This window comes from Veillonella sp. ZSJB6 (assembly GCF_051549505.1).
GTDB lineage: Bacteria > Bacillota > Negativicutes > Veillonellales > Veillonellaceae > Veillonella.
Genome location: NZ_JBPUGE010000002.1, coordinates 114,381 through 172,051, shown reverse-complemented (window position 1 = coordinate 172,051; position 57,671 = coordinate 114,381). Strand labels below are relative to the sequence as shown.

At 40.6% G+C, this 57,671-nt stretch carries 58 protein-coding genes, 8 tRNA genes and 1 pseudogene (2 of these 67 cut by a window edge); 61 read left to right on the top strand and 6 right to left on the bottom strand.

From position 1 onward, the window contains the following. The 12 genes from wecB to ACSV5T_RS03450 form a co-directional block, all read left to right on the top strand. Window positions 1-407: the end of a non-hydrolyzing UDP-N-acetylglucosamine 2-epimerase gene (wecB, locus tag ACSV5T_RS03505; protein WP_119206792.1), read on the top strand. 736 nt of this gene lie to the left of the window's left edge; the window shows 407 of its 1,143 coding nt (coding positions 737-1,143); its start codon lies off the left edge, out of view; its stop codon occupies window positions 405-407. Window position 408: 1 nt separating this feature from the next. Beyond that, the gene (locus tag ACSV5T_RS03500) at window positions 409-603 is read left to right on the top strand and encodes an AtpZ/AtpI family protein (protein ID WP_105089727.1); all 195 of its coding nucleotides are present in this window, start codon (window positions 409-411) and stop codon (window positions 601-603) included. A gap of 10 nt (window positions 604-613) precedes the next feature. Further along, window positions 614-982, top strand: coding sequence for a hypothetical protein (locus ACSV5T_RS03495; RefSeq protein WP_005385424.1), 369 nt, complete (start codon window positions 614-616; stop codon window positions 980-982). A gap of 174 nt (window positions 983-1,156) precedes the next feature. Continuing rightward, window positions 1,157-1,855: a F0F1 ATP synthase subunit A gene (atpB, locus tag ACSV5T_RS03490; protein ID WP_005385425.1), complete on the top strand. Its 699-nt coding sequence runs from the start codon at window positions 1,157-1,159 to the stop codon at window positions 1,853-1,855. A 23-nt stretch (window positions 1,856-1,878) separates the two neighbouring features. Next, window positions 1,879-2,106: a F0F1 ATP synthase subunit C gene (gene atpE / locus ACSV5T_RS03485; RefSeq protein WP_004695064.1), complete on the top strand. Its 228-nt coding sequence runs from the start codon at window positions 1,879-1,881 to the stop codon at window positions 2,104-2,106. Between the two features lie 18 nt (window positions 2,107-2,124). Continuing rightward, entirely contained in the window at window positions 2,125-2,622 is a 498-nt protein-coding gene (gene atpF, locus ACSV5T_RS03480; RefSeq protein WP_438320301.1) for a F0F1 ATP synthase subunit B, read from the top strand. Window positions 2,623-2,626: 4 nt separating this feature from the next. Next, a complete protein-coding gene (gene atpH, locus ACSV5T_RS03475; RefSeq protein WP_105089725.1) occupies window positions 2,627-3,178 on the top strand; it encodes an ATP synthase F1 subunit delta in 552 nt (183 codons plus the stop codon). Between the two features lie 16 nt (window positions 3,179-3,194). Next, on the top strand, window positions 3,195-4,733 hold the full coding sequence (gene atpA / locus ACSV5T_RS03470; RefSeq protein ID WP_295783996.1) for a F0F1 ATP synthase subunit alpha: 1,539 nt from the start codon (window positions 3,195-3,197) through the stop codon (window positions 4,731-4,733). Window positions 4,734-4,736: 3 nt separating this feature from the next. Next, entirely contained in the window at window positions 4,737-5,591 is an 855-nt protein-coding gene (gene atpG / locus ACSV5T_RS03465; protein WP_303880627.1) for an ATP synthase F1 subunit gamma, read from the top strand. 18 nt (window positions 5,592-5,609) lie between these two features. Beyond that, window positions 5,610-7,034, top strand: a complete 1,425-nt coding sequence (gene atpD, locus ACSV5T_RS03460) for a F0F1 ATP synthase subunit beta (protein WP_005385435.1) — start codon at window positions 5,610-5,612, stop codon at window positions 7,032-7,034. A 3-nt stretch (window positions 7,035-7,037) separates the two neighbouring features. After that, a complete protein-coding gene (gene atpC / locus ACSV5T_RS03455; RefSeq protein ID WP_156720011.1) occupies window positions 7,038-7,445 on the top strand; it encodes an ATP synthase F1 subunit epsilon in 408 nt (135 codons plus the stop codon). 148 nt (window positions 7,446-7,593) lie between these two features. Then, a complete protein-coding gene (locus tag ACSV5T_RS03450; protein WP_105084941.1) occupies window positions 7,594-7,950 on the top strand; it encodes a hypothetical protein in 357 nt (118 codons plus the stop codon). Between the two features lie 71 nt (window positions 7,951-8,021). On the opposite strand, the gene ACSV5T_RS03445 is transcribed toward ACSV5T_RS03450, so the two are convergent. The 4 genes from ACSV5T_RS03445 to ACSV5T_RS03430 form a co-directional block, all read right to left on the bottom strand. After that, complete coding sequence (locus ACSV5T_RS03445; protein ID WP_303880621.1) at window positions 8,022-8,930, bottom strand: hypothetical protein; 909 nt, start codon at window positions 8,928-8,930, stop codon at window positions 8,022-8,024. Window positions 8,931-9,037: 107 nt separating this feature from the next. Continuing rightward, window positions 9,038-9,113 (bottom strand) — tRNA-Val (locus ACSV5T_RS03440). A 3-nt stretch (window positions 9,114-9,116) separates the two neighbouring features. After that, window positions 9,117-9,191, bottom strand: a tRNA-Glu gene (locus ACSV5T_RS03435). A 4-nt stretch (window positions 9,192-9,195) separates the two neighbouring features. After that, window positions 9,196-9,271: transfer RNA gene (locus ACSV5T_RS03430), tRNA-Asn, on the bottom strand. 742 nt (window positions 9,272-10,013) lie between these two features. Between ACSV5T_RS03430 and ACSV5T_RS03425 the strand changes: the two genes are divergently transcribed. The 4 genes from ACSV5T_RS03425 to ACSV5T_RS03410 all read left to right on the top strand — a co-directional run bounded on the left by ACSV5T_RS03425 (window position 10,014) and on the right by ACSV5T_RS03410 (window position 14,104). After that, a complete protein-coding gene (locus tag ACSV5T_RS03425) occupies window positions 10,014-10,856 on the top strand; it encodes a fumarate hydratase (protein ID WP_039968967.1) in 843 nt (280 codons plus the stop codon). 19 nt (window positions 10,857-10,875) lie between these two features. After that, window positions 10,876-11,436, top strand: coding sequence for a Fe-S-containing hydro-lyase (locus ACSV5T_RS03420; RefSeq protein ID WP_005385442.1), 561 nt, complete (start codon window positions 10,876-10,878; stop codon window positions 11,434-11,436). A gap of 265 nt (window positions 11,437-11,701) precedes the next feature. Then, window positions 11,702-12,253: a TIGR01440 family protein gene (locus ACSV5T_RS03415; RefSeq protein WP_105089720.1), complete on the top strand. Its 552-nt coding sequence runs from the start codon at window positions 11,702-11,704 to the stop codon at window positions 12,251-12,253. Between the two features lie 9 nt (window positions 12,254-12,262). Next, the gene (locus ACSV5T_RS03410; protein WP_105089719.1) at window positions 12,263-14,104 is read left to right on the top strand and encodes an LPO_1073/Vpar_1526 family protein; all 1,842 of its coding nucleotides are present in this window, start codon (window positions 12,263-12,265) and stop codon (window positions 14,102-14,104) included. Window positions 14,105-14,229: 125 nt separating this feature from the next. On the opposite strand, the gene ACSV5T_RS03405 is transcribed toward ACSV5T_RS03410, so the two are convergent. Continuing rightward, on the bottom strand, window positions 14,230-14,955 hold the full coding sequence (locus tag ACSV5T_RS03405) for a Crp/Fnr family transcriptional regulator (RefSeq protein ID WP_438320300.1): 726 nt from the start codon (window positions 14,953-14,955) through the stop codon (window positions 14,230-14,232). 274 nt (window positions 14,956-15,229) lie between these two features. Between ACSV5T_RS03405 and hcp the strand changes: the two genes are divergently transcribed. The 25 genes and pseudogenes from hcp to rplL all read left to right on the top strand — a co-directional run bounded on the left by hcp (window position 15,230) and on the right by rplL (window position 35,090). After that, window positions 15,230-16,795, top strand: a complete 1,566-nt coding sequence (gene hcp / locus ACSV5T_RS03400) for a hydroxylamine reductase (protein ID WP_119206931.1) — start codon at window positions 15,230-15,232, stop codon at window positions 16,793-16,795. A 583-nt stretch (window positions 16,796-17,378) separates the two neighbouring features. Continuing rightward, the gene (sdaAB, locus tag ACSV5T_RS03395) at window positions 17,379-18,041 is read left to right on the top strand and encodes an L-serine ammonia-lyase, iron-sulfur-dependent subunit beta (RefSeq protein ID WP_105094194.1); all 663 of its coding nucleotides are present in this window, start codon (window positions 17,379-17,381) and stop codon (window positions 18,039-18,041) included. A gap of 11 nt (window positions 18,042-18,052) precedes the next feature. Then, window positions 18,053-18,925: an L-serine ammonia-lyase, iron-sulfur-dependent, subunit alpha gene (sdaAA, locus tag ACSV5T_RS03390; protein WP_438320381.1), complete on the top strand. Its 873-nt coding sequence runs from the start codon at window positions 18,053-18,055 to the stop codon at window positions 18,923-18,925. Between the two features lie 68 nt (window positions 18,926-18,993). Beyond that, window positions 18,994-20,412 (top strand): CCA tRNA nucleotidyltransferase, encoded by a 1,419-nt coding sequence (locus tag ACSV5T_RS03385; protein ID WP_438320299.1) that lies wholly within the window; start codon window positions 18,994-18,996, stop codon window positions 20,410-20,412. Further along, window positions 20,412-22,379 carry a penicillin-binding transpeptidase domain-containing protein gene (locus ACSV5T_RS03380; RefSeq protein ID WP_438320380.1) on the top strand — a complete coding sequence of 656 codons (1,968 nt, stop codon included), beginning with the start codon at window positions 20,412-20,414 and terminating at the stop codon, window positions 22,377-22,379. Before ACSV5T_RS03385 ends, ACSV5T_RS03380 begins: the two co-directional genes overlap by 1 nt. A gap of 118 nt (window positions 22,380-22,497) precedes the next feature. Further along, the gene (locus tag ACSV5T_RS03375) at window positions 22,498-23,325 is read left to right on the top strand and encodes a bifunctional 5,10-methylenetetrahydrofolate dehydrogenase/5,10-methenyltetrahydrofolate cyclohydrolase (RefSeq protein WP_156720017.1); all 828 of its coding nucleotides are present in this window, start codon (window positions 22,498-22,500) and stop codon (window positions 23,323-23,325) included. Further along, window positions 23,318-23,659 (top strand): hydrogenase maturation nickel metallochaperone HypA, encoded by a 342-nt coding sequence (gene hypA / locus ACSV5T_RS03370; protein WP_005385455.1) that lies wholly within the window; start codon window positions 23,318-23,320, stop codon window positions 23,657-23,659. Before ACSV5T_RS03375 ends, hypA begins: the two co-directional genes overlap by 8 nt. A gap of 15 nt (window positions 23,660-23,674) precedes the next feature. Further along, window positions 23,675-24,328 (top strand): hydrogenase nickel incorporation protein HypB, encoded by a 654-nt coding sequence (hypB, locus tag ACSV5T_RS03365; protein ID WP_438320298.1) that lies wholly within the window; start codon window positions 23,675-23,677, stop codon window positions 24,326-24,328. Continuing rightward, window positions 24,325-25,734 (top strand): hypothetical protein, encoded by a 1,410-nt coding sequence (locus tag ACSV5T_RS03360; protein WP_438320297.1) that lies wholly within the window; start codon window positions 24,325-24,327, stop codon window positions 25,732-25,734. The genes hypB and ACSV5T_RS03360 overlap by 4 nt, the downstream gene beginning before the upstream one ends. Before the next feature lie 28 nt (window positions 25,735-25,762). Continuing rightward, window positions 25,763-26,227, top strand: a complete 465-nt coding sequence (gene brxF / locus ACSV5T_RS03355; RefSeq protein ID WP_285363792.1) for a BREX-3 system P-loop-containing protein BrxF — start codon at window positions 25,763-25,765, stop codon at window positions 26,225-26,227. 74 nt (window positions 26,228-26,301) lie between these two features. Then, window positions 26,302-26,951 (top strand): annotated as a pseudogene (locus ACSV5T_RS03350) (undecaprenyl-diphosphate phosphatase). Between the two features lie 186 nt (window positions 26,952-27,137). Next, a tRNA-Thr gene (locus ACSV5T_RS03345) sits at window positions 27,138-27,213 on the top strand. Between the two features lie 10 nt (window positions 27,214-27,223). Continuing rightward, a tRNA-Tyr gene (locus tag ACSV5T_RS03340) sits at window positions 27,224-27,308 on the top strand. Window positions 27,309-27,313: 5 nt separating this feature from the next. Continuing rightward, window positions 27,314-27,389: transfer RNA gene (locus ACSV5T_RS03335), tRNA-Met, on the top strand. A 32-nt stretch (window positions 27,390-27,421) separates the two neighbouring features. Further along, window positions 27,422-27,497, top strand: a tRNA-Thr gene (locus tag ACSV5T_RS03330). A gap of 5 nt (window positions 27,498-27,502) precedes the next feature. Beyond that, a tRNA-Met gene (locus tag ACSV5T_RS03325) sits at window positions 27,503-27,579 on the top strand. 244 nt (window positions 27,580-27,823) lie between these two features. Then, the gene (tuf, locus tag ACSV5T_RS03320; RefSeq protein WP_039968974.1) at window positions 27,824-29,011 is read left to right on the top strand and encodes an elongation factor Tu; all 1,188 of its coding nucleotides are present in this window, start codon (window positions 27,824-27,826) and stop codon (window positions 29,009-29,011) included. A gap of 176 nt (window positions 29,012-29,187) precedes the next feature. Next, the gene (locus ACSV5T_RS03315; protein ID WP_438320296.1) at window positions 29,188-31,425 is read left to right on the top strand and encodes a nitric-oxide reductase large subunit; all 2,238 of its coding nucleotides are present in this window, start codon (window positions 29,188-29,190) and stop codon (window positions 31,423-31,425) included. A gap of 269 nt (window positions 31,426-31,694) precedes the next feature. Then, entirely contained in the window at window positions 31,695-31,844 is a 150-nt protein-coding gene (gene rpmG, locus ACSV5T_RS03310; protein WP_004693530.1) for a 50S ribosomal protein L33, read from the top strand. 41 nt (window positions 31,845-31,885) lie between these two features. Next, window positions 31,886-32,107, top strand: coding sequence for a preprotein translocase subunit SecE (secE, locus tag ACSV5T_RS03305; protein ID WP_005385468.1), 222 nt, complete (start codon window positions 31,886-31,888; stop codon window positions 32,105-32,107). A 12-nt stretch (window positions 32,108-32,119) separates the two neighbouring features. After that, window positions 32,120-32,656, top strand: coding sequence for a transcription termination/antitermination protein NusG (nusG, locus tag ACSV5T_RS03300; protein ID WP_005385471.1), 537 nt, complete (start codon window positions 32,120-32,122; stop codon window positions 32,654-32,656). A gap of 103 nt (window positions 32,657-32,759) precedes the next feature. Further along, window positions 32,760-33,185 carry a 50S ribosomal protein L11 gene (gene rplK / locus ACSV5T_RS03295; RefSeq protein WP_004693535.1) on the top strand — a complete coding sequence of 142 codons (426 nt, stop codon included), beginning with the start codon at window positions 32,760-32,762 and terminating at the stop codon, window positions 33,183-33,185. Between the two features lie 76 nt (window positions 33,186-33,261). Next, window positions 33,262-33,972 carry a 50S ribosomal protein L1 gene (gene rplA / locus ACSV5T_RS03290; protein ID WP_119207245.1) on the top strand — a complete coding sequence of 237 codons (711 nt, stop codon included), beginning with the start codon at window positions 33,262-33,264 and terminating at the stop codon, window positions 33,970-33,972. A 172-nt stretch (window positions 33,973-34,144) separates the two neighbouring features. After that, complete coding sequence (gene rplJ, locus ACSV5T_RS03285) at window positions 34,145-34,651, top strand: 50S ribosomal protein L10 (protein WP_105089712.1); 507 nt, start codon at window positions 34,145-34,147, stop codon at window positions 34,649-34,651. A gap of 70 nt (window positions 34,652-34,721) precedes the next feature. Then, window positions 34,722-35,090, top strand: a complete 369-nt coding sequence (gene rplL, locus ACSV5T_RS03280) for a 50S ribosomal protein L7/L12 (protein ID WP_005385476.1) — start codon at window positions 34,722-34,724, stop codon at window positions 35,088-35,090. 101 nt (window positions 35,091-35,191) lie between these two features. Here rplL and ACSV5T_RS03275 read toward each other — a convergent pair whose 3' ends face one another. Beyond that, window positions 35,192-36,808: an ArnT family glycosyltransferase gene (locus ACSV5T_RS03275; RefSeq protein ID WP_438320295.1), complete on the bottom strand. Its 1,617-nt coding sequence runs from the start codon at window positions 36,806-36,808 to the stop codon at window positions 35,192-35,194. Between the two features lie 262 nt (window positions 36,809-37,070). Between ACSV5T_RS03275 and ACSV5T_RS03270 the strand changes: the two genes are divergently transcribed. From ACSV5T_RS03270 to rplN, 20 genes are all read left to right on the top strand, one after another. Then, window positions 37,071-38,486: an aspartate ammonia-lyase gene (locus ACSV5T_RS03270; protein ID WP_295794366.1), complete on the top strand. Its 1,416-nt coding sequence runs from the start codon at window positions 37,071-37,073 to the stop codon at window positions 38,484-38,486. A 331-nt stretch (window positions 38,487-38,817) separates the two neighbouring features. Then, on the top strand, window positions 38,818-42,972 hold the full coding sequence (gene rpoB / locus ACSV5T_RS03265) for a DNA-directed RNA polymerase subunit beta (protein WP_438320294.1): 4,155 nt from the start codon (window positions 38,818-38,820) through the stop codon (window positions 42,970-42,972). Window positions 42,973-43,001: 29 nt separating this feature from the next. Then, window positions 43,002-47,204: a DNA-directed RNA polymerase subunit beta' gene (rpoC, locus tag ACSV5T_RS03260; RefSeq protein WP_325192585.1), complete on the top strand. Its 4,203-nt coding sequence runs from the start codon at window positions 43,002-43,004 to the stop codon at window positions 47,202-47,204. A gap of 454 nt (window positions 47,205-47,658) precedes the next feature. Continuing rightward, entirely contained in the window at window positions 47,659-47,904 is a 246-nt protein-coding gene (locus tag ACSV5T_RS03255) for a ribosomal L7Ae/L30e/S12e/Gadd45 family protein (RefSeq protein WP_438320293.1), read from the top strand. Between the two features lie 76 nt (window positions 47,905-47,980). Further along, window positions 47,981-48,355: a 30S ribosomal protein S12 gene (gene rpsL / locus ACSV5T_RS03250; protein WP_004693554.1), complete on the top strand. Its 375-nt coding sequence runs from the start codon at window positions 47,981-47,983 to the stop codon at window positions 48,353-48,355. Between the two features lie 52 nt (window positions 48,356-48,407). Further along, window positions 48,408-48,878 (top strand): 30S ribosomal protein S7, encoded by a 471-nt coding sequence (gene rpsG, locus ACSV5T_RS03245; protein WP_004693556.1) that lies wholly within the window; start codon window positions 48,408-48,410, stop codon window positions 48,876-48,878. A 15-nt stretch (window positions 48,879-48,893) separates the two neighbouring features. Beyond that, the gene (fusA, locus tag ACSV5T_RS03240) at window positions 48,894-50,969 is read left to right on the top strand and encodes an elongation factor G (RefSeq protein ID WP_105083569.1); all 2,076 of its coding nucleotides are present in this window, start codon (window positions 48,894-48,896) and stop codon (window positions 50,967-50,969) included. A gap of 50 nt (window positions 50,970-51,019) precedes the next feature. Then, complete coding sequence (gene tuf, locus ACSV5T_RS03235; RefSeq protein ID WP_105089707.1) at window positions 51,020-52,207, top strand: elongation factor Tu; 1,188 nt, start codon at window positions 51,020-51,022, stop codon at window positions 52,205-52,207. 180 nt (window positions 52,208-52,387) lie between these two features. Next, window positions 52,388-52,699: a 30S ribosomal protein S10 gene (gene rpsJ / locus ACSV5T_RS03230; RefSeq protein ID WP_004695100.1), complete on the top strand. Its 312-nt coding sequence runs from the start codon at window positions 52,388-52,390 to the stop codon at window positions 52,697-52,699. 12 nt (window positions 52,700-52,711) lie between these two features. Then, window positions 52,712-53,353: a 50S ribosomal protein L3 gene (gene rplC, locus ACSV5T_RS03225; protein WP_004695102.1), complete on the top strand. Its 642-nt coding sequence runs from the start codon at window positions 52,712-52,714 to the stop codon at window positions 53,351-53,353. 26 nt (window positions 53,354-53,379) lie between these two features. After that, a complete protein-coding gene (gene rplD, locus ACSV5T_RS03220; RefSeq protein ID WP_005377066.1) occupies window positions 53,380-54,003 on the top strand; it encodes a 50S ribosomal protein L4 in 624 nt (207 codons plus the stop codon). Then, the gene (rplW, locus tag ACSV5T_RS03215) at window positions 54,003-54,287 is read left to right on the top strand and encodes a 50S ribosomal protein L23 (protein ID WP_004695108.1); all 285 of its coding nucleotides are present in this window, start codon (window positions 54,003-54,005) and stop codon (window positions 54,285-54,287) included. Before rplD ends, rplW begins: the two co-directional genes overlap by 1 nt. Window positions 54,288-54,313: 26 nt before the next feature. Next, complete coding sequence (gene rplB / locus ACSV5T_RS03210) at window positions 54,314-55,144, top strand: 50S ribosomal protein L2 (protein ID WP_005385496.1); 831 nt, start codon at window positions 54,314-54,316, stop codon at window positions 55,142-55,144. A 23-nt stretch (window positions 55,145-55,167) separates the two neighbouring features. After that, window positions 55,168-55,449 carry a 30S ribosomal protein S19 gene (gene rpsS / locus ACSV5T_RS03205; protein WP_060923779.1) on the top strand — a complete coding sequence of 94 codons (282 nt, stop codon included), beginning with the start codon at window positions 55,168-55,170 and terminating at the stop codon, window positions 55,447-55,449. Window positions 55,450-55,462: 13 nt separating this feature from the next. Next, window positions 55,463-55,798 carry a 50S ribosomal protein L22 gene (gene rplV, locus ACSV5T_RS03200; protein ID WP_004695112.1) on the top strand — a complete coding sequence of 112 codons (336 nt, stop codon included), beginning with the start codon at window positions 55,463-55,465 and terminating at the stop codon, window positions 55,796-55,798. 16 nt (window positions 55,799-55,814) lie between these two features. Then, the gene (rpsC, locus tag ACSV5T_RS03195; protein WP_105084923.1) at window positions 55,815-56,480 is read left to right on the top strand and encodes a 30S ribosomal protein S3; all 666 of its coding nucleotides are present in this window, start codon (window positions 55,815-55,817) and stop codon (window positions 56,478-56,480) included. Then, complete coding sequence (rplP, locus tag ACSV5T_RS03190) at window positions 56,480-56,917, top strand: 50S ribosomal protein L16 (RefSeq protein WP_004695114.1); 438 nt, start codon at window positions 56,480-56,482, stop codon at window positions 56,915-56,917. The genes rpsC and rplP overlap by 1 nt, the downstream gene beginning before the upstream one ends. Beyond that, window positions 56,907-57,110 (top strand): 50S ribosomal protein L29, encoded by a 204-nt coding sequence (gene rpmC, locus ACSV5T_RS03185; protein WP_004695115.1) that lies wholly within the window; start codon window positions 56,907-56,909, stop codon window positions 57,108-57,110. Before rplP ends, rpmC begins: the two co-directional genes overlap by 11 nt. Window positions 57,111-57,149: 39 nt before the next feature. Beyond that, a complete protein-coding gene (gene rpsQ, locus ACSV5T_RS03180; RefSeq protein WP_005385504.1) occupies window positions 57,150-57,410 on the top strand; it encodes a 30S ribosomal protein S17 in 261 nt (86 codons plus the stop codon). A 24-nt stretch (window positions 57,411-57,434) separates the two neighbouring features. Beyond that, on the top strand, window positions 57,435-57,671 hold the 5' portion of the coding sequence (rplN, locus tag ACSV5T_RS03175) for a 50S ribosomal protein L14 (protein ID WP_004695117.1). The gene runs 132 nt beyond the window's last position; 237 of the gene's 369 nt are visible here — the first part of the coding sequence; the start codon lies at window positions 57,435-57,437; its stop codon lies off the right edge, out of view.

The window sequence follows — 57,671 nt, the reverse complement described above, 5'->3', positions numbered from 1 at the left end:
TTCGCCAAGTTGTACAAGAAGAACTCGGTTCTGTAGAACGTGTTACATTAATTGACCCGCTTGATTACGAACCATTTGCTAATTTGATGGCTAAATCCTATTTGATTCTTACTGATTCTGGTGGGATTCAAGAGGAAGCACCAGCTCTTGGTAAACCAGTTCTCGTATTGCGTGATACTACAGAACGCCCAGAAGCTGTTGAAGCTGGTACTGTGCGCCTTGTAGGTACTGACAAAGACGCTGTACATGCAGCAGCTCATGAATTGTTGAGCAATGCAGAGGCTTATAAATTGATGTCTAATTCCGTTAACCCATATGGTGACGGCAAAGCATCTGAACGCATCATCCAAGCGTTGCGCCATGAATTTTTAGGCGATCCTAATCGTCCTGAACGTTTTGGTAAATAATATGGATAAGGACCTTGTGAAAGCCCTCGCCATGGCAACATCGGCGGGGCTCACACTCGTTTTCTGTATAGGTGGCTTTATTGGGATTGGATATATACTAGATGGTTGGTTTAGAACTGAACCATTATGTATGGTTATATTTGGTCTTATTGGAGCTATAACAGGCTTTTATATGTTATATAAACAAGTTAAGTAGTGAGGTATATATGAATCAATATATTAAATTCATAGTGCGTGTGCTACTAACTTGTTTTTTTATTGCCTTTTTAGGCGGTATAATACAAGTTTTATGTGGCTTAGAAGTGTATCTATGGGGATGGCTTTGGGGCATTTTTATAATGGTACTCTACTTGCTTAGCTTGGCTTTGCATGGACAATCTATTGTGTCAGGAGACCCTTATAAAGCCGTACGTAAAGCTCGCAGGCAGATGATATGGCGTCTTATGTTAGTAGGCTCTTTGGTCGTCTTAGGATTAAAAATACCTGGTGTTGAAGCTGTTAGCATGTTTATAGGTATTGCACTCATACAACCGGCATTATATGTGGTGTATTGGTGGCTTAGTCGGCATTTCTGACCCCGTAAGTAGCAGTAAGAATGATAGGTGTATACCGATAATGCATTATACACAATGTGATTATGAGTAATTGGAATTGTTTACCTTGTAAGTGTTGATTATATATCTATAACGATGTATGATGATACATATATAATATATTTATATTAATTGTAAATATATAAGGTTTTTATTATGACTATGGAAGGGGTTGAGAACGTGGAATTACATGCGGGACACCATGAGGTCGTGCAGTGGTTGGGGTTAACATTTAATATTGATACCTTGATTGCTACATGGGTTACTATGGCTATTGTAATACTGGTAACAGTATTGGCCACCCGAGGACGTAAATTGGTGCCTGTAGGCTTGCAAAATATAGTGGAAGCTATATTAGAAGGCTTAGAGGGGCAGCTAGCTCCGAACTTGGGTCGTCATTGGCCGATGGTAAGTTCCTTGTTATTTACGTTTTTCTTATTTATTTTTGTAGGGAACGAACTGGGTTTAATGCCAACGTTTAAGGCTTTAACATCACCAACATCCGATATTAATACTACAATTGCATTAGCTCTATGTAGCACATTAGTGGTATGGGTTATGGGGATTAAAGTTAAAGGCTTATCCTATTTCAATCATTTTGTACAACCTTATAAGGCTTTGCTAATCCTTAATATTTTTGAGGAAATTGCAAAACCAGTTACACTTGCTTTCCGTCTATTCGGCAATATCGTAGCTGGTGAAATTTTATTAGAAGTATTGTATAACTTGCCTTGGTTTGTACCTGTACCATGGGTTTGGATTGCTTTTAGTTTATTTATCGGTATTATTCAAGCCTTTATTTTCACAGTTCTTACTGCCTCCTACTTGGGGATGGCTCTTAGTGAGGAACATTAATTATTTTATATGGAGGATATATTATGGAAGCTCAAGGTTTATTCGCATTAGCAGCAGCAATCGCAGTAGGTTGTGGTGCCATTGGTGCAGGTATCGGTGATGGTCTTGTATCTAGCAAAGTAATCGAAGGTATTACACGCCAACCAGAATTACGTGGTCAATTGATGTCTACAATGTTCGTAGCGATTGGTTTGATCGAAGCGATGCCTATCATCGGTGTAGTAGTAGCATTTATTTTGTTATTCAGATAATAACGAGGAGGAATAACCTTGGTTGACTTAAGCCTTGGAACGATTCTTGCTCAAATGTTGAACTTTTTTATATTAGTTTGGCTATTGGCTCGTTTTGCATATAAACCATTATTGGCTATGATGACAGAACGTAAAGAACGAATTGCTAAAGACTTAGAAGCTGCAGAAAAAGCTCGTGTAGAAGCAGAGGAATTTAAAGCTGATTATGCAGCTCAAATTTCTAATGCTCGTGTAGAGGCACAAAAAATTGTTGAAAAAGCAATTCAAGAAGCAGAAAATACAACACGTGAACAATTAGCAACAGCTCGCGAGCAAATTGAACAAGAAAAAAATCGTGCTCGTCAAGATATTGCCATTGAACGTGATCGTGCTATGAACAGCTTGCGCAATGAAGTTGTTTCCTTATCTGTAGCTATGGCTGGTAAAGTTGTTGCTAAAGATATGAACAGCGAAACTAATACGAAATTGATCGAAGACGCTATTCGTCAACTTGATAGTAAAACGATAGGGTTGTGATACGATGAGCATAGAAATTGTAGCAGATAAATACAGTTCAGCTATGTTTGAATTAGCTCAAGAACAAAATAAGTTGGATCTCATGGAGGAGCAATTAGGCTATGTAGCATCTGTAATGGATGAGCAACCTGAATTAAGCTCATTCCTTGAAAATCCAACTGTTACAGAAGATGCAAAGATTAAGCTGATTGGTAAAATTTTTGAATCTAGTCTCGATAAGGTTGCTTTGCATTTTATTTATGTGATGATTAAACGTGGTCGTGATCGCTATATAAAGCAGACTATTGCGGCATTTATTAAGAAATCACGCGAAGCTCGTGGTATTCTAGAAGCTACTGTTACTGTAGCAGAACCAATAACAGCTGATATAGAAGCATCTGTACAAGCTAAATTACGAGAGGTAACGGGCAAAGATGTTATTCTATCTGTGCGTCAAGACCCTTCCATTATGGGTGGTATTATCATTCAAGTCGGGGATAAACGTATTGATGGCTCTGTATCTCGTCGCTTGCAAGAATTAGAAAAATCTTTATTAAGAACGAACTCTATTAGATAGGGGTGAATGGGTATATATGAAAATGAAGCCTGAAGAAATCACTGCTATAATTAAACAGCAGATTCAGGACTATGATGTTGACCTCAATGTCGATGACGTGGGTACTGTTCTCGACGTAGGGGATGGCATCGCCCATATTTATGGTCTTGAAAGAGCCATGGCCGGTGAGTTGTTAGAGTTACCACACGGCGTATATGGCTTGGTTTTGAACTTAGAATTAGATAATGTTGGTGCCGTACTATTGGGTGATGACTTCTTGATTAAAGAAGGTGACCAAGTACGCCGTACTGGCAAAATTATGGACGTACCAGTAGGTGATGCACTTATTGGTCGTGTAGTAAATCCGTTGGGTCAGCCTATCGATGGTAAGGGTGCTATTCAAGCGACAGAACGTCGTCCTGTAGAACATCCAGCTCCTGGTATTGCAGATCGTCAATCTGTAAATGAACCTTTGCAAACTGGTTTAAAAGCCATTGATGCGATGGTACCAATCGGTCGTGGCCAACGTGAGCTTATCATTGGTGACCGTGGTACTGGTAAAACTGCAATCGCTCTTGATACAATCATCAACCAAAAAGGTAAAGATGTTATTTGTATCTATGTAGCTATTGGTCAAAAAGAATCTACCGTAGCTCGTGTAGTACAAAAATTAGAAGAAACAGGTGCGTTGGATTATACAATCGTCGTTTCTGCTAGTGCTTCTACAGGTGCTCCATTACAATACATTGCTCCGTATGCAGGGGTTGCTATGGGTGAATACTTCATGTACAAAGGCAAACATGTACTTTGCGTATATGATGACTTAACTAAGCAAGCAGCTGCTTACCGTGCTATGTCTCTATTATTACGCCGTCCACCAGGGCGTGAAGCGTATCCAGGCGACGTATTCTACTTACACAGCCGCCTATTAGAACGTGCTGCTAAACTTTCACCAGAACTTGGCGGTGGTTCTATTACAGCGTTGCCAATCATTGAAACACAAGCGGGTGACGTATCTGCATACATCCCAACAAACGTAATCTCCATCACTGATGGTCAAATTTTCTTGGGTACAGATATGTTCTACTCTGGTATCCGTCCAGCTGTTGACGTAGGTTTGTCCGTATCCCGTGTAGGTGGTAGTGCACAAACTAAAGCGATGAAACAAGTAGCAGGCCAATTGCGTTTGGACCTTGCACAATATCGTGAATTGGCAGCCTTTGCTCAGTTCGGTTCCGATCTTGATGCGGCTACTAAAGCACAATTAGACCGCGGTGAACGTTTGACTGAAATGTTAAAACAAGGTCAATATGAACCTATGAGCGTAGCAGAAATGGTTATCAATCTTTACGCTGGTACAAAAGGATACTTAGCTAATATTCAAGTAGATGATGTATTATCATTTGAAGCTGAACTTTTACGTTTTGTAAAAGCTAACTATCCTGAAATTATCACGAATATTGAAACGTCTAAGAAAATTGATGAAGATACTGAAAATCTATTGAAGCAAGCAATCCCAGAATGTGTAGAAGCATTTGGTTCTACGCATACATTAGTGTCTCATAAGGAGGCGTAATGTATGGCTAGTGCACAAGATTTGCGAAAACGCATAAAAAGTGTTACCAATACGCAACAAATTACAAAAGCGATGAAGATGGTTGCTTCAGCTCGTCTTCGTAGGGCACAAACAAAAGCGGAATCTACACGTCCTTACGCAGAAAAAATTGGGCAAATCTTGCGTCATATGTCTAATAGTGATTTAGAAGGCTTTAGCAGTCCTTTACTAGAGGTACGTCCTATAAAACGCACATGCTATGTTGTAATAGGAGCTGATAAGGGCCTTGCAGGGGCATTCTCGTCTAATGTATTGAAATTTGCTATGGAGCAATTGCATGGCAAATCTTCCGATACATATCGTATTATCACGGCTGGTAAAAAGCCAAGAGACAGCATGAAATCCAGAGGAATTCATATCGATAAGTCCTATGCGGGCTTCTCTGATAAACCTTCCTATGAACATGCGCGTGCCATTATGCATGAAGCACTTTCACTATACGAAAGTCATGAAGTTGACGAAGTCATCATGATATATACACGTTTTGTAAATTCTATGACGCAAATTGCACAGGCTGAACGCTTGTTGCCAATAGAGCAACCACAAGATGAGGTAAAAGGGGAAGAATATGACTTTATGCCTTCCGCTGTATCTGTCTTGGAGGCGTTGCTACCAAAATATTTAGAAATTACTGTTTATAATGGATTGTTGCAATCTGCAGCAAGTGAATTGGGTGCTCGCATGACAGCCATGACATCTGCTACAGACAATGCAGGGGAACTCATTGATTCCTTGGGGCTTGAATATAACAAGTTACGTCAATCTAGCATTACAAACGAAATTTCTGAAATCGTTGGTGGCGCTAATGCCTTGCAATAAATAAGGAGACATCTGTCGATGAGTAATAATATTGGTAAAGTTGTGCAGGTCATTGGCCCAGTTGTAGACGTGCGCTTCGATGCTGGTCATTTGCCAAGCATCTACAACGCCATCAACATCTACCATGATCATAAGGCACATGATAGACAAAAAATTGTAGTAGAGGTTATGCAACACTTAGGTGATGATACTGTACGTTGCGTTGCAATGAGCTCTACTGACGGTATGACCCGTAATATGGATGCTGAAGATACTGGTGCTGCAATTGCCGTTCCTGTAGGTGAAGGTGTATTGGGTCGTATCTTTAACGTATTGGGTGAAACTGTAGACCATGATCCAGCTCCAGTTGTAGCTGACGAAAAATGGCCTATTCATCGTCCAGCACCTAAATTTGATGACCTTTCTCCAGATACACAAATCTTGGAAACAGGTATTAAAGTTGTTGACCTTATCGCTCCATACGTAAAAGGTGGTAAAATTGGCCTCTTCGGTGGTGCCGGCGTAGGTAAAACCGTATTAATCATGGAATTGATTCACAATGTTGCTACAGAGCACGGTGGTTACTCCGTATTCTCCGGCGTAGGCGAACGTACTCGTGAAGGTAACGACTTGTGGAATGAAATGAAAGAATCCGGCGTTATCAATAAAACGGCCCTCGTATATGGCCAAATGAATGAGCCACCTGGGGCTCGTATGCGCGTAGGTCTTACAGGCCTTACAATGGCTGAATACTTCCGTGATGTAAAGAAACAAGACGTGCTCTTGTTTATCGATAACATCTTCCGCTTTATTCAAGCGGGTTCCGAAGTATCTGCCCTCTTAGGTCGTATGCCATCTGCCGTAGGTTACCAACCTACATTGGCTAATGACGTAGGTGCATTACAAGAACGTATTACATCTACAAAAGAAGGTTCCATTACTTCCGTACAAGCTGTATATGTACCAGCCGATGACTTGACTGACCCTGCTCCAGCAGCAACTTTTGCTCACTTGGATGCAACAACAGTATTGTCTCGTTCCATTGCGGAACTTGGTATTTATCCAGCTGTAGATCCACTCGATTCTACTAGTCGTATTTTGGACCCACATGTACTTGGCGAAGAACATTATACAGTAGCTCGTGGCGTACAAGAAGTATTGCAAAAATACCGCGATCTTCAAGATATTATCGCAATCCTTGGTATGGAAGAATTGTCTGACGAAGATAAATTGACTGTATCTCGTGCTCGTAAGATTCAACGTTTCTTGAGTCAACCATTCTTCGTAGCCGAAGTGTTTACAGGTTCTCCTGGTAAATACGTACCATTGTCCGAAACATTGAGAGGCTTTAGAGAAATCCTTGATGGTAAACATGACGATTTACCGGAAGGTGCATTCTACATGGTTGGTACCATTGATGAAGCCGTTCAAAAAGCAAAGGAAATGCAAGAGAAGGGGGAATAATCCATGGCGGAACCTATGACCCTACAAATCATTACACCTGATGCGATTGTCTTTGAAGGTAAGTCTACATTCTTTGTAGGTAAAGCTATTGATGGTCAATTTGGTATTTTGCCAAATCATGCACCTATGATCATTGCATTAGATTTAGCACCGTTACGCATAGATCAACCAGATGGAACATCTCGTGAACTTGCAGTATTTGGTGGTTTCTGTGAAATCGAACATAATAAGGTGAGTATTGTAACTCCAGACTGCCAAGATCCAGCATCCATTGATGTGGAGCGTGCTCGTCGAGCAAAAGAACGTGCAGAAGGCCGGTTATCTAATCCTACACCTGATATTGATGTAGAGCGAGCAGAAGCGGCATTGCAACGTGCATTATTGCGCTTGCATGTAACTAAACAACTATAAAATAAAAGGCTAGCCCTATGGCTAGCCTTTTTCTATAGAATTTCATTTTGTTTATAGGAAACACTCATCTAACATTAAGGTCATCTACTTATACTAAAATTTGTCATTTAAATTTAATGACTTATTGTGTTAATTTGGAGGTTTTCTAATGAACGTATCAAAAAAATCTTTCATTGCTTTTGCTGTATTAGCATGCTGTTTTGGTGCATCTACACTAGGAACACATGTAGACGCATCTTATGGTTATAAATATACTGACTCGGTTCGTCCACCAGTAGAAACTCCTACAAATGATGCTTTTAGAGCTAACATGGTTAAACAAAATGAAGCTGATAATGCTAAATATGCTGCGACTACTAATACAAGTACAGCAAGTGCAAAAGATGATGATTCAATTTATTACGTAAGCGATTTATCTGATTCCTTCCGTAGTTCATTTACTGCACTTTTAAGAAATGCTGGTTTTACAGAGCATCAACTTAGATTAATCGGCTTGATTCACTAAGTTATGTATCGTTAATAGGTGAATACAAAAAGACCGTTAAGCAATTGCTTAACGGTCTTTTTTATTGTCTCTTATAATACACTAACACCTTTTAAGGAGTAAGCAGTATTTCTAGGTTGTTCTACTTGGAAGTCAAGTACAACTGGAGATTCAGAGTTGATGCCAGGTGCTTGATAGCGGTCACGGTCTGTTGGAATACGTTTATACGGTAATTTATCAAGTAATACAGTCATAACTTTATTCCATACAGCCTTATGTGTTGGCATTGTCAAGGAATCATCTGTTTGATTGAATCCACTGCGTACAGTGTGAATAACTTGGTCATTCACATCGTAGTAATATAACAATGCATTTACCTTTGCTGCAATGTACATTTCACGATCATCATTATTATATGCGTATGGGCTATTTACACCATTGATTTGTACGTATACGTCTTGCAATGGTACAGGCATGATAACAATTTCAGAGTTTTGTGCAGATGCAATTTGTGCAAGGTCAATAGCTCTAATTTCTGCTGTTGGCGTATTAGTACTTACGATTGCTGTGTCGTAGTACGGATATTTAAGTGTGTTAGATAGGCGATCAGTCATATAACGACCCAATTGTGCTGTGTTTTCATTGCGCAACTTGGCAGGTACTACGATTGTTACCTTGCGACTAGGGAAGTTTTCTAAGTGACCATCATAATTAGAATTAGATGTATTGATCGTCGCTTTTTCAGGGGTTCCTACAACTGGAGTAGAAACAGGTGTGTTGGCAACCTTTAAAATAGGTTGACCATTATTATCGGATTGTAATGTAGGTGTAGTTGTATCTACATTAGATTGCACAGAGTTAATAACAACCGGTTGAGCCCTATTGGATGTTAATTGACTCATATTAATTGTGGCCGCACTTGCTGTAGCAAGTGTAGATGCCAATAGTACACCTAGTACTGTAAGTAGCGAACGTTTATAGCGTCCGAATTTACGAAACATAGTTCCTCCTCTTAATAAAACTCTTTAAAATTTACAAACAAAACAACTGGTACTATTATATCACATATACAAAAAAAAGAAGCAAGCTTTATGCTTGCTTCTTGGTCTGGTGGACGATGACAGGATCGAACTGCCGACATCCTGCTTGTAAGGCAGGCGCTCTCCCAGCTGAGCTAATCGTCCATGTGGTGACCCGTCCGGGAATCGAACCCGGGATACCGCCGTGAAAGGGCGGTGTCTTAACCGCTTGACCAACGGGCCAGAATGGCTCCTCGAGTAGGACTCGAACCTACGACCGATCGGTTAACAGCCGATTGCTCTACCAACTGAGCTATCGAGGAATGGTACGATTGTTATTATATGTTAGATTAATTATAAAAGCAAGCGTTTTTTTTAAAATTACTATAAATCAAAAGGCGTTAATTATGACTAAAACACATAACTTTATACAAAAAATAGCTTATCAAAAATAGTGATAAGTAAGTCATTAAAATTAATATAATCTATAGAGATGAATAAACATAGATAATTCCTATATTTATAGGGGATTCATAATGTATATTTTCTTAAGAGTTAGCAATATAAGTATATTGAATATAATCGGTATACATATGCATTGTAAAAAAGTTTAAACCTTTTATTTGAAAAGTAATATCAAGTAGCTTGAAAGTGTATTCATCATCTTAGATATACTCTGCATTTATAAGGTACTTTTAACCTAATTCTTACCTCTAAAAGTCGATTGTGATATAGAGTATAAAAATACTTTTAACCTATGATTAACTATGACTTTTATCACATCGCTGAAGCGATTTTTGGGATGCGGGAAATGGTAAAAAAGTGATGGTGACATGCCGAAATATATACAACAATATTCATGAAAATTATTCTCAAAATATGAAAAAGCATTGAGAAAACTGTATAGTTGAGCCGTTGAAAGCCTGTATATTGTGTGTTACGATTGATGCATAGAGTTAATCTCGATGTATATGAGATACATATATCTCATTGTACTTGAGAGAAAAAAGTTATCTCACGGTAATTAGAATTAATATTCAACTATGTTCCTGAGGAGGGATTATCTTGCGCGAGATTCAAGTATCTGAAATCACAAAAACAGTCCGTCAAATGTGTATGGACGCAGCTTACCACTTGCCAAAAGACATCTATGAAGGCTTGAAAAAAGGCCGTGAAACAGAAGAGTCTCCAGTTGGTTGCATCGTTCTCGATCAAATCATCAAAAATGCTGAAATTGCTGATGCTGAAGATCGTCCATACTGCCAAGATACTGGTATGACATTGGTATTCTTAGAAGTAGGTCAAGACGTACATTTTGTTGGTGGCGATCTTAAAGAAGCTATCAATGAAGGTGTTGCTCAAGGCTATGTAGAAGGTTACCTTCGTAAATCCGTTGTAGCAGAACCATTGTTCAACCGTAAAAACACTCAAAACAATACACCTGCAATCATTTACATCGATATCGTTCCTGGCGATAAAGTAGAAATCAACGTAGAACTTAAAGGTTTCGGTTCCGAAAACAAATCTGACGTAGCTATGTTGGTACCTGCAGATGGCGTTGAAGGCGTTAAAAATGCAGTTCTTGAAATCGTAAAACATGCTGGCCCTAACCCATGCCCTCCAATCGTACTTGGCGTAGGTATTGGTGGTACTATGGACCAAGCAGCTGTTATGTCCAAAAAAGCTTTGCTTCGCGATATTAGCACTCCTCACAAAGATCCTGAGTATGCAAAATTGGAAGAAGAAATTTTGGAAATGGTTAACAAAACTGGTATCGGTCCACAATTGGGCGGCACAACAACTTGTATCGGTGTAAACATCGAATGGGGTGCAACTCATATCGCCGGCCTTCCTGTTGCTGTTACTATTATGTGTCATGCTGCTCGTCATAAACACGTAGTACTTTAATCGGTAGGAGGTAATTACAATGGCTGAAACAATTCGCATTAATACTGAAGAATATAATGAAGAGTTTTCCCGTAAATTAAAAGTTGGTGATAGCGTACTTATCACTGGCAAAATTTACTCCGCTCGTGACGCTGCTCATAAAGTTATGACTGAAGCTTTAGCACGCGGTGAAAAATTACCAATCGATTGGACTAACAAATTCGTTTACTACCTTGGCCCAACACCTGCAAAACCTGGTGACCCAATTGGTTCCGCTGGTCCTACAACTTCTGGTCGTATGGACGCTTACACACCAACAATGCTTGATCAAGGTATCAAAGGCATGATCGGTAAAGGTTCCCGTAAACCAGCAGTAGTTGAATCCATGAAGAAAAATGGTTGCACATACTTCGCAGCAGTTGGTGGCGCTGCAGCATTGATTGCAAAATCCATCAAAAAATACGAAGTACTTGCTTATGGTGAACTTGGTCCAGAAGCTTTGGCTGAATTGACAGTTGAAGATTTCCCTTGCATCGTAGTTGGCGATACTGAAGGTAACAACTTCTACGAACAAGGTCAAAAACCTTACAGAAAAATCTAATATCACCGTTGAGTGATTAAAAGAGGCTTGCATTTGCAAGCCTCTTTTTATTTGTAGAAAATCTATATGTATCACTGTAAATGTATATATTTAATGATTATTACATTGTTTATTAGTATGATAGTAATAAATAAAACTACTTTTATAATTACTATAGTCTTATGTAATGTTCACTTGTATTGCGTAGAGTAAAGTCTACCGATTCTGTCCATTTTGTGATAATATACATATAGATTTATACATTCAAAGTGAGTGAGGCGATATCATGACTTCTGTAGAAACTATTCGTCAGTCAGTGCGCACAGCGATGGCTGAATTACTCGATTTGGCAAAGGTTCGAGAAGGTCAATTATTCGTTGTGGGCTGTTCCACTAGCGAAGTTATGGGTAAGAAAATAGGTACTGATTCCCACATTGATGTGGCTCAGGTCTTATTTGATGAGATATATAAAGCAGTTAAAGCTAAAGGCCTTAATTTAGCTGTTCAATGCTGCGAACATATTAACCGTGCGCTTGTTATGGAACGTAGCGCGGTAACATGGGAGGAAGAGGTTAATGTAGTGCCTCAACGTCATGCAGGTGGAGCTATGGCTGTTACTGCTTATGAACGTTTTGAAGATCCAGTGATGGTTGAATTTATTCAAGCTGATGCTGGTATCGATATTGGGGATACTTTTATAGGCATGCATATGAAACATGTTACCGTACCAGTGCGCCTCAGCATTAAAGAAATTGGTGGGGCCCATGTAACAGCTTGTCGTGTTCGACCTAAGAGCATTGGTGGTGAACGTGCTGCATATAATGAAGCGTTGATGTAGGGGGTTAGTATGTCAAACGTAATACCGTATTTTGTATTAGCCGTTGTGGCGCTCGGATTTTTTGCTATTTGTTACGCCGTTTTTAATCGTAATGATGGTGAAAGCCAAGCGAATCATGAGCATCGTGATAGATCTGTTACTAAGACTAATGATGAACATCATAAAGAAAAATCGGTTAATGAATCCAAGGTTGGGGATGTAACGGTTACACATGAAGGTGGAACCAATGTATATACAGCCTCCATTATGGATGACAATAAGGATTCCGAAGCTTCTGAATCTATGGTGGATCATGAAGATACATCCTATAATCGACGAGATGGGAATCAATTACATGTTGAAAATTCCTCTACAGGATATTCATTAGCCTTAGGTCATCAAGCAGAGTCAACTCAGACAGAGTCTGTTAAACCAATCTTGGAAGAACAGGAACCTGTTCAAGATTCAACTGTTTCTGGTGAATCTATCCAACAAGAATCTGCTTCCCAAGAGGTGCCAGTATCTAGTCCAATAACACCTAGTATGGATGAAACTATTGTAATGCCGGCAGTTTTAGATAATAGACTTCAAAATGTTGAACATAATGCTACTCCATTGATGGATAAGACCATTGTTCTCGATGCCGTAACAGATGAACTTCGTAATCGTGCTAATTCCGTAGAGGATACGATTGCTATGGGCGAATCTGTAGAAGCATTAGAAGCTGATGAAGCTGAGAATTTAGATGTTACGCAAATGATTGGTGGTGCTGATGAGGTACAAACAGCAGAAGGTCCATCTGTATTGGATGAAACACGCTTGTTTGACGCTTCTGAAATAGAGGCGCAATTGGCGGCAGCTAGTATGGTTGAAGAAGAGGTACCTACAGGGCAATGGGCTAAAGCAGCACATGAAGATAAATGTGTTGAGTTGGCGATTGCACCATTTGTTCATGCTTTTGGTGTATTACATGGCGATACACAACATTATGTGGAATCTATTACAAGAGATGCGTTAGCAGCTCTTAATATTACCAAGTTAGCTGAAGTTAATGCGCTTCTAGACAATATTGTTATTCAAGAAGCCTTGATGAGTATGCAAAAGGCCTATGCCGCTACGAATACAGAGTGGATGAAATCCGCTGCGTTAGGTGCATTCCTGGATGTAGTACAATCACCTAAGTCTAGTACTCCGTACCTTGTAGCCTTTGATGCATTACGCGTATTGCCACATTTAACGCTAGGTCATTTCCAAGTCATGGCATTGACCCTATTATTACAATACTCTAGAAACTCTAATAACTATGGATTGATTCACTTCCAACATTATGTAGAAAAATATATTGAGCCATTCATTTCTGATTTGCCTCAAAACAATTCTTTCTATCGTCAGCTAGATTACTTACGCTGTACGCAAGAGGAACGTGAACCAATTACATTAGCTCAAGTGTTATCCAATTCCTATCCATTTGTGTTTAACTATCGTGGCTTCTCCAAGGAGGAACTCTTCCGTGCTACTGATGGTCATGGCGTCGATCCACGCTATGTGGTGCGTAGCTTGAACTCTAATCTTTATAAATTGGCATTGGTTGACGAGTCTTTAGCACCTCGTTTCTTTAGACAAACTCGCATTTCTGATTCTATGGTTCAACGTGATCTCATTGCGCTTATGAAGAGTAAACCGACTGCTTTCAGAGGTCAAGAAGCACGTGATATTATGGATGATATTTCTCCAGTTCTATTAGATTTGGCGGATGTATTTGATCATACGCCGATGTCTAAAATCAGCTTAACCTTACTAGGTCTTTACTTAGGCCGAGCTCATGTGAAAGCAACTATTGGTGAAGAATTCGATTTATCTCATTGGTTCTAATAACCAAAGAAAATAATTAAACTATAAAAGGTCTCCCTAGATGATCTAGGGAGACCTTTTTCGTTTGATTATATGTTAGAACGAATAATTGTATTATTTATTAGAAATGACGATTTGGTTACATGTTAGAAACTATTAAAACCAAATTCTTCAATTCCTTCAATATCTTTTAACGTTACAGTACGACCTGTAATATCGATAATACCTTCATCGCGAAGTCGACCGAGCTCACGACTAAGTGCTGTGCGTGATACGTTTAGCACCTCTGCCATTTGCTCGCGGTTATGCGGTAGATGAATTGTTGTAGATTGTTGGCGTTTATAAATATCTGTTAAGTATGCAAAAATCTTTTCGCGCATCCCTTTAAGTGTTAGGTAATGAACCTTTCTTGTTAAAAGGATGGCCTTTTCAGATAAATCCTCTAATAGGTTAGATAAGATTTTAGTTTGGCATTGTTGGCAATCTGGCAATGTATCGATAAATGTTTCGAGAGGGATGAACATAATCTTGGTTACCTTTGTAGCCTTAATAGTAGCAGGCCATAGTGGTTGTTTACTAAATAGCAATGCTTCACCAAAAATATCGGATTGTTCAAGGTTTGCCATGATGACCCGTTGGCCCATTACATTTTCACGTGTGAGCAAGGCACTGCCTTCAAGAATAACCCCAATGCCTTCCATAGGATCCCCAGAGAGGGCAATAAAATCATTTTTCTTATAGCTATGCACAATAACCTTCGCATTATGTAAATAGCTGCGTAGTTCAGGTTCGCCCAGCTTATTAAATAAAGGACATTTAATTAGGGTAGGTAGATATTGGTTGATAATATCATTTGAAAGTATTTGCTTCATGAGCACCTCCGATGTGACGAAGTCTATAGTAAATTTAAATGATTATTGTATAATAATAGTATAAGGTCAAATGACCTACCTGTTCCACAAGGGGAGCTAGGTAAAAATTTTGAAAAAGTTTTTTATTTGTTGCTCAAGCTACAGAAATTGTATCACCTTTACGTTATACTTTCAAATGTAATCAATCAGACACCTGATAATTCATCAGTGTAATGTATAGGTTTTATATTATCTAGCTTGAATGCGAGGAAGTCTCGCAAAGGAGGATTTTTAAATGAGCATGTTCTGTTATCAATGCGAACAATCTGCTGCACCAGGCGGCTGTACTGTACAAGGTGTATGTGGTAAAACTGCACCAGTTGCTAACTTACAAGACGAATTAACTGCTGCTTTAGTTGGCTTGGCTCGCGCTTTAGACGTAAAAGGCCACACTAAAGAAGGTATCGATTATTTAATGCGTGGTTTGTTCATGTGTGTAACAAACGTTAACTTCTCTGAAGATCGCGTTCAAGCGTTCATCGACGAAGTAAACGCTTACCATGCACAAGTGGACAGCACTCAACAAAACTTCGATTGGGAACAATTGTGGAAAGGTGAAGAAGATATCGTATCTCTTCGTTCCACATTGTTGTTAGGTATGCGTGGTATGGCTGCATACGCATGGCATGCTGCTCGCCTTGGTTTCCATGATGCTGACGTTGACGCTTGGTTCGTTAAAGGTTTAGTAGAAATGGCGAAAGATCACAGCGCTGAAGAATGGCTTGGTCTTTTGATGGAATTCGGCGAAATCAACTTGAAATGTATGGCTGTTCTTGATAAAGCTAATACAGAATCTTACGGTACACCAGTACCAACTACAGTACCTTTGACTGTAGAACCAGGTCCTTTCATCGTTGTAACTGGTCATGACCTTCACGACTTGAAACAATTGTTGATCCAAACTGATGGTAAAGGTGTAAACATCTATACTCATGGTGAAATGTTGCCTTGCCACGCTTACCCTGAATTGAAAAAACATCCTCAATTAAAAGGTAACTTCGGTACTGCATGGCAAAACCAACAAAAAGAATTCGTTGACGTTCCTGGCGCATTCTTGTTCACTACAAACTGCATTATGCCACCAAAAGAAAACTACAGAGAAAATATCTTCACTACAGATATGGTAGGTTTCGACGGTTGTGCACACATCGAAGAAAAAGAAGACGGTACTAAAGACTTCTCCGCAGTTATCAACCGTGCAATCGAATTGGGCGGCTACAAAGAAGCTCAAGAATTCACTGGTATCAACGGTGGTCACGAAGTAACTACTGGTTTTGGTCATGGTACAGTATTGAGCATTGCTGATAAAGTAATCGACGCTGTAAAAGCTGGCGCAATCAAACACTTCTTCTTAGTAGGTGGTTGTGACGGTGCTAAAGTAGGCCGTAACTACTACACAGAATTCGTAAAACAAACTCCAGATGATACAGTAGTATTGACATTGGCTTGTGGTAAATTCCGTTTCAACGACCTTAACATCGGCGAAATCGGTGGCATCCCTCGTATCCTTGATATGGGTCAATGTAACGATGCTTACTCCGCTATTCAAGTAGCAGTAGCTTTGGCTGGTGCTTTTGAATGTGACGTAAACGACTTGCCATTAACATTGGTATTGTCCTGGTACGAACAAAAAGCGGTATGTATCTTGTTAACATTGTTGGCATTGGGTATCCGCAACATCTACATCGGACCTTCCTTGCCTAAATTCTTCTCCAGCAATGTATTGAACATTTTGGTAGAAAAATTCAACTTGCATCCAATTACAACTCCAGAAGCTGACATGAAAGCTATCTTGGGCTAATAGGATCCATTAACTTATTAACTACAGTCCTACTTCCCCTCTCTTTTATGATTTAGGACTGTTGTTATAAATAACGCACCTTAGGTTCGCCTAAGGTGCGTTTTTTACTATTTTTTTGAAAGCTATATCTTAGTGGCTGTATATTGATGGGGCCCTGTTTCGTATCTACAACTTAGTTAAAAAGGAAGGACTATACTTCTTTGCTCCTCGTGACCTGATGTCGCTGCATAAGTATAGTCCTTCCTTTTTATAACTGTAGATAAGAAGGCGTCCCATCAATATACTACTTCTTTGATAGATTTTCCCAAAATAGTATGTGCTGGGAGATAGACGCGTTTCTGTTCTCAATAGGTGGTGCCCATTAGTAAAACGTTTGTGGAACATAAGTCTCATCAATATACAAACTCATAAAATAGCTTTCACAAGAATAGTGAGGGTAAGGGAATGTGTTGCGCCACATATATAGTCTTTTTCCAAAAGACAATTATGTCTCTAATGTGCATATAGACATCTATCAATATCGATTGTTATACTATAGGTAAAGTAAGATTTTCACATTGTTTATGTGTATATAGAGGCGTGTATGAATAGTATTTTTGATATTATAGGGCCTGTTATGATTGGCCCGTCTAGTTCGCATACAGCTGGTGCTGCGCGGCTAGGTAAGATGGCGCGATGCATTTTTCGTTCCACACCTAAAAAGGTAGATTTAACCTTATATGGCTCTTTTGCTAAGACCTATAAAGGCCATGGTACAGACCGTGCCTTGATTGGGGGCTTATTAGGTTTTAAAGAGGATGATACGAATATTCGCATTGCTCATAAATTAGCTGAAAAAGAGGGCATGGAGTATAACTTTATCGAGTCTCCTCTTGATGTAGGTCATCCTAATGTGGTTCGTTTTGATATGTACGATGAACATAATCGTCATATGACTGTGATTGGTCGATCTCTTGGGGGCGGTCAAATTATGATTACCGAAGTAGATGGCAATGATATGTCTATTACTGGCGATGAGTTTACTCTTGTTGTATTCCATGAAGATAGACCTGGTGCCATCTCTTTGGTGAGCCAAGCATTGAGTGAGTCCGATATTAATATCGCTACCATGCGCGTGTTTCGGAAGGGTAAGCACAAGGATGCAGTGATGGTCATTACTACAGATACAGTAGTAAATCCTATTACCGTTCAGTTTATGCGCGAGTGTCCAGGCATTCAAGATGTGATGACCTTTGAAGCGTTATAGGAGGGCGAATGATGAGTTATGCATATGATACAATTGCAGATATTATTCGCTTAGCTGAGGAGAATCATATTTCCTTCGGCGATGTAGTACTGCGTTATGAATTAGAGAATTATGACCGCAATGAAGAAGCGGTTATTCGAGAAATTGAGCATCGCTTAGATATTTTTGAAATGTCTATCCAAGATGGTATTGCATATACTGATAAAACGGCATCTGGTATGTCCGGTGGTCAGGCGGCACAGCTTAATGGCCAAGCACCAAGATTTATGAGTGATATTGCGTACAAGGCTATGACCTATGCTATTGCTGTTAATGAAGCAAATGCAAAGATGTTCCGCATTGTTGCGTGCCCTACGGCTGGATCTTGTGGTGTTATGCCTGGTGCGGTGAAAGCAGTAGCGGACCATTACAAGCTAGATAGAGCAACTATGGTAAAGGGCTTCTTGGCTGCCTCTGGCATTGGCAATGTCGTAGCGAATCGCGCTTGTGTGGCCGGTGCCGTTGGCGGTTGCCAAGCAGAAATTGGTACGGCCGCTTGTATGGCTGCCGGTGCCATCGTAGAAATGATGGGTGGTACGCCTCGTCAAGTAGGACATGCTATCGCATTGTGTATGAAAAACTTATTGGGCCTTGCCTGTGATCCAGTAGCAGGGCTTGTAGAGGTACCGTGCGTTAAACGTAATGGTTTCTATGCAGTTCATGCCATTACTGCATCTGAATTGGCTTTGATGAATATTGAAAGTCAAATTCCACCAGATGAAGTTATTGAAGCAATGAATAATATCGGGCGCGCTATGCCAGCAGCATTGCGTGAAACAAGTGATGGCGGCCTTGCGGTAACACCGACGGGTACAGCTATTGCAGAACGAGTGCAATCCTTATAGGATTGCACTTTTTTCATGCTTTCATTTGTAGTAAAATAAAGGTTAGACTAGTTCAGAAAGGAGCGTGCATGATGGAACAAGCCAATCGAATATTGACTGTATTAGAAGAAGCCGGTTATGAAGCCTATATCATTGGCGGAGCAGTGCGCGATATTTTGATGCATCAAAAGCCTCATGACTTTGATATTGTGACGTCTGCACGTCCTGATACGGTCATTGAAGTTCTCCGCAGTCATGATATTCAAACCACAGACCTTGTGGGTAAATCCTTTGGTGTTGTGGTGGCAACATTAGAAGGTAAGCAGTATGAAATCGCTACGTATCGAACAGAGCGATATGGAGCAGATAGTCATCGGCCGGAAGAAATAGCCTATGCCGATACCTTAGAGGAAGATGTACTGCGCCGTGACTTCACGGTTAATGGCATGGCTATGAACCGCTATGGTGAGGTCATAGACTTAGTAGGGGGACGCCGAGACATTAAGCATAAAACGTTGCGCACTATTGGCGATCCGCAGAAACGTTTTGAAGAGGATGCATTGCGATTATTTAGAGCTTGTCGCTTTGTAGCAAAACTGGATTTTTTACCTAGTAAAGAATTATTGGAGGCTATGCCAAAGGCATTTCATCGTGTATCTGGATTATCTCTCGAACGAGTTCGTAGTGAATTGGACCGATTGATGCTAGCGCCCGCTGTAGCTAAAGGCCTTGATGTATTGGTACAATCGCGATTGGCCGAGTGCTCTTGCCGCGTCGTAGAAAATGGGATGGCTCGTGAAGTTCCCATTTTACCGGAGCTATATCATCTTGTGAATTTACCACAAGAAAAAGACTTTCATGAATTTGATGGTTGGTATCATACATTAGCCGTTGTCTCTCATACAGAACCAGACTTAACATTGCGTTGGGGTGCTCTATTACACGATGTGGCGAAGGGGATGCCTACGGTGCGAGCTGTTATTAACGGCCGATTGACCGATCGTGGCCATGATACATTAGGCTCTGAGATGACAGAGACCTTGCTTACTCGTTTAGGGTATCCGAAAGCCTTTGTGCGCCGCGTAGCTTGGATTGTGAAAAATCACATGCGCTTTCACTATTTTGTACAAAATGGAGAAGCTAATGAGAAAAAGTGGATCCGTAAAGAGGCTCGCAGTGGTGAGTTCCGGGATAGTCAAATTATGCGGACCGCATGGGAGCAATTAGCTAAGGTTTGTGCTGCCGATGTATTAGGCTGTGGGAAGCCCTATGCATCGACTGATGGTACATTAGCCTTTGGGGAATGTATGGCGGACCTTAGTTTAGAGATGCCTATCCATACAAAGGACTTAAACTATGATGAACGAGTTATTCAGCTTGCAGGGAAAAAAGTGGGGGAAGGATTGCAGTATTTATTAGGTCAGGTGCAAAATGGAGTGATTCCTAATGAACCAGATGCACTATATGATGCATTAGACCATAAGTTACGCCGTCCAGTGGAGAAATGATGAAGTTATTAAATAAAGCGTTACTACGCATGAGTGATTGGAGTCGCACTACATGGTGCCTTGCCATACTCATGACCGTTGCCTTCGTCCTTATCGGGCGTTTAGCACAGTTACAGGTCTTTGATACCTTTGACCTAGAGAAGAAAAACTTATTACAAGTTCAAGTAGATAGAAAATTACAATCGCCGCGCGGTACAATCTATGACCGTAATGGCAAGCCTTTGGCGATGAGTGTAGTTACAAAATCTTTATATGCGGATCCGAAGATGATTAAACAGTCTCCTCAAGAGATTGCGGATCTCATCTCACCGTACGTAACGATGTCAAAAGAGAATATTGTGAAAGCTTTGCAAGAGGATACCGCCTTTGTCTGGTTGAATCGTATGATGGATGCAGATAAATCAAAAGCGGTACAACAAGTTATTAAGGATAATAATATTGCAGGCCTCAATTTCGTTGAAGAATCTAAGCGCTATTATCCAAATGGTGTCTTAGCGGCACAAGTATTAGGCTTTGTCGGCACTGATGATAAAGGTCTTGATGGGCTAGAAATGGTTCTTGATGACGAGCTAAAAGGTGGCGTGCAACAAGAAATTGTAGCTACTGATAATAAAGGGAATGCCATCTTTGGTTCCGTATTATCTAAATTTTTACCAGATAAGGGTAAAAGCGTAACCTTAACCATCGATGCAACAATTCAATTTATTGCAGAACGCGCTCTTGATAAGGCGATGGTTGATACAGGAGCTAAGCATGCCAGCGTTATCGTTATGGATCCAAAGAACGGTGAAATATTAGCGATGGCCAATCGTCCAAGTTATGATCCTAATAACTACAACCAAAGTGGTGAAGAGGCTTTCAAAAATATTGCGGTTACCAATTTATATGAACCAGGCTCTACATTCAAACCTATTATTGCATCTGCAGCTCTTGCAGCAGGCAAATGGAAGTTAGACACTGTGTATAACGATAAAGGGGCCTTCGCTGCCAATGGACATATCATTAGAAACTGGAATGGTGAGGGATATGGTCCTGTTCGTTTGCTAGATATTTTGAAGTACTCTATTAATACTGGTATGGCTGAAATTGGTACATTAACAGGTGCAGATATTCTCTCGAAATATGTACGTGATTATGGCTTTGGCTCTGAAACAGGTATTGAATTGCCTGGTGAAGGAGCAGGTATTTTGTATAATCCAGAGGATATGAGTAAGCTAGACGTTGCGACTATGTCCATCGGTCAAGGTATTGCGGTTACACCATTACAAATGGTTCGCGCCTTTGGTGCACTTTCTAATGGTGGGGCTATGATGAAACCACATATCATCAAGTCTTATAGTAACTCTCAAGGCGATGTAACAAGTACGACTGAAACATCTGTTGTGGGACAACCAGTTCCGGCGGAAACCGCTAAAACCATTGTAGATATTCTAGAAAAAGAAGTATCCGAAGGTGGCGGTACAAAAGCGATGGTAGAAGGTTATCACTTCGGCGGTAAAACTGGTACGGCGCAAAAACTAGATACCAAACATGGCGGTTATCTCGACGGACAATACATTGCGTCCTTTATTGGTTTTGGCCCTGTAGAGGATCCAAAATTTGTAGTTCTTGTCGTTATTGATGACCCACAAAAGGGTTCTTTTTATGGTAGCCAAATTGCAGCCCCTGTATTTAAGGACATCGTATCTCAGCTTGTACGGTATTACCAAATGAGTCCGTATGTTAAAGAAAGTACACCAGTAGCTGTTAAAGCTGCTAATACATTACCTGAACCAAAACCGGGAAGTGATGGTTCTGTTACATTGCCTAACTTTACTGGTTTTACTTATGGTGAAGTACGTGATTGGTTACATAAGGCGGGACTTGCCTTTAAACCGGATGGAACTGGTACGGCTACATCTCAAGATGAAAGTAGCGGTACAACTGTTCAGGCTGGTACAGCAATTACTGTCCATTTCCGCAGATAAAACGAATTCGGTCATAATTAGAAATTATAGACAGTTCGTTATATAATAGAATAAGAGACTTAGGTGCCTCTCAGGAGGCACCTTATTTTATAAATAGTTTGAATGAATGGAGATACTTATGATCGAATTACGCGGTAAAGCAGTAGCAGACGCTCACAAGGCGATTTTACAAGAAAAAGTTGCAGCAGTAGGCGACTCTGTAATTACTATGGCAGTATTACTCGTTGGTGAAGACCACGGTGCTCATATGTATGCTACATTTATGGAAAAGACAGCAAAGAATTTTGGCTATGGCTTTGTATTAAAACAATTACCTGAAACGGCTACACAGGATGAAGTGGTGGCAGCATTGCAAGAATTAAATAATGATGCGGCTGTTCATGGAATTTTACCGTTAATGCCGATGCCTAAACACATTGATACAGAGGCTCTTATCGATATGCTAGATCCTAAAAAAGATATCGATGGTTTAACTACGTATAATATTGGCCTTGTAACTGCAGGCAAAGGTGGTTTTGCCCCTTGTACTGCTAAGGCGTGTATGGCAATTTTAAATCACTACGATATTCCGGTAGAGGGGAAACATGTGGTAGTAATCGGTCGTAGCCAAGTTATTGGCAAACCAGTAGCTCTTATGACCCTTGGTGCACATGGTACTGTTACAATGTGCCATTCTAGAACTCCTGATTTGGCAGAGCAAGTAAAACGAGGCGATATCGTTATTGCTGCAGCGGGTCGTGCTCATATGATTACAGCAGATATGATTAAGCCAGGTGCTGTTGTTATCGATGTAGGCATTAATGAACTAGAAGGTAAGACGGTAGGCGATGTTGATTATGAAGCGGTAAAAGATATTGCGTCAGCAATTACTCCAGTGCCTGGTGGTGTAGGATCTGTAACGACTACTATGATGCTTGAAGCTGTATATGAGGCATACCATGCATGAGATGTCTATAGCAGAAGGAATACTTGATGTAGCCCTCGATACGTTACGCCAACACGATGCATCTGTGATCCATTCCGTACAACTCGATTTGGGCCTTATGAGTGGAGTAGAGCCAGATTCTCTCCTATTTTGCTGGGAAGCCGTTACAAAGGGGACTGCCGCAGAAGGTTCTCGTATAGAAATTAACACGATTCCTATTGAAGGAAAGTGCTTGGATTGTGATAAAACATTTCCTGTAGAAAATTATAAGTTTATCTGTCCCTATTGTGACAGTCATTTTGTACAAACCATTGGTGGCCGCGAACTACAAGTGACCTCTATGGATATCGATTGATAGAAAGGTTAGGATATGCAAGTTCAAGTTAAAACTAATGTATTGGCAAAAAATGATGCCATTGCAGAGTCCTTACAACAGTTGTTTAAGGAAAAAAATATTTTTGTATTCAATCTATTAGGTTCTCCAGGGGCTGGTAAAACATCTCTGTTAGAGGCAACTTTACATGATTTGAAAAAAGATTACCGCTTTGCTGTTATTGAAGGTGATTTATTTACTGCTAAGGATGCGGAACGGATTCATGAATTAGGCGTTCCTGTTATTCAAATCAATACAGTGGGAGGTTGCCATCTTGATGCACAAATGATTCAAGATGCACTAGGTGATTTAAATCTTGATGAACTGGATATGATCATTATCGAGAATGTAGGTAACCTTGTATGCCCTGCAGAATTTGAGATTGGTGAAAGCATGAAGGTAACTGTATTATCTGTTACTGAAGGTGAGGATAAGCCTCTTAAATACCCATTAATCTTTAAAGAGTCAAAGGCTATCCTCATTAATAAGATAGATTTATTGCCTTATGTACCTTTCAAAAAAGATAAGGCCATACAAGATATACGTAATTTGAATCCAACAGGAGAGATTTTTGAAGTAAGTTGCACGGCCCATAATGGGTTAGAGCCATGGTTGACATGGTTGCGTGCGCAATTGGAGAGTAATCGATGAATCATTCTATTAAGAGCCGTATCGTAGCGGCACTTTTAGTAGGCCTATCTGCTACATCGGTAGGATATGCGGCAGAGCCGGCTATTTCCACAGTGAAACCAACGGCTGTAGAAGCTACAGAGGATACAAATGATGCGGCAGCTACTGCTGCACCTGTAGAAACGACGGAACCTGATGCGGCTAATTCTGTTGCGTATATAGATAATGCACCGATTAAAGCCGTTAAAATTGATACAAAAATAAAGAAGGAAAACACCAAAACAGGTTGGTTGGCCGAACAAATGGCAGTTACCGAGTTTGGTGATTCCATACAGTTTTGGCAAGCAGCTAGCGAAAATGAAGGATCCTTGCCTAGTGTAACGCAAAATAATTTGGCGGATATCGGCAAGTCCTATACGGCTAATAATTTACCAACCATAGGGTCTGAAGATGATTATGCCATTGATGGGTACCGCTTAGGTGATCAGTTTGTAGCACCTAAAGATGTAGAAAAAACGGTAGTGCGTGATAACTTTACGACGTACTATATGAAAGACTTGGAGGTAACCGTATATACGGGGCCTGCTCAAGAACGATTGATAAATAATCAATTGCGCGGTCAAGGGGCTACCTATTTCTTTGAGCCAAATACTATTACTAATATTCATAGTACGAAAAAAGGCGCCCGTACTGTACGCGATATAGGTGTGGGTAGTACGCGCATGGAATTAGTATTTGCTTATGGCAGTCCTAATGCGATGTGGCGTGACTTGAAAAATGAAAGTTATATTTTCCTTTATGAAGGTCATTCCGAAAATTCATTGCCTCGAAAAAAGGAATTTAACCGCTCGATAGAGAATACAAATAATAATAGCCAACAACAATCTATGTTAGGACAACAGAAAGAATATATTGCTTTCACCATCAAACAAAGCAATGTAGAAGCTGTTGATATGATTAGTGGTCAAGTATGGCCAAGATTTGGATTACCTAAAGCTCCAGTATATGATTTCGAAGCTGGTAAGTTGACTGCTGATGATTTTGTATTGCGTGGCTATAAATTAAATGATCATTTTGTTAATGATCCAAATAACGACTGGAAACATCAAGGCATGTTGTTTGGTTCCACCTTTATTGGATATAACGAATATGGTGTAAGTGTTGATAAAAAAAATCTCATCAATCGTGTTCTATTAAATATTTACACACCTACTCGTCGCGGTATTGCGATGGGGGATACTAAATACTTATTGCTCTTTGTATATGGTATGCCTACTCGTATTGTTGAATCTACAACAAATGCGGGCACATCTACTGTATATGAATATAAAAATCCAGCGGCAAGCGACTCATATTTGCAGTTTGCCCTAGATGATAAAAACCAATATATCAAATCCGTTATGTTATCTGACCGTCCAGTTAAGTAGGATTGGTCACAGCGAGGAGGCAAGGGATATGGTTACTGTTCAAGATGTAAGAGAACGTTGGGAACAAATTCAAGGTGATGATGAACGCATATTGTTTATCGTTGGTGGTCCTGGTTCTGGTAAAAGTTTGCTAATTCGTGAATTGTCTGAGCAAAAAGGTTGGAAGTACTTAGAAGCGAAACAACTTATTGAAGAAGAATTTTTGTTGGTACCTCGTGATGAAAGACCACAACTGGCAGAAGAAGTAATTCGCCGTGCATTAAGTCGTAGTGATACAGAAGTGGTGCTCATTGATGGTATTAATGTGTTGTTTGCACCGATTTTAAATTTAAATCCTCTTGAACTATTAAAGACTATTAGTAAAACATATCCGATTGTTGTAGGTTGGCGTGGTCATCTCGAAGGTGATCAATTATACTTAGAACACAATAATGATCCAAAACATGCGGTTGTAACAGTTACTAAACCTGAACGTGTTATGGTTATTGATTAATTAAAGCTATATTGATTGATGAGGGCATTATATATTGCCATGCGTTATGACCACATATATAGGTAGGTGATATCATGGAACAATATGTAATTGCCCTCATTTTAGGTGTTATAGAAGGTATAACAGAATGTATTCCTGTATCTAGTTCAGGGCATATGATTATTATCGGGCATATACTTAATTTTGAAGGTGCCCATGCCGATGTATTTGAAGTGTTTATTCAAATTGGCGCCATTCTTGCTATATATACACATTATAGACGGACCTTTAATAGCTTTTTAAAACGGAAGAATTGGATTAAAACTCGTGGCGTATCTCTATTACATATTGGGGCAGGTGTGCTACCTGTATTAACAGCGGGCTATCTTTTACAATATATTATTAAAGGGGATCTATTTGGGCCTATCCCTGTCATAGTAGGCCTTGTGCGACCATTGCGGGAGGCATGTTGATTGGATGCACTCGTAGAGCTGCTGCTGATTTTTCTTTTATCATGGCTGTACCTGTTATGATCATTGTTTGTGTATATGATTTGTTACGGGTAATTCATTTACTAAATCTAAAGGATATTATTATGTTTGCCATTGGCACATTAGTATCGTATATAGTAGGGTATATTACTGTAAAAGTATTTTTATGGTATTTAAATCGCTCTTCATTATCCTCCTTTGGATATTATAGAATTATTGTTGCTATACTAGCGATTATCTACCTTTATCTATGATTGCCGATGAGGAAAAAATGAAGTTTAAAAAGTTTAGAAAAAATACTTGCATAGGGTATCGTTTCATGTTATTATGATTAAGCACTAAGGGATACCGCAGTGAACAATAAAAACTTCAAAAAAGTTTTTAAAAAAGTTCTTGACACTTAGTGAGGCGGATGATAAAATACATCTTGTCGTAATGATGCTGGCGTAGCTCAATTGGTAGAGCAGCTGACTTGTAATCAGCAGGTTGTGGGTTCAATTCCTATCGCCAGCTCCATTTTATTTTTGGAGGGATTCCCGAGCGGCCAAAGGGAGCAGACTGTAAATCTGCCGTCTTCGACTTCGAAGGTTCGAATCCTTCTCCCTCCACCATTTATAGCGGGGTGGAGCAGTTGGTAGCTCGTCGGGCTCATAACCCGAAGGTCGCAGGTTCAAGTCCTGTCCCCGCAACCACAAAAATTCACAGTGAAATGATCGTTCATTGTGCTGGTGTAGCTCAGTCGGCAGAGCGTATCCTTGGTAAGGATAAGGTCACCGGTTCAATCCCGGTCACTAGCTCCATACATGGCGGCATAGCTCAGTTGGCTAGAGCAATCGGTTCATACCCGGTGTGTCCGCGGTTCAAATCCGTGTGCCGCCACCATTAAACCTCACATTGGTGAGGATTTTTTATTTTCTCCATAAAATAATAATTGAAGCTGATAAGTGTAGAAATTACATTTATCAGCTTTTTTTGTTTACCTATCGTAATTGTATTTCTAGAAGCTTTTGTATATATGGTATAATAATGTGTAGGGGAATCTTATATTCCATTGATAAATTAGGGTTAATATATTATATTAATACTAGAATGTAATTTGTTTTTTGTGAAGGAGGATACATTCCTAATGGCAAAAGAAAAATTTGAACGTACGAAACCGCATGTTAATATCGGTACAATCGGTCACGTTGACCATGGTAAAACTACTTTGACAGCTGCAATCACTAAAGTATTGGCTGAAAAAGGCCAAGCTGAATTCCAAGATTACAGCAACATCGATAAAGCTCCAGAAGAACGTGAACGTGGTATCACAATCAACACTGCACACGTTGAGTATGAAACTGCTAACCGTCACTATGCACACGTTGACTGCCCAGGCCATGCTGACTATGTTAAAAACATGATCACTGGTGCAGCTCAAATGGACGGCGCTATCTTGGTATGTTCCGCTGCTGACGGCCCTATGCCTCAAACTCGCGAACACATCTTGTTGGCTCGCCAAGTTGGTGTTCCTGCAATCGTAGTATTCTTGAACAAAGCTGACATGGTTGACGACGAAGAATTGATCGAATTGGTAGAAATGGAAGTTCGTGAACTTCTTTCCTCCTACGAATTCCCTGGCGACGAAGTACCTATCGTTGTAGGTTCCGCTTTGAAAGCTTTGGAAGGCGACGCTCAATATGTAGCTAAAATCGACGAATTGATGGACGCTGTAGACTCCTACATCCCAACACCAGTTCGTGATACTGACAAACCTTTCTTGATGCCTGTGGAAGACGTATTCACAATCACTGGTCGTGGTACAGTAGCAACTGGCCGTGTTGAACGTGGTCAAGTAAACGTAGGCGACACAGTAGAAGTTGTAGGCTTGAAAGAAAAAGCTGAACAATACGTAGTAACTGGTCTTGAAATGTTCCGCAAAACTTTGGACTCTGCAGTAGCAGGTGACAACGTAGGTGCGTTGCTTCGTGGTGTTGACCGTAAAGACATCGAACGTGGTCAAGTATTGGCTAAACCAGGTTCCATCAACCCACATACAAAATTCAAAGCAGAAGTTTACGTATTGACTAAAGAAGAAGGTGGCCGTCATACTCCATTCTTCTCCAACTACCGTCCACAATTCTACTTCCGTACAACAGACGTAACAGGTGTTGTAAACCTTCCTGAAGGTGTAGAAATGTGTATGCCTGGCGATAACGTAACAATGGATATCGAATTGATTACTCCAATCGCTATCGAAGAAGGTCTTCGTTTCGCGATCCGCGAAGGTGGCCATACAGTAGGCGCTGGCGTTGTAACTGAAATCGAAGGTTAATTAGTAGCCTTTTATAAAAAATAGGACCCCAATGGGGTCCTATTTTTATGTTAATTTATATATTGTTTATTACATTTGTAACCAAAGATACAGAAACTATCTTTGACTGGTGCTATTATAATCTTAAGGAGGGCAAAAGCCCTCCTTTTGTGTTTTTTAGAAAAGGAGGTAAAGTGATGGGTGAATACAAAAAGTATTGGATAGCTGTAGTAGCCGTACTTATCATTGGTTTTTCAATCCTTGGTTATCTAGGTACTGATGTGTATCATCAAGCACCGCCGGTGCCGACTGCATATGTATCTCAAGATGGACAAGTCTTGTTCACTAAGGAAGATATTTTACATGGTCAATCGGCATGGCAATCTACAGGTGGTCAATCTGTGGGGACGGTTTTAGGTCATGGCGCTTATCAAGCACCTGATTGGACAGCAGATTGGTTGCATAAAGAAGTATCTATAATGTTGGATATTAAGTCGCAAGAGGCCTTTGGTGTTCTTTATAATCAATTGGGACCTGCACAACAAGCAGCAGTTAAAGAAGTGGTAAAAGAAGAATATCTAGGTAGTGCAGTTCGCGATGATGGAACCGTGGTTTTATCTCCAGAGCGCATTACGGCGATGAATATTACAGGTCGTTATTTTGTTGAACTTTATGGTGATAATCCAGAGTTGACATTGACTCGTGATCATTTTGCAATGAAGGACAATACATTGCCTGAGTTACAAGACCGTATTGATATGGCTCGTTTCTTCTTCTGGACTACGTGGATGGCATCTACCCAACGTCCTGGTACAGATGCGACATACACTAATAACTGGCCACATGAACCGTTATTGGATCATAATCCAACACCTGAAAGTGTTGCCTGGTCTGTTGTGAGTGTCATCATTTTATTATGTGGCATAGGTGTAGTTGTATGGTTGTGGTCCTTTGGTAAGAAAGACGACGAACATGCATTGGTTCCACCAGCAGAAGATCCAATTAGCAAGATTACCTTAACTCCATCTCAACGTTCATTAGGAAAATATTTATTTACAATCCTAGCATTGTTCTTATTCCAATTGGGGATGGGTGGTATCATTGCTCACTATACTGTAGAAGGTCAAGCGTTCTATGGTATTCCTTTAGCTCAATATTTCCCATATTCTATTGCCCGTACATGGCATATTCAGGCGTCCTTGTTCTGGATTGCTATGGCATTCTTAAGTGCTGGTTTATTCTTGGCACCAATTATTAATGGTGGTAAGGATCCTAAATATCAAAAGCTAGGTGTAGATATTTTATTCTGGGCGCTTGTAGTCCTCGTAGTTGGTTCCTTCGGTGGCACATACTTAGGTGTAGCGCATCAAATTCCAGCAGCCTGGAATTTCCTTCTCGGACACCAAGGTTACGAATATATTGAGCTTGGTCGTATCTGGCAATGGATTGAATACATTGGTATTCTATTCTGGCTTGTACTCATGATACGCAGCATTATTGGCGCTTTCAAACAGAAGGGGGATAAAAATCTTATTGCTGCCTTTATCTTCTCTGTTATCATGGTAGGTATCTTCTATGGCCCAGGTTTGTTCTATGGTGAACATAGCCATTTGGCAATTATGGAGTACTGGCGTTGGTGGGTAATTCATCTTTGGGTAGAAGGCTTCTTCGAAGTATTCTCTACTACATTGATGGCATTTATCTTTGTTACACTAGGGCTTGTATCATATCGTGCCGGTACAGTGGCAGCCATTTCCTCTGGTGCTATTTATCTTATCGGTGGTATTCCTGGTACATTCCATCATCTATACTTTACAGGTGTTACATCTACTATTGTGGCAACAGGCGCATCCTTCTCCGCATTGGAAGTAGTACCACTTGTACTATTAGGTTATGAAGCCTTTGAAAACTATACACGTCTTCACAGCGCACCTTGGATGCATCGTTTGAAATGGCCTGTATACTGCTTCATTGCGGTATCCTTCTGGAATCTTGTTGGTGCAGGGGTCTTCGGCTTCTTGATCAATATGCCAGTATCCTTGTTCTACATTCAAGGTCTTAATACAACTGCAGTACATGCACATACCGCATTGTTTGGCGTATATGGTTTCTTAAGCTTAGGCTTTGTATTCCTTATTGCTCGTTACATTCGACCTGAAGTAGAATTCAACGATAAATTGATGAAATTCGGGTTCTGGGCTCTCAATATAGGCCTTGCCTTAATGGTGCTCATCAGCTTATTGCCGATAGGTCTTATCCAAGCGTGGGCAAGTATCACACATGGTTTGTGGTTTGCACGTAGCGAAGAATTCATGCAACAACCATTGTTACAAACCTTGCGTTGGCTTCGTATGATTGGTGATACAATACTAATCATTGGTGCCGTAGCATTCTTCTGGCAAATTGTGAAAGTTCTATTTCCGAAGAAATCCTAATTGACAGGCATATTATAATTCTATGCATTAACGGCATAAATTGTATGAAAAATATGTGATAATTTATTACCATATTAATGGCGTTCCTTTCTAGACAAGGAACGCCATTTTTTGTTATACTATCCCTGTCAGGTACATGTGCCTGGCTTTTTTGAGTTGCTCAAAATTCTTGACATCGCTTGCTACGTATGATATATTTCTTTAGTATGTAGTCGAGCGTTTTCGAGTACAAGAGACAGATTAGTAAATAAAAAGCGAGGTGTATCCGGATGCGTAATGCCATTACTTTAGCTTGCACAGATTGCAAACAACGTAACTATCAAACGAACAAGAATAAAAAGAACAATCCTGATCGTATTGAAATGATGAAATATTGCAAATTCTGCGGTAAACATACATTACACCGTGAAACAAAATAATTCTTATCATTCATTACCTGTTGATTTGAGGATGTGAAACAATGGCAAAGTCTAACTCAGCAGTGCAGCAGCGTGGTGGATTTGGAAAATTCTTCCGCGGTGTGAAAGCTGAACTAAAAAAAGTAGTCTGGCCAACAAAAAAAGAACTCATCAATTACACAATAGTAGTATTTTTAGTGACGATTTTCATCGCCTTTATTATTTATGTACTTGATGCAGTCTTTGCCCAACTTTTTAATACGTTGTTGCACTTTGTTGGATAAGGGGGCCATTTCATGGAAGCAGATAAGAAGTGGTATGTAATTCATACCTATTCAGGCTACGAAAATAAAGTTAAAACCACTCTTGAACTTAAAGTTCAGTCTATGGGTCTACAAGATGTGATTAGCCGAATTTTGGTACCTCTTGAAGACGAAATTGACGAAAAAGATGGGGTTAAAAAAGTAGTAAAACGTAAGATATTTCCTGGGTACGTATTGGTTGAAATGGAAGTTAACGACCGTTCTTGGTATGTTGTACGCAACACACCAGGTGTAACAGGCTTCGTTGGCTCTGCCACAAAACCAGTTCCACTTTCTGATTCCGAAGTAGAACATATACTTAAGTCTCAGGGCTTGGATAAGAAACCAAGCATCAACATCGATGTAGAAGTTGGTGAAACGGTACGCATTACGTCCGGGGCCTTTGAAGATAAACTAGGTGTTATTACCGAACTTAACCCTGAAAAAGGAACATTGAAACTTAATGTGGAAATGTTCAACCGAGATACCGAGGTAGAGGTAGAGTTCTCTCAAATTGAGAAAGCTCTTTAATATATATATTATAACTCTAAAAAAGAGCAATCGATTTTGGTTGCCAGTGGGAGGATGTATATCCGTTACCACCACAGTATAAGCATAGGAGGTTTAATTACCCATGGCTAAGAAATTAGTTAAACAAGTAAAACTACAAATTGAAGCCGCTAAAGCTACTCCAGCACCACCAGTTGGTCCTGCACTAGGTCAAGCAGGTGTTAACATCGTTGCTTTCACAAAAGAATTCAACGAACGTACTGCTAAACAAGCTGGCTTAATTATCCCAGTAGTTATTAACGTATATGAAGATCGTAGCTTCGACTTCATCACTAAGACTCCACCAGCTGCAGTATTGTTGAAAAAAGCTGCAGGTATTCCAAAAGGTTCTGGTGTACCTAACCGTGATAAAGTAGCAAAAGTAGGTCGCGATAAAGTTCGTGAAATTGCTGAATTGAAAATGCCTGACTTGAATGCTAATACCGTAGAACAAGGTATGCGCATGGTAGAAGGTACTGCTCGCAGCATGGGCATTGAAATCGTTGACTAATAAGCGTACGACTTGCGCATAAGGCGCAAATCGGTGGGAGGGAATTCCCGTTTGACCACATAAGGAGGATATTATAATGGCAAAAGTAGGTAAGAAATACGCTGAGGCAGTAAAACTTATTGAAGCTGGTAAGTTCTACGAACCAGTAGAAGCAATCGAGTTGGTTAAGAAAACTGCAACTGCAAATTTCGATGAAACAGTTGAAATCGCTTTCAACTTGAATGTCGACCCTAAATACGCTGATCAACAAGTTCGTGGTGCAGTAGTATTGCCTCATGGTACTGGCAAAACTAAACGCGTTCTTGTATTCGCAAAAGGCGACAACATTAAAGCAGCTGAAGAAGCTGGTGCAGATTTCGTAGGTTCTGAAGAGTTAGTAGCTAAAATCCAAGGTGGTTGGAGCGACTTCGACGTTGTAGTTGCTACACCAGACATGATGGGTCAAGTTGGCCGTCTTGGTAAAATTTTGGGTCCTAAAGGCTTGATGCCAAACCCTAAAGTTGGTACAGTAACTCCAGACGTTGCTCGTGCAGTAAACGAAATCAAAGCTGGTAAAATCGAATACCGTACTGATAAAGCAGGTATTGTCTCTTGCTCCATCGGTAAAGCGTCCTTCGATGAAGAAAAATTACTTGACAACTACCGTACAATCGTTGATACTATTATCAAGGCTAAACCTGTAGCAGCTAAAGGTCAATACATTAAATCTGTAACCTTGTCCGCTACAATGGGCCCTGGTGTGCCTTTGAACGTGTTCAAATTGAGCAACGTTACAAAAGAGCAATAATCACATATGTCTCTTAGCTGTAGACGGCTGGTATGTATAATGGATGAAAATCCGCCCGCTGAGGCTGACACTAGATAATCTAGGACTAGTTCGACCTCATCGCGTGCGATGGGGTCGTTTTTACGCTAAGATAGTACATAGAGCACCAAAAAATCTACAAGGAGGTAATCTAATGGCTGTCACTGAACAAAAGAAAGCAATCGTTGCTCAAATGAAAGAAACTCTTTCTGAAGCAAAAGGCGCTGTATTGATTGGTTACACTGGTTTGACTGTTGCGCAAGCAACTGATCTTCGCCGCAAAATGTTGGCTGAAGGCGTTGAATACAAAGTAATCAAAAATACTTTGACTCGCATTGCTGCAAATGAATTGAATCTTGAAGGTTTCGCTGAGCATTTAGAAGGTCCAACTGCATTGGCTACTTCTAAAGAAGATGCTGTTGCACCTGCTCGTGTAATCGAACAATTCATCAAAACTACTGAGAAAGAAGTTGTAACAGTTAAAGCTGGTATCGTTGAAGGCGAAGTTATGGATGCTGCTGGTGTTAAAGCAATTGCAAGTCTTCCAAACCGCGAAGGCATGCTTTCCATGTTGCTTTCCGTATTGCAAGCTCCTGTTCGCAACGTTGCATACGCTGTCAAAGCTGTTGCAGAAGCTCAACCAGCAGAAGCTGCAGAATAATAATTTCTGCGAAGTATTCATTGGTCGCTTAAGACTGATACAATAAACTATTTTATGGAGGAAAACTAAAATGGCATTGAACATTGAAAACATCGTTGCTGAATTGAAAGAAGCAACTATTCTTGAACTTAATGATCTTGTAAAAGCAATTGAAGAAGAATTTGGCGTAACTGCAGCAGCTCCTGTAGCTGTAGCAGCTGCTGGTGGTGCTGAAGGCGGCGCTGCTAAAGATTCCTTCGACGTAATCTTGAAAGATGCTGGCGCATCCAAAATCAACGTAATCAAAGTTGTTCGTGAAGCAACTGGTCTTGGCTTGAAAGAAGCTAAAGCTATCGTTGACGGCGCTCCTGCACCTGTAAAAGAAGGCGTAGCTACTGAAGCAGCTGAAGCTTTGAAAGCTCAATTGGAAGAAGCTGGCGCAACTGTAGAATTGAAATAATTCTAGCCATAATAAAAGGCGTACCCATGGGTACGCCTTTTTTGTTATAGAAATAAAATTTGTAGTTATCTATCAATACCAATTAGCTGATTTTTCTATAATTATTGAATTTTATAAATGCTAGCCGATTTAGTTTTTCCAACTTCTGTTGCTATGTTATTGGTTGGTGAATTAGCAAATTCTTTACTATATTTATTTGGTACAATGATGGTAGCACCTTTTTCATTAGATACCCTTGTATCAAACTCATCTACTGTTATTGTGGGCATCAATGTTTTGCCTGCTGTCCATAGAGGATTATCTGTAGTATGTACAAATACTTGAGTTGGGGTATCTTTTGTATAATATACAATCGATGTATAGTAGGTACCATATATATATGTGTGTTGAGCACTTGACTCAATATATGGCTTGAATTGAAGCCCCGATTGATCAGATAAAATAGGTGTTACAGTTATTGTGATTGCCGTATATAAAATAGTTAAAGGTGTGGCTAAATAGATAGATAATGGTACGTTGCGATTTCTATACCGTTTAACTACTAGTGCAAATAGTACTAGTAATACGAATGCACTAATTAATGGTATAGGATTTAATTCTGGTGTTGCGATGCTGGCTACTAGGAATAAGATTGTATATATGCCTAATGGAATCGTTACAATATATTTAAAACTAGTACTCTTGTTATGGCAGCTAGTTGTGATAGCTTCAGCGCCCCAGATAAGACATGGGATTATTGCTGGTAACGTATAGGTTATATACTTTGTGGCCACTAGTGAATAGAATAATACAATTACTACAAACCAGATGGCGCCGAGAAGATAAAAATTATTTTTCCATGTAATGTTTTTGAGTCGGTAAATAACGGCTGGTGTCCATGGTAATAGAGCAAGAGGGACAATGATTAGGTAATAATACCAAACATTGAATTTTGGATGCTCAGATACAAGTGCTCGCTCCATGTTGTGAAGCCCTAGGAAACCAGATATGAATTCTTGACCGTGAATCGAGTACATAGCGATGTACCATGGACTGGCAAGAACTATAAATAAGAGAATTCCCAAAGGATTAAATAATAATGTAATATCCTTAGCAAGTGAGTAATCATCTTTATCTTTTTGGGTGAAACATCGTGCAGCAATGAATAGTAATAGTATTAATCCAGGAAGAACAATACCAACGGGCCCTTTAGTTACGACCGCTAAGGCTGCTGCCCCATAGGCTTTCACCATGGAATGTTTATCGTTCTTGGTGAAAGCTAGATAAGAATAGCCGAAGATGGCTAGTGAAAAGAAGAATAGGAAGCCGTCTGTTATGACTGCGTGAGAAATGTACCAGAACTGTAAGGCACCAAACAAAAGTATGGCACTCGTAATTGCTATATGCGTGGACTCTTTAATGCGATACACAAGATGGTACATAAGCGCAACACTGCCACCAGCAATAAGTGTATTTGGTATGCGCGATGTAAAGTCAGATATGCCAAATAGTTTATAGCTTATCATAAGCGCCCAATAGGTGAGGGGCGGTTTATCATACCAGACTTGGTCATATATCATGGGTGATATCCATGAGTTATGTTTTAACATTGTAATAGCAGATAATACATAGTTGGACTCAACCGGATCTGTTATGGGTAGATAGGCGTTATAGAAACCGTAACTCAGTACGGTTAATAAAAATAGCGCACCTATGCGCAGCATGTGATTGTTAATCATAATTACTCCTTACTTACATAGTTTATATTATTGTACTATAGGGCGTGTAATAATTAAACCAATGAAAGATAAAGCTTTTAGCAATATGGAAATAGTTACAAAAAAATTATTTATGAAATAATATATTGTATAGAATATTGTTTGTACAGAATACATGAAATGACTTTTATGTATACAAAATACATGCTATAATGAGCGCGTAAGATAAAACCGTTTCATTGAAATACTATTTTGTATAAAAATAGTAGAAAGAGGATTTATTATGAGAAAAGAACATGATTTCTTAGGCGAATTAGAAGTAGCTGATGAATTATATTACGGTGTACAAACAATTCGTGCATTAGAAAACTTCCATATTACAGGAAAACACTTGGACCAAGATTTTATCAAAGCATTGGCAATGGTAAAAAAAGCATCTGCTTTAGCGAATATGAAAACTGGTCGCTTGAATGTATCTATAGGTAAAGCTATTGTACAAGCTGCAGATGAAGTAATTGAAGGTCAATTTGCTGACCAATTCCCTGTTGATCCAATTCAAGGTGGTGCAGGTACTTCTGTAAACATGAATATGAACGAAGTATTGGCTAACCGTGCTTGTGAAATTTTGGGTCATCCAAAAGGAAGCTATGATGTTGTAAGCCCTAACAACCATTGTAATATGGCACAATCTACAAATGATGCTTTCCCAACAGCAATCAAGGTATGTGCAATTTTGAAATCTAAACCTTTACTTGAAGCATTACAACGTCTTGTTGATGAACTTGAGAAAAAGGCTGATGAATATAGCGAAATTTTGAAAATGGGTCGTACTCACTTACAAGATGCGGTGCCAATTACATTAGGCCAAGAAATGGGTGCCTATGCATCTGGTGTTCGCCGCGGTATTAAACGTATTAAATCTGCCGTTGAAGGTGCACATGTAATTAACATGGGTGCTACTGCAGTTGGTACAGGCCTTAATGCGGAACCTAATTATATTCATGATGTAGCATACGAACTTAGTGAAGTAGTAGGCGAACCATTCTACACAGCTGAAAACTTAATTGATGCTACTAACAATACAGATATCTTTGCTGATATCTCCAGTGGTTTGAAAGTAACTGCTCTCGTATTGATTAAAATGGCCAATGACTTCCGCTTGATGGCATCTGGTCCTCGTTGTGGTATTGGGGAATTAAAATTACCAGCTCGTCAACCTGGTTCTTCCATCATGCCAGGCAAGGTTAACCCTGTTATCGCCGAAGTATTGAACCAAGTATGTTACCAAGTTATCGGTAATGACTTAACCATTACATTGGCTGTAGAAAATGGTCAATTCGAATTGAACGTAATGGAACCTGTATTGGCTTATAATTTATTCAATAATCTTTGCTACCTCAAAAACGGCGTAAATACATTTGTTGATAAATTACTCGTGGATCTTGAAGTAGATCGTGAACAATGCGAATACTGGTTGAATCGTTCCGTTGGTATCGTAACAGCATTGTTGCCACATCTTGGATATGAAACAGCATCTTCTCTTGCAAAAGAAGCTTATACTACTGGTCGTGCTATCCGTGATATCATCTTGGAAAAAGGTTTATTGACTGAAGATGAAATCAATCATATCCTTTCTCCTAAAGAAATGACTCGCCCTGGTATTGCTGGTGCTAATCTTTTAAAACAAAAAGGCAACTAACATAGTCAGTTGTTTTAATACATGAATAAAGCATGAAAATGAAAGACTGTCAACCCTTTTGGTTGACAGTCTTTTTTAATACTGATAGAATTATATATTGCAAAAGTAGCGTTTCCTGCTTTTGGATATAAAAACTATAACTTGAATAGTGATGAGGTTTTCTTCCAAGGTTGTGCTTGGTTAATGGAAAGCAAGGTTATTTTTAAAAATGAAATGGGCCTTGCTTTATTTGACGTTATCCGAGCAGGAAAACTGAGACCTGTAAGATGTCTTTTCCGTGCCGTTATAGAAAATGGTAGACCAGTGTGTTTTGATAGGGGTGAAAGCAAATATGTTCAAACCTGAACAGGTAGGCAAACGAACTCGTTATACGTACGCAAAAATTAACGAAGTTATCAAGATGCCGCATTTATTGGACATTCAGCGTAAATCGTATGAGTGGTTCTTGGAGAGTGGTTTACAAAATATTTTCAACGATATTTCTCCGATTAAAGACAATTCAGGTAATCTAGTACTTTCTTTCGAAGGTTTCAGCTTAGGTGAACCTAAGTATGATATTAATGAATGTAAAAACCGTGATGCTACTTACGCAGCACCACTTCGTGTAAATATTCGCTTAGTAAATAATGATCCAGAAAATATGGACATTAAAGAACAAGAAGTATTCATGGGCGATTTCCCATTGATGACTGACACAGGTACTTTCATCATCAATGGTGCAGAACGTGTAATCGTATCCCAATTGGTACGTTCTCCAGGCGTTTACTACAATAAAGAAATCGATACAATGGGTAACCGTTTGTACGATTCCACAGTTATTCCTAACCGTGGCGCATGGATTGAGCTTGAAACTGACGCAAGCGAAGTTGTTGCTGTTCGTATTGACCGTAACCGTAAATTACCAGCTACTGTATTGGTACGTGCATTAGGTTGGGATACTAATGAAAGCATCCTTGACCTCTTCTGGAATGGTAAAACTGATGAAGATGGTTTGCCAGTATATGATGAACGCATTGTTCGTACATTAGAAAAAGATACAACTCAATCTGCTGATGAAGCATTGGTTGAAATCTATAAAAAATTACGTCCAGGCGAGCCTCCTACTGTAGAGTCTGCTCGTAACTTGTTCGATAATTTGTTCTTCGATGCACGCCGTTATGACTTAGCGCGCGTTGGTCGTTACAAATTGAATAAAAAACTTGGCTGGCGTCAACGTATGTTGGGTCAAACATTGGCTCAACCAATCGTAGATCCAGAAACTGGCGAAATCATTCTTGATGCAGGTGTACAAGTTGGAGAAGAACAACTTGATATCGTTGCTAATAGCCACGTATTCGATGGTGAAGGTTTCGCTGAGTTCTACATCGTAAATAACGATGGTGTAGAATCTAAAGTTATCTGTAATAACTGCAACTTGCCATACGATCATCGTACAGTAACACGTGAAGACATGATCGCTAACATCTCTTACTTGCTCAACCTTATGGATGGTGCAGGTCACACAGATGATATCGACCACTTAGGTAACCGTCGTCTTCGCTGCGTAGGTGAATTGTTGCAAAACCAATTCCGTATTGGTTTAACTCGTATGGAACGTGTTGTTCGTGAACGTATGACAATTCAAGAAATCGAATCTATCACGCCTCAAGCGTTGATTAACATTCGCCCTGTAGTGGCAGCAATCAAAGAATTCTTTGGTTCTTCCCAATTGTCTCAGTTCATGGACCAAACAAACCCATTAGCAGAATTGACTCACAAACGTCGTCTATCTGCCCTTGGCCCTGGCGGTTTATCTCGTGAGCGTGCAGGCTTCGAAGTTCGTGACGTGCATCACTCTCACTATGGCCGTATGTGTCCAATCGAAACCCCAGAAGGTCCAAACATCGGTTTGATCAACTCCTTGTCTAACTACGCGAAAGTAAATGAATTTGGTTTCATTGAGGCTCCATACCGTAAAGTAGAAAAAATCTATGGTACAGGTGCCGATGCAGACAAAGTTGTAAAAGTTCGTGTCACTGATTCTGTTGTATATATGACCGCTGATGAAGAAGAAGGCATGACAATTGCCCAAGCGAACTCCCCAATCGATGCTGAAGGTTACTTCACTAATGAACACGTTGCTTGTCGTCGTGGTCATGACGTATTGGAAGTTACACCTGATAAGGTAGACTACATGGACGTTAGTCCAAAAGAAGTTGTATCCATCGGTACAGCTATGATTCCATTCCTTGAAAATGACGATGCTAACCGTGCCTTGATGGGTGCGAACATGCAACGTCAAGCGGTACCACTCTTGCGCGCTCAAGCTCCACTTGTTGGTACAGGTATGGAATATACAGCAGCTACTGACTCCGGCGTTTGCGTACTTGCTCGTGAAGCTGGTAAAGTTGTACGTTGCTGGGGTAATGAAATCCACGTTCTTCGTGATAGCGATGGTCGTGTTGATACATACCGCTTGAATAAATTCCTTCGTTCTAACCAATCCACATGCTTTAACCAAAAACCAATCGTTAATCGTGGCGACCATGTTGTAAAAGGCCAAGTATTGGCTGATGGTCCTGCTACTGATGGCGGTGAATTGGCGTTAGGTTATAACGTTCTTGTAGCGTTCATGCCTTGGGAAGGTTATAACTACGAAGATGCGATCTTGCTTAGTGAAGAACTTTGCAAAGAAGATATCTATACATCCATTCATATTGAAGAGTACGAATGCGATGCGCGTGACACTAAATTAGGTGCCGAAGAAATTACTCGTGAATTACCTAATACTGGTGATGACACACTTAAAAACCTTGATGAAGATGGTATCATCTGCATTGGTGCAGAAGTACACCCTGGCGATATTCTCGTAGGTAAAGCTACACCAAAAGGTGAAACTGAATTAACTCCTGAAGAACGCTTATTACGCGCTATCTTCGGTGATAAAGAACGCGAAGTTCGCGACACATCCTTGCGCGTACCTCATGGCGAATCTGGTAAAGTTGTAGACGTTAAAGTCTTCACTCGTGAAAACGGTGACGAATTACAACCAGGTGTAAATAAACTTGTTCGCGTATACATCGCTCAAAAACGTAAGATTCACGAAGGCGATAAAATGGCGGGCCGTCATGGTAATAAAGGTGTCGTTTCTCGCGTTATGAGAAAAGAAGATATGCCATTCCTTCCAGATGGTACTCCAGTACAAATCGTATTGAACCCATTGGGCGTACCTTCTCGTATGAACATCGGTCAGGTTCTTGAAACTCACTTGGGTTGGGCTGTTCAAGGCTTAGGTATGAAAATCAAAGCTACAGACCTTCACATCCAAAATGTATTGAAAGAAGCTCGTACTGATGCATCTTACTGGGAACAAATCGACGCTATTCGCGGCTTATATGCTGAAATTGAAGAATTAGAAGTAAAAGCTAAAGAAGATGTAACTGTTCCTCATTTTGACATCGATGAAAAAATCATCGACTTGAAATCTCAAATTCTTGGTCATGTAGAGTCTGCAGCGCAAAAGAAACTTGAAGCTCTTGGCGGCGAAGCTCGTTATCAAGAACTTAAAGCTATTGAAGCTAAATACAATGCACTTCATGTAGAATTCTTCGACTCTGAAGAAGATGCTCCAGAAATGGATCCAGCTCTTGTAGAAGAATTAGAAGCCATTAATAAAGTTAAAACTACATTGAACCATATTGAATCTGCTCGTGCTAAACGCGTTGAAATTCGTCATGAACTCGAAGGCCTTGGTTACGATTATGAAACGTATGGCATGCCAAAACCAGATGTAGCTGGTATTCACATTGCTACACCTGTATTTGATGGTGCGCATGAAAAAGACGTATTTGAAACATTAGGCATTGCTGGTCGTTCCGATGATGGTAAAACAGTATTGTACGATGGTCGTACTGGTGAACCTATGGATAACCGTGTAACTGTTGGTTACGTATACATGCTTAAACTCCATCACTTGGTTGATGATAAAATCCATGCTCGTTCCACAGGTCCGTACTCCCTTGTTACACAACAACCATTGGGTGGTAAAGCTCAATTCGGTGGTCAACGTTTCGGGGAAATGGAAGTTTGGGCTCTCGAAGCATATGGCGCAGCTTATACACTTCAAGAGCTATTAACTGTTAAGTCTGACGATGTTGTTGGTCGTGTGAAAGCATACGAAAAAATCGTTAAAGGCGAAAACATCCCTGAACCAGGTGTACCTGAGTCCTTCAAGGTATTGCTCAAAGAACTTCAAAGTATTGGTCTTGATGTAAAAATCTTGAATGAAGATCAAGAAGAAGTTGTTATGAAAGAACTTGATGACGAAGATGAAGTGGTAGAAACTGGCATTGAAGAAGTTATGGAAGGCAGTGCAGTAGAAACTGATGAAGTAACTGTAGTAGAGCCAGAAGTAGAGGAAGAAGCACCTGCTGATAACGGCGGTGAAGACGATATCCTTAGCCAATTGGCGTTCCCAATGGGCGATTCCTCTAACGATGAAGACTAAAACTATCTATAAGGAAGGGAGCGATAGTAGTGCTAGACGTAAATGAATTCGATTCCATGCGAATCGGTTTAGCCTCTCCAGAGCAGATCTTAGCTTGGTCTCATGGGGAAGTTAAGAAACCTGAAACTATTAACTACCGTACGTTGAAGCCAGAACGTGATGGTCTATTCTGCGAACGCATTTTTGGACCAACAAAGGACTGGGAATGTCACTGCGGCAAATATAAACGCATTCGCCATAAAGGCGTAGTCTGTGATAAATGTGGTGTAGAGGTTACACGTGCAAAAGTACGTCGTGAACGTATGGGCCATATCCAATTGGCTACTCCTGTATCTCACATTTGGTACTTTAAAGGTATCCCATCCCGCATGGGCCTCATCCTTGATGTATCTCCACGTTCCTTGGAACGCGTATTATACTTTGCTTCCTACATCGTAGTAGATCCAGCTGGTACTCCATTGGCAAAACGCCAATTGTTGTCCGAGCAAGAGTACCGCGAATATGAAGCTCAATTTAATGAAGACGGTTATACTATCGGTGGTAAATCCGTCGTAATCGAAACAGTAGCTCAACGTAACGAACGTTTGGCTATTGTTCGCGAAGCACAACGCAAAGAGCGCTATAATGCGGCTCTTCGCGATGATGCAACAATCCCAGAAGCAGATAAAGAATACGAAGAATTAACTCGTGAAGAGCGTTATGAATTGGGCGCTGCTGAAGAGGTTCTCTTCGTATGTATCGACATGGGTGCTGAGGCTGTAAAAGCTCTTTTAGCAGAACTTGATCTTGAAGCATTGAATGCTGAATTGCGCGAAGAATTGAACACTGCTAGTGGTCAACGTAAAATCCGTGCAGTTCGTCGTTTAGAAGTAGTAGAAGCATTCCGTCAATCTGGCAACCGCCCAGAATGGATGATCATGGATGTTGTCCCTGTTATCCCACCTGAATTGCGCCCTATGGTTCAATTAGATGGTGGTCGTTTCGCTACATCTGACCTCAATGATTTGTACCGTCGTGTTATCAATCGTAACAACCGTTTGAAACGTTTGTTAGACTTAGGTGCTCCTGATATCATCGTGCGCAACGAAAAACGTATGCTTCAAGAAGCTGTTGACGCATTGATCGATAATGGTCGCCGTGGTCGTCCTGTAACAGGTCCTGGTAACCGTCCATTGAAATCCTTGTCCGATATGCTTAAAGGTAAACAAGGTCGTTTCCGTCAAAACTTGCTTGGTAAACGTGTTGACTACTCCGGTCGTTCCGTTATCGTAGTAGGTCCTGAACTTAAAATGCACCAATGTGGTTTGCCTAAAGAAATGGCATTGGAATTGTTCAAACCTTTCGTTATGAAACGTTTGGTAGAGCGTGGTCAAGCATCCAACATTAAGGCTGCTAAACGCCAAGTAGAAAGAATCGGTCTTGGTGTATGGGAAGCTTTGGAAGAGGTAATCAAAGAACATCCAGTTCTCTTGAACCGTGCCCCTACATTGCATAGACTTGGTATCCAAGCCTTCGAACCAATCCTTTGGGAAGGCCGTGCTATCAAATTGCATCCATTAGTATGTACAGCCTTCAACGCCGACTTTGACGGTGACCAAATGGCATGTCACTTACCATTGTCCGTAGAAGCACAAGCGGAAGCTCGTACATTGATGCTTTCTAGCCATAATATCTTGTCCACTAAGGACGGTAAGCCAGTAGCAGTACCATCTCAAGATATGATCTTGGGTACATACTACTTAACAGTTGTACGTGAAGATACTCGTGATAAAGCAAAAACATTTGCTACTTATGATGAAGTAATGCTTGCATACGAGTCTCATATTATTGGCTTGCAAGATATTCTTTATATCCGTTTACCTGACCATGGCCGTGTAGAAACAACGGCAGGTCGCTTGATCTTCAACAATGCACTATTCCCAGAATTGTGGCAATATGAAAAACGTGAAGATGGCACTTACTCTTTAGGTAAGGTTATGGATAAGAAAACAGTTGGTAAATTGGTTGACCAATGCTTCCAATTGTTTGGCAATGAAAAGACTGCAGAACTCTTGGACCGTATTAAATCCTTGGGTTACTCCTTCGCACGTCGCGCAGGTATGACTGTAGCTATTGCAGATATTAAAGTACCAGAAGTAAAAACTGGCTTGTTAGACACAGCGGAACAAGAAGTAGAAAAAGTATCTCGCTTGTATCGTCGTGGTCTTATTACAGAAGAAGAACGTTACCGTAAAACTATCCAATTGTGGACTCAAGCAACAGAAGATGTTACTGATGCCATGATGGATAATATGGCGCGCGATAAAGATGGCTTCAACCCTGTTTACATGATGGCTATCTCTGGTGCCCGTGGTAACAAGCAACAGATCCGTCAGCTTGCTGGTATGCGTGGCTTGATGGCCGATCCATCTGGTCGTATCATCGACTTGCCAATCAAAGCAAACTTTAAAGAAGGCTTGACTGTATTGGATTACTTTACATCCTCTCATGGTGCTCGTAAAGGTTTGGCCGATACAGCGCTTCGTACAGCTGACTCCGGTTACTTGACTCGTCGTCTTGTTGACGTATCTCAAGACGTTATCGTTCGTGAGGACGATTGTGACGTTGTAGGTATCGATCTCGTTCGTGAACGCGCTCGTTTGGCTACATCTCCACGTCAAGCATTGGAATTGTTGAAAGACAAGCTTATTGGTCGTGTTCTAGATAAAGATGTAGTGAATGTAGAAACAGGGGAACTTGTTGTACCTTCCGAAACTATCTTAGACGAACAATGTTTAGCTGATATTGCTGAATCCGGCGTAACATCTATCGCATTGCGCGGTGTACATTTAGGTTCTGACAGCGATATCAACCATACTAACTTGGTTCAAAAAATTATTCTTGGTGAAAGCGATGACAGCATCCGTGCAACATTAAAAGAAACTATGATTCAAAATATGTTGAACAAAGATACTGTACAAGCAATTGTTGACAGTGAAGGTGTTGAAATCTTCCCTGCTAATACACGCCTCACTGAAGAAGGTATCGAAGCTATTCTTAACTCCGATGTAAAAGAAGTACAAGTACGTAACAACGAAATTCATGGTATTGAAGTGGAAGCAATCGTTGAGGGTACTGGCGTTATTGAACCATTAAAAGATCGTATCGTAGGCCGTATTGCAGCTGAAGAATTAGTTAATAAAGAAACTGGCGAAGTTATCGTTCCTCTTAACGGTGAAATCACAGAACCATTGGCTGATGAAGTTGTAAAACACTACGAAACAGTTAAAATTCGTTCCGTATTGACTTGCCGCAGCCCTTATGGCGTATGTCGCAAGTGCTATGGTCGCGACCTAGGTACAGGTGGTCAAGTTCAAGTTGGTGAAGCTGTAGGTATTATTGCAGCGCAATCCATCGGTGAACCTGGTACTCAGTTGACAATGCGTACATTCCATACAGGTGGTGTCGCAGGTGACGATATCACACAAGGTTTGCCACGTGTCGAAGAATTGTTCGAAGCGCGTAAACCAAAACGTAATGCTATCATCGCAGAAAACGAAGGTACAGTTCGCGTTGTACCTAACGAAGGTAAAAAAGGTACTAATACTATCTTCATCACTGGTGAGGACGGTATTGAACTCGATTACCTCATCCCTTATGGTTCCCGCATTATCGTTAAAGACGGTGATGTTGTATCCTTGGGCGCTCGTTTGACAGAAGGTTCTATCAACCCTCATGACATTATGCGCGTAATGGGTACTGAAGCAACTCAACGTTACCTCGTATACGAAGTACAAAAAGTATATAAATCTCAAGGTGTAGAAATTAACGATAAACATATCGAAGTTATCGTTCGTCAAATGCTTCATAAAGTAAAAGTTGAAACAGCTGGCGATGCTGATATGCTTCCAGGGGATATGGTCGACGTTAATACCTTTGACGAAGAAAACCGTCGTCTTACTCTTAATGGCCGTGAAAATGCTACAGGCAAACGTACATTATTGGGTATTACAAAAGCCGCTTTGGCAACGGATTCCTTCTTGTCTGCAGCGTCCTTCCAAGAAACAACACGTGTTCTTACCGACGCCGCTATTAAAGGTAAAATCGATCCATTATTGGGCTTAAAAGAAAACGTAATCATCGGTAAATTGATCCCTGCTGGTACTGGCATGAGCCGTTACCGTAAGATTGAGGTTGTTAAAAACACACCTGAAATCATCGATATTACAGAAGAAGCTGCTGTAGAAGAATAATCTATTGCAATAGAAGAGAGCGTGCCTTAGGGCACGCTCTTTTTTTATAGATACTAAATTTCTCTGTTAAGATGTAATTGTCAGAAAGAATAAATAAACCTATACGTTTAATAATATAGATATATTGAATATGGTTAATAAAATTGAACTAAAAAATGACTATTTATTTTTCAGTTATATCAATTATGCATACATGAATTGTGATTAATTAAAATAATATGAAAGTTATGTATAAAAATGAGAATAAAATAGCTGTTTTTGCATAAAAATTACATATATTGTTATATGATTCGCCATTATGAAACGCACGGAAACGTGTACACATAAAATGCAGTTGTATAGCGGTGTGAAGCGTCGAAAAACGTTTGACATGTGTTTGTGTAATTGGTATACTTACATAGTGCTCAGGGGCAAGTATGCCTAAGTAGCATAATTTCGTAAGGAGAGTTTTACTATGGACATTGCCCATCTGAAGTCGATGAACAAAACAATCGGTGCCAAGCAAACGTTGAAAAACATTGCACGAGGGACTGTGAAGTATGTGTTCGTAGGACGTGATAGTGATGAAAGTGTAGTTGGACCTATACGAAATGCTTGTGCTGAACAGGGAATACCTGTGAATGACAAGCACACTATGGATGACCTTGGTCGTGCGTGTCGCATTAAGGTGCGGGCCACAGCGGTAGGTATCCTGCGTTAATCTTGGTAATATCCGATGTAACACTTTGTTATGACGGATCAATTATAAATCTCAAATTTGGAAAGGAGGTGCCCAAATGCCAACAATTAATCAGCTAGTACGCAAAGGTCGCATGAGCTTGACTAAAAAATCTACAGCTCCAGCACTTCAAGAATCTCCACAAAAACGTGGTGTATGTACTCGTGTGTACACAGCTACTCCAAAGAAACCAAACTCCGCGCTTCGTAAAGTTGCCCGTGTACGTTTGACAAACGCTATTGAAGTAACTGCTTACATCCCAGGCATTGGTCACAATTTACAAGAACACAGTGTTGTACTTATCAGAGGCGGTCGTGTAAAAGACCTTCCAGGTGTGCGTTATCACATCGTTCGTGGTGCATTGGATACAGCTGGCGTACAAAACCGTATGCAAAGTCGTTCCAAATACGGCGCGAAAAAAGCTAAAAAATAATTTTAGCCATTAAACGAAACTAACACACATCATTATAAAGGAGGAATTGAACATGCCAAGAAAAGGCCCTGTTCCGAAACGTGATGTACTTCCAGATCCGGTGTACAACAGCAAATTAGTAACACGTTTCATTAACAAAGTTATGTACGATGGCAAAAAAGGCATTGCTGAAACTATCGTATATGATGCATTCGAAATTATTCGTTCCAAAATGGGTCAAGACCCAATGGAAGTTTTTGATCAAGCATTGAAAAATGTTATGCCTGTACTTGAAGTACGTGCTCGCCGTATCGGTGGTGCGAACTACCAAGTGCCAGTTGAAGTTCGTGCTGATCGCCGTCAAACACTCGGTATTCGCTGGGTTGTAAACTATGCTCGTCTTCGTGGTGAACGCACTATGAAAGAACGCTTAGCAGGCGAATTGATGGACGCTTTCAACAATGCAGGCGCTGCAATCAAGAAAAAAGAAGATACTCATAAAATGGCAGAAGCTAATAAAGCATTTGCTCATTATCGTTGGTAATAAGAGGTGACAACTGTGGCAAGAGAGTTTTCCCTAGCAAAAACTCGTAATATCGGTATCATGGCTCACATCGATGCTGGTAAAACAACAACTACAGAACGTATCCTCTACTATACAGGTATTGTTCACAAAATCGGCGAAGTACATGAAGGTGCTGCTACGATGGACTGGATGGCGCAAGAACAAGAACGTGGTATCACAATCACTTCTGCGGCGACAACATGTCACTGGAAAGATCATCGTATCAATATCATCGATACTCCTGGTCACGTTGACTTTACTGTAGAAGTAGAACGTTCTCTACGTGTACTTGATGGCTCCGTAGCGGTGTTCAGTGCTAAAGGTGGCGTTGAACCTCAATCCGAAACAGTATGGCGTCAAGCATCTAACTACGGCGTACCTCGTATCGCTTATGTAAATAAGATGGATACAGTAGGTGCTGACTTCTTCAACGTAGTTGATATGATGAAATCCCGTTTGGGTGCAAATTCCGTAGCTATCCAAGTGCCAATCGGCGCTGAAGATACTTTCGAAGGCATCATCGATTTGATGACTATGAAAGCGGAAATTTACAAATCCGATGACGGTAAAGAATATGAAATCACTGATATCCCAGCAGAATATCAAGAAGTAGCTGAAGCTCGTCGCGAAATGATGATCGATGCTATCGCTGAAACTGATGACGATATCATGATGAAATATTTGGAAGGTGAAGAAATCTCCATCGAAGAATTGAAAACAGCATTGCGTAAAGCGGTTATCGCTAACCAATTGTTCCCAGTTCTTTGTGGTTCTTCCTACAAAAACAAAGGTGTACAAATGTTGTTGGACGCTGTTGTAGATTACATGCCAGCTCCTATCGACATTCCAGCTATTAAAGGTGTAGTTCCTGGTACTGAAGAAGAAACAACTCGTCCTTCTTCCGATGAAGAGCCATTCTCCGCATTGGCATTCAAAATCATGGCTGACCCTTATGTTGGTAAATTAGCGTTCTTCCGTGTGTACTCCGGTACATTGGAATCCGGTTCCTACGTTTTCAACTCCACAAAAGGTAAGAAAGAACGTATTGGCCGTATTCTTCAAATGCACGCTAACACTCGTAAAGAAATCGACATGGTTTACGCTGGCGACATCGCTGCAGCTGTAGGCTTGAAAGATACTACTACTGGTGATACTCTTTGTGATGAAAAGAATCCTGTAATTCTTGAATCTATGGAGTTCCCTGAACCAGTTATCTCCGTTGCTGTTGAACCTAAAACAAAAGCTGACCAAGAAAAAATGGGTACAGCTCTTGCTCGTTTGGCAGAAGAAGATCCTACTTTCAAAGTTCGTACTGATGAAGAAACAGGTCAAACTATTATCTCCGGTATGGGCGAACTTCACTTGGATATCATCGTTGACCGTATGAACCGTGAATTCAAAGTAGAATGTAACGTAGGTAAACCTCAAGTAGCTTATCGCGAAACTATCCGTAAAGCTGTTAAAGCTGAAGGTAAATTCGTTCGTCAATCTGGTGGTCGTGGTCAATATGGTCACTGCTGGTTGGAATTAATTCCTCAAGAACCAGGTGCTGGCTTCGAATTTGAAAATAAGGTCGTAGGTGGTGCAATTCCTCGTGAATACATCGGACCTGTAGAAAACGGTGTTAAAGAAGCTATGGAATCCGGTGTTATCGCTGGTTATCCAATGGTTGACATCAAAGTTATCGTATTTGACGGCTCCTACCATGACGTTGACTCCAACGAAATGGCCTTCAAAATCGCTGGTTCCATGGGCTTTAAAGAAGGTGCTCGCAAAGCAGATCCTGCATTGCTTGAACCATATATGTCCGTAGAAGTAGACGTTCCTGAAGAATACATGGGCGACGTTATCGGTGACTTGAACTCCCGTCGTGGTCGCATGGACGGCATGGAAGCTCGTAATGGTAACCAACATATCAAAGCATATGTTCCATTGAGCGAAATGTTCGGTTACGCAACAGACCTTCGTTCCAAAACTCAAGGTCGCGGTAACTACTCCATGACATTCGATCATTACGAAGAAGTTCCTAAGAAAATTGCTGAAGAAATTCAAGCAAAGAAAAACGGTTAATCTTACATTAGATTAATAGAATTACTATTTTCCTCGGAGGATAATTTAAAATGGCAAAAGAAAAATTTGAACGTACGAAACCGCATGTTAACATCGGTACAATCGGTCACGTTGACCATGGTAAAACTACTTTGACAGCTGCAATCACTAAAGTATTGGCTGAAAAAGGCCAAGCTGACTTCCAAGATTACAGCATGATCGATAAAGCTCCAGAAGAACGTGAACGTGGTATCACAATCAACACTGCACACGTTGAGTATGAAACTGCTAACCGTCACTATGCACACGTTGACTGCCCAGGCCATGCTGACTATGTTAAAAACATGATCACTGGTGCAGCTCAAATGGACGGCGCTATCTTGGTATGTTCCGCAGCTGACGGCCCTATGCCTCAAACTCGCGAACACATCTTGTTGGCTCGCCAAGTTGGTGTTCCTGCAATCGTAGTATTCTTGAACAAAGCTGACATGGTTGACGACGAAGAATTGATCGAATTGGTAGAAATGGAAGTTCGTGAACTTCTTTCTTCCTACGAATTCCCTGGCGACGAAGTACCTATCGTTGTAGGTTCTGCGTTGAAAGCTTTGGAAGGCGATGCTCAATATGTAGCTAAAATCGACGAATTGATGGAGGCTGTAGACTCCTACATCCCAACTCCAGTTCGTGATACTGACAAACCTTTCTTGATGCCTGTGGAAGACGTATTCACAATCACTGGTCGTGGTACAGTAGCAACTGGCCGTGTTGAACGTGGTCAAGTAAACGTAGGCGACACAGTAGAAGTTGTAGGCTTGAAAGAAAAAGCTGAACAATACGTAGTAACTGGTCTTGAAATGTTCCGCAAAACTTTGGACTCTGCAGTAGCAGGTGACAACGTAGGTGCGTTGCTTCGTGGTGTTGACCGTAAAGACATCGAACGTGGTCAAGTATTGGCTAAACCAGGTTCCATCAAACCACACACAAAATTCAAAGCAGAAGTTTACGTATTGACTAAAGAAGAAGGTGGCCGTCATACTCCATTCTTCTCCAACTACCGTCCACAATTCTACTTCCGTACAACAGACGTAACAGGTGTTGTAAACCTTCCAGACGGTGTAGAAATGTGTATGCCTGGCGATAACGTAACAATGAACATTGAATTGATCACTCCAATCGCTATCGAAGAAGGTCTTCGCTTCGCGATCCGCGAAGGTGGCCATACAGTAGGCGCTGGCGTTGTAACTGAAATCGAAGGTTAATTTAACCTTTTATGCTCATCGTAGTGATGCGTTGGGCACAATACATGCAGCATTCAGAGCGGCAGTAATGCCGCTCTAGTGTTGTGTTTTTAAACTATGAAGTAGAAGGTTGCCTCTGCGGAGGAGAATTTCTATGGAGCAGCCCATTCACGAAATGGACGACAGGAGGAATTATTAATAATGGCTAAACAGCAAAAAATCCGTATTCGCCTTAAGGCATACGACCACAAAGCTCTCGATCAAAGCGCTGCTAAGATCGTAGACACTGCAAAAAGAAATGGCGCTATGGTATCTGGTCCGATTCCATTGCCAACAGAAAAGAATATCTTCACAATTCTTCGTTCTGTACACGTAAACAAAGATTCTCGTGAACAATTCGAAATGCGTACACATAAACGCTTAATCGATATTCTTGAACCAAATTCGAAAACAGTAGATGCTATCACTCGTTTAGATTTACCAGCTGGTGTATCTATTGAAATAAAACTATAAGGAGGTGCGATAATGTCTAAAGCTATTTTGGGTAAAAAATTAGGAATGACTCAAGTCTTCACAGCAGAAGGCCAATTAGTTCCTGTAACAGTAGTGGAAACTACCCCAAGCGTTGTAGTGCGCGTTAAGACTGTTGAAACAGACGGCTACGAAGCAGTACAAATTGGTTACGGTTCCATTAAAGAAAAACATTTAACAAAACCTGTAAAAGGTCAGTTCGACAAAGCTGGCGTAGCTCCAGTTAAATATCTTCGCGAAGTTCGCGTAGCTAATGCAGCTGACTACACAGTAGGCCAAACTCTGGCAGCTGATATCTTCGCAGAAGGTGAATTGGTGGACGTAGTGGGTACAGGTAAAGGTAAGGGTTTTGCTGGCACAATTAAACGCCATAACTTCTCCCGTGGTCCTGAAACTCATGGTTCCAAATCTCACCGTGAACCTGGTTCCATCGGTCCTATGATCTCCGGTGGCGGCGGTAAGGTATACAAAGGTAAAAAACTCCCTGGACAAATGGGTGGTTACAGAGTTACCGTACAACGCTTATCCGTTGTGAAAGTTGATGCTGAACGTAACCTTTTATTGGTTAAAGGTGGTATCCCAGGCGCTAAAGGTAGCTTGGTTATGGTTCGCAACACGGTTAAACCTGTTAAATAATCATTTGTCGAAAGGAGGATTATGTAATGCCTACAGTAGCAACATATAATCAATCCGGCGTTAAAGTCGGTGAAATACAGTTAAACGATGCAGTATTCGGCGTTGAAGTAAACGAAGCCGTTATGCATCAAGCCGTAGTTCGTCAATTGTCTAACGAACGTCTCGGCACACATGCAACAAAAACTAGAGGTATGGTTCGTGGCGGTGGCCGCAAACCTTGGAAACAAAAAGGTACTGGTCGTGCACGTTCCGGTTCCAGCCGTTCTCCAATCTGGATTGGTGGCGGTACTACATTTGGTCCACAACCTCGCAGCTATTACAAAGCTATGCCTCGTAAGGCTAGACGTTTGGCAGTTAAATCTGCTCTTAGCGATAAAGTGAATAATAGCGAATTATACGTTTTGGAAGAAATCACATTAGCAGCTCCTAAAACTAAAGAAGTGTTGAACATTATCAATAGCTTCAACGTTGGTGATGCAAAAGTATTGTTCATCACAGAAGGTGATGTAAATGTTGAACGTTCCGCTCGCAACATCCAAGGTGTTAAAGCATTGGCTTGCGAAGGTATGAACATTTTCGATCTTCTTCATTACGATAAGCTCTTCATTACTAAAGGTGCTGTCGCAAAAATCGAGGAGGTACTTGGATAATGCAATTACATGATGTACTAATCCGCCCGGTTATTACCGAAAAATCCACTATGCTTATGGAAGAAGGCAAATACACTTTCCGTGTGCCTTTGACTGCAAATAAAGTGCAAATCCGTCAAGCAGTTGAAAAAATCTTCAATGTAAAAGTAGAAAAAGTAGCTACTATTCGTGTTTTAGGCAAAACTAAACGCATGGGTCGTACACAAGGTAAACGCAGCGATTACAAAAAAGCTATCGTTACTTTGAAAGCTGGCGAATCCATTGAATTCTTTGAAGGTGTCTAAGAGTCTAGTTGTAAGGAGGCCCACTAATGGCAATTAAATCATTTAAACCGTACTCCGCTGGTCGCCGGTTTATGACAGTATCCGCCTTCGACGAAATCACAGCAAGCAAACCAGAAAAATCTTTGCTAGCTAAGATTTCTCAAAAAGGTGGTCGTAACAATACTGGTAAAATGACAGTTCGTCACCAAGGTGGCGGTCATAAACGTCAATATCGTATTATTGACTTCAAACGTACTAAAGATAATATTCCAGCTAAAGTAGCAACAATCGAGTATGATCCTAACCGTTCTTCTCGTATCGCTTTGCTTAACTACGCTGATGGTGAAAAACGCTACATTTTAGCTCCTAACGGTCTAAAAGTTGGTGACGTTGTATTCTCCGGTCCTGAGTCCGATATTAAACCTGGTAACTGCTTACCATTGGCTAATATTCCAGACGGTACACAAATCCACAATATCGAATTGAAAATCGGTAAAGGTGGCCAAATCGTTCGTTCCGCTGGTACATCTGCTCAATTGATGGGTAAAGATAATGGCTATGCTATTCTTCGTTTACCATCTGGTGAAATGCGTCGTGTTCGTCAAGAGTGCCGTGCAACAGTAGGTGTTGTTGGTAACGCTGACCACAGCAACCTTGTAATTGGTAAAGCTGGTCGTCATCGTTGGATGGGCGTTCGCCCTGGCAACCGTGGTGTTGTAATGAACCCTTGTGACCATCCACATGGTGGTGGTGAAGGTAAATCTCCTGTTGGTCGTAAACATCCTGTTACACCTTGGGGCAAACCAGCACATGGTGTTAAAACTCGCGACAAGAAAAAAGCTTCTAACAGCTTAATCATTAAACGTCGTACAAAATAGGATAAAGGAAAGGAGATAAAATAGTGTCCAGATCTATTAAAAAAGGCCCTTTCGTAGCAGATCATTTGCTTAAGAAAGTTGAAGCTTTAAACGAAACTAACGAAAAGAAAGTTGTAAAAACCTGGTCCCGTGCCTCTACTATTATCCCAAGTTTTGTAGGCCACACAATTGCTGTGCATGATGGTCGCAAACATGTACCTGTATTCATTACAGAAGATATGGTAGGTCATAAATTAGGTGAGTTCGCTCCTACACGTACTTTCAAAGGTCACGGTAAGGACGAAAAATCTACAGGCAAAAAATAGGAGGAAATAATACATGGAAGCAAAAGCAATCGCTAGACATATCCGAATCGCGCCTCGTAAAATCCGTATCGTTGCAGATTTAGTGCGCGGTAAAAACATCGGCGAAGCATTTGCCATCTTGAAGTTCACTCCGAAAGTTGGCGCTGATGTAGTAGAAAAAGTTATGCGTTCTGCAATCGCAAACGCTGAACATAATTTCGATATGAATGTTGACAATCTTTACGTATCCGAGATCTTCGTTGATCAAGGCCCTACATTAAAACGCATTCATCCTCGTTCCCGTGGTCAAGCTTTCAAAATTTTGAAACGCACTAGCCATGTAACAGTAGTAGTTAAAGAAAGAGCTTAAGAAGGAGGGAAACAGAGTGGGTCAAAAAGTTAATCCACACGGTTTGCGTGTCGGTATCGTAAAAGATTGGGACGCAAAATGGTATGCAGATAAAGATTTCGCTGCTAATCTTCATGAAGACGTAAAAATTCGTAACTTCTTGAAAGAAACCCTTTTCATTGCTGGTATTTCCCGCATTGAAATCGAGCGTACAAATAAACGTATTAAATTGACTATCCACACTGCAAAACCAGGTATGGTTATCGGTCGTGGTGGTGCTGGTATCGAAGATATCAAAAAAGCAATGACTCGTTTCACTGACAAACAAGTGGACGTTAACATCGCAGAAATTAAACAAGCAGACATGGATGCAATCTTGGTTGCAGAAAACATTGCTAGCCAATTGGAACGCCGTATCGGTTTCCGTCGTGCAATGAAACAAGCTGTAGGTCGTACAATGCGCTTAGGTGCAAAAGGTATTAAAATCATGGTAAGCGGTCGTCTTGGCGGTGCTGAAATCGCTCGTAGCGAATCCTACCGTGAAGGTTCTATTCCTTTGCATACACTTCGTGCAGACATCGACTACGGTACTGCTGAAGCTCATACAACATATGGTTGTATCGGCATTAAAGTATGGATTTACAAAGGTGAAGTTTTGCCAGAAGCAAAACAACCTGCTAAGAAGGAAGAAGGTGGCAAGTAATGCTTATTCCAAAGCGCGTAAAACATCGTAAGCAATTCCGCGGCCGTATGAAAGGTCGTGCTATGCGCGGTAATACAGTGTCTCATGGTGAGTTCGGCTTGGTAGCATGCGAACCATCTTGGATCACTAACCGTCAAATCGAAGCTGCCCGTATTGCTATGACTCGTTATATCAAACGTGGTGGTAAAGTATGGATTAAAATTTTCCCTGACAAACCAATCACAGCTAAACCAGCTGGTACTCGTATGGGTTCCGGTAAAGGTTCTCCTGAATACTGGGTAGCAGTAGTTAAACCAGGTCGTGTAATGTTTGAAATGGACGGTGTGCCAGAAGCTACAGCTCGTGAAGCTATGCGTCTTGCAAGCCATAAACTTCCAATCAAATGCAAATTTGTTGTTAAGGGTAAAGAATTGGGTGGTGACGTAAATGAAGGTTAATGACATTCGCAATATGAGCGCTGCCGAAATGGAACAAAAAGTTTCCGGTCTTAAGGAAGAGTTATTTAACCTCCGTTTTCAGCTTGCAACAGGTCAATTAGAAAATCCTATGCGCATTCGTGAAGTTAAGAAGACAATCGCTCGTATTAAAACTGTACAACGTGAAGTTGAACTTAAATCTGAAAACGCATAATAACAGATTTGTTAAAGGTTGAAAAGGAGGCTTAAAATCGTGGCAGAAGAAAGAAACGTACGTAAAGTCCGCGTAGGTAAAGTTGTAAGCGACAAAATGAATAAAACTGTTGTTGTTGCTGTAGAACGTAAAGTACCTCACGCATTATATAACAAGCCAATGGTTAGCACTAAACGCTTCAAAGCTCATGATGAAAACAATGAGTGCCAAATTGGCGATACAGTTAAAATTGTAGAAACTCGTCCACTTTCTAAAGATAAATGTTGGAGAGTTGTTGAAATTCTTGAAAGACAAAAATAAGAGTGATGTAAGGAGGAATAGACGATGATCCAGCAACAAACAATTTTGAATGTTGCCGACAACACTGGTGCAAAACGTATTATGTGTATCCAAGTCATGGGCGGTTCTTATCGCAAATTCGGCAATATCGGTGACGTAATCGTTGCTTCTGTAAAAGATGCATCACCCGGTGGCGTTGTCAAGAAAGGCGACGTAGTCAAAGCTGTTATTGTTCGTTCTAAAAAAGGTATCCGCCGTCAAGACGGTTCCTATATCCGTTTC

Bases quoted from the DNA above. Each gene is read 5' to 3' on its own strand.
- ACSV5T_RS03415 (WP_105089720.1), top strand. From the start codon at position 11,702: ATGACTTCTGTAGAAACTATTCGTCAGTCAGTGCGCACAGCGATGGCT.
- ACSV5T_RS03380 (WP_438320380.1), top strand. From the start codon at position 20,412: ATGAAGTTATTAAATAAAGCGTTACTACGCATGAGTGATTGGAGTCGC.
- hypA (WP_005385455.1), top strand. From the start codon at position 23,318: ATGCATGAGATGTCTATAGCAGAAGGAATACTTGATGTAGCCCTCGAT.
- hypB (WP_438320298.1), top strand. From the start codon at position 23,675: ATGCAAGTTCAAGTTAAAACTAATGTATTGGCAAAAAATGATGCCATT.
- ACSV5T_RS03375 (WP_156720017.1), top strand. From the start codon at position 22,498: ATGATCGAATTACGCGGTAAAGCAGTAGCAGACGCTCACAAGGCGATT.
- ACSV5T_RS03255 (WP_438320293.1), top strand. From the start codon at position 47,659: ATGGACATTGCCCATCTGAAGTCGATGAACAAAACAATCGGTGCCAAG.
- ACSV5T_RS03450 (WP_105084941.1), top strand. From the start codon at position 7,594: ATGAACGTATCAAAAAAATCTTTCATTGCTTTTGCTGTATTAGCATGC.
- tuf (WP_105089707.1), top strand. From the start codon at position 51,020: ATGGCAAAAGAAAAATTTGAACGTACGAAACCGCATGTTAACATCGGT.
- atpC (WP_156720011.1), top strand. From the start codon at position 7,038: ATGGCGGAACCTATGACCCTACAAATCATTACACCTGATGCGATTGTC.
- rpsL (WP_004693554.1), top strand. From the start codon at position 47,981: ATGCCAACAATTAATCAGCTAGTACGCAAAGGTCGCATGAGCTTGACT.
- sdaAB (WP_105094194.1), top strand. From the start codon at position 17,379: ATGAATAGTATTTTTGATATTATAGGGCCTGTTATGATTGGCCCGTCT.
- tuf (WP_039968974.1), top strand. From the start codon at position 27,824: ATGGCAAAAGAAAAATTTGAACGTACGAAACCGCATGTTAATATCGGT.
- atpD (WP_005385435.1), top strand. From the start codon at position 5,610: ATGAGTAATAATATTGGTAAAGTTGTGCAGGTCATTGGCCCAGTTGTA.
- rplA (WP_119207245.1), top strand. From the start codon at position 33,262: ATGGCAAAAGTAGGTAAGAAATACGCTGAGGCAGTAAAACTTATTGAA.
- ACSV5T_RS03410 (WP_105089719.1), top strand. From the start codon at position 12,263: ATGTCAAACGTAATACCGTATTTTGTATTAGCCGTTGTGGCGCTCGGA.
- atpE (WP_004695064.1), top strand. From the start codon at position 1,879: ATGGAAGCTCAAGGTTTATTCGCATTAGCAGCAGCAATCGCAGTAGGT.
- rpsG (WP_004693556.1), top strand. From the start codon at position 48,408: ATGCCAAGAAAAGGCCCTGTTCCGAAACGTGATGTACTTCCAGATCCG.
- rpoB (WP_438320294.1), top strand. From the start codon at position 38,818: ATGTTCAAACCTGAACAGGTAGGCAAACGAACTCGTTATACGTACGCA.
- rplV (WP_004695112.1), top strand. From the start codon at position 55,463: ATGGAAGCAAAAGCAATCGCTAGACATATCCGAATCGCGCCTCGTAAA.
- sdaAA (WP_438320381.1), top strand. From the start codon at position 18,053: ATGAGTTATGCATATGATACAATTGCAGATATTATTCGCTTAGCTGAG.
- rplL (WP_005385476.1), top strand. From the start codon at position 34,722: ATGGCATTGAACATTGAAAACATCGTTGCTGAATTGAAAGAAGCAACT.
- rplP (WP_004695114.1), top strand. From the start codon at position 56,480: ATGCTTATTCCAAAGCGCGTAAAACATCGTAAGCAATTCCGCGGCCGT.
- rplW (WP_004695108.1), top strand. From the start codon at position 54,003: ATGCAATTACATGATGTACTAATCCGCCCGGTTATTACCGAAAAATCC.
- atpH (WP_105089725.1), top strand. From the start codon at position 2,627: ATGAGCATAGAAATTGTAGCAGATAAATACAGTTCAGCTATGTTTGAA.
- rplC (WP_004695102.1), top strand. From the start codon at position 52,712: ATGTCTAAAGCTATTTTGGGTAAAAAATTAGGAATGACTCAAGTCTTC.
- ACSV5T_RS03420 (WP_005385442.1), top strand. From the start codon at position 10,876: ATGGCTGAAACAATTCGCATTAATACTGAAGAATATAATGAAGAGTTT.
- atpA (WP_295783996.1), top strand. From the start codon at position 3,195: ATGAAAATGAAGCCTGAAGAAATCACTGCTATAATTAAACAGCAGATT.
- rpmC (WP_004695115.1), top strand. From the start codon at position 56,907: ATGAAGGTTAATGACATTCGCAATATGAGCGCTGCCGAAATGGAACAA.
- rplB (WP_005385496.1), top strand. From the start codon at position 54,314: ATGGCAATTAAATCATTTAAACCGTACTCCGCTGGTCGCCGGTTTATG.
- atpG (WP_303880627.1), top strand. From the start codon at position 4,737: ATGGCTAGTGCACAAGATTTGCGAAAACGCATAAAAAGTGTTACCAAT.
- ACSV5T_RS03500 (WP_105089727.1), top strand. From the start codon at position 409: ATGGATAAGGACCTTGTGAAAGCCCTCGCCATGGCAACATCGGCGGGG.
- rplJ (WP_105089712.1), top strand. From the start codon at position 34,145: ATGGCTGTCACTGAACAAAAGAAAGCAATCGTTGCTCAAATGAAAGAA.
- rplD (WP_005377066.1), top strand. From the start codon at position 53,380: ATGCCTACAGTAGCAACATATAATCAATCCGGCGTTAAAGTCGGTGAA.
- rplK (WP_004693535.1), top strand. From the start codon at position 32,760: ATGGCTAAGAAATTAGTTAAACAAGTAAAACTACAAATTGAAGCCGCT.
- hcp (WP_119206931.1), top strand. From the start codon at position 15,230: ATGAGCATGTTCTGTTATCAATGCGAACAATCTGCTGCACCAGGCGGC.
- rpsJ (WP_004695100.1), top strand. From the start codon at position 52,388: ATGGCTAAACAGCAAAAAATCCGTATTCGCCTTAAGGCATACGACCAC.
- secE (WP_005385468.1), top strand. From the start codon at position 31,886: ATGGCAAAGTCTAACTCAGCAGTGCAGCAGCGTGGTGGATTTGGAAAA.
- atpB (WP_005385425.1), top strand. From the start codon at position 1,157: ATGACTATGGAAGGGGTTGAGAACGTGGAATTACATGCGGGACACCAT.
- rpmG (WP_004693530.1), top strand. From the start codon at position 31,695: ATGCGTAATGCCATTACTTTAGCTTGCACAGATTGCAAACAACGTAAC.
- ACSV5T_RS03405 (WP_438320300.1), bottom strand. From the start codon at position 14,955: ATGAAGCAAATACTTTCAAATGATATTATCAACCAATATCTACCTACC.
- ACSV5T_RS03360 (WP_438320297.1), top strand. From the start codon at position 24,325: ATGAATCATTCTATTAAGAGCCGTATCGTAGCGGCACTTTTAGTAGGC.
- ACSV5T_RS03315 (WP_438320296.1), top strand. From the start codon at position 29,188: ATGGGTGAATACAAAAAGTATTGGATAGCTGTAGTAGCCGTACTTATC.
- ACSV5T_RS03385 (WP_438320299.1), top strand. From the start codon at position 18,994: ATGATGGAACAAGCCAATCGAATATTGACTGTATTAGAAGAAGCCGGT.
- brxF (WP_285363792.1), top strand. From the start codon at position 25,763: ATGGTTACTGTTCAAGATGTAAGAGAACGTTGGGAACAAATTCAAGGT.
- ACSV5T_RS03445 (WP_303880621.1), bottom strand. From the start codon at position 8,930: ATGTTTCGTAAATTCGGACGCTATAAACGTTCGCTACTTACAGTACTA.
- ACSV5T_RS03495 (WP_005385424.1), top strand. From the start codon at position 614: ATGAATCAATATATTAAATTCATAGTGCGTGTGCTACTAACTTGTTTT.
- ACSV5T_RS03270 (WP_295794366.1), top strand. From the start codon at position 37,071: ATGAGAAAAGAACATGATTTCTTAGGCGAATTAGAAGTAGCTGATGAA.
- ACSV5T_RS03275 (WP_438320295.1), bottom strand. From the start codon at position 36,808: ATGATTAACAATCACATGCTGCGCATAGGTGCGCTATTTTTATTAACC.
- nusG (WP_005385471.1), top strand. From the start codon at position 32,120: ATGGAAGCAGATAAGAAGTGGTATGTAATTCATACCTATTCAGGCTAC.